The sequence below is a fragment of the Sphingobium sp. genome (genome assembly GCF_048594625.1).
Taxonomy (GTDB): Bacteria; Pseudomonadota; Alphaproteobacteria; order Sphingomonadales; family Sphingomonadaceae; genus Sphingobium.
Genome location: NZ_JBMDWL010000103.1, coordinates 1 through 49,288 on the forward strand (window position 1 = coordinate 1; position 49,288 = coordinate 49,288).

45 protein-coding genes, 1 tRNA gene, 3 pseudogenes and 1 riboswitch are annotated in these 49,288 nt (G+C 62.5%); of the genes and pseudogenes, 32 read left to right on the forward strand and 17 right to left on the reverse strand.

Features of this window, described 5'->3' with window-relative positions; translation table 11 throughout:
• Window positions 1-81 precede the first annotated feature (81 nt).
• Together ACOJSJ_RS13070 and ACOJSJ_RS13075 are read right to left on the reverse strand one after the other, a co-directional pair.
• A pseudogene (locus ACOJSJ_RS13070) lies at window positions 82-762 on the reverse strand (SDR family NAD(P)-dependent oxidoreductase).
• 80 nt (window positions 763-842) lie between these two features.
• Window positions 843-1,349, reverse strand: coding sequence for a dienelactone hydrolase family protein (locus ACOJSJ_RS13075; RefSeq protein ID WP_420145415.1), 507 nt, complete (start codon window positions 1,347-1,349; stop codon window positions 843-845).
• A gap of 117 nt (window positions 1,350-1,466) precedes the next feature.
• Here ACOJSJ_RS13075 and ACOJSJ_RS13080 point away from each other — a divergent pair, with 117 nt between their 5' ends.
• Window positions 1,467-1,799 carry a hypothetical protein gene (locus tag ACOJSJ_RS13080; RefSeq protein WP_420145416.1) on the forward strand — a complete coding sequence of 111 codons (333 nt, stop codon included), beginning with the start codon at window positions 1,467-1,469 and terminating at the stop codon, window positions 1,797-1,799.
• A 91-nt stretch (window positions 1,800-1,890) separates the two neighbouring features.
• The gene (locus tag ACOJSJ_RS13085) at window positions 1,891-2,148 is read left to right on the forward strand and encodes a hypothetical protein (protein WP_420145417.1); all 258 of its coding nucleotides are present in this window, start codon (window positions 1,891-1,893) and stop codon (window positions 2,146-2,148) included.
• A 98-nt stretch (window positions 2,149-2,246) separates the two neighbouring features.
• Here ACOJSJ_RS13085 and ACOJSJ_RS13090 read toward each other — a convergent pair whose 3' ends face one another.
• The 5 genes and pseudogenes from ACOJSJ_RS13090 to ACOJSJ_RS13110 all read right to left on the reverse strand — a co-directional run bounded on the left by ACOJSJ_RS13090 (window position 2,247) and on the right by ACOJSJ_RS13110 (window position 7,748).
• Window positions 2,247-4,430 carry a TonB-dependent receptor gene (locus ACOJSJ_RS13090; RefSeq protein ID WP_420145418.1) on the reverse strand — a complete coding sequence of 728 codons (2,184 nt, stop codon included), beginning with the start codon at window positions 4,428-4,430 and terminating at the stop codon, window positions 2,247-2,249.
• Window positions 4,430-5,587 (reverse strand): PepSY-associated TM helix domain-containing protein, encoded by a 1,158-nt coding sequence (locus ACOJSJ_RS13095; protein ID WP_420145419.1) that lies wholly within the window; start codon window positions 5,585-5,587, stop codon window positions 4,430-4,432. Before ACOJSJ_RS13095 ends, ACOJSJ_RS13090 begins: the two co-directional genes overlap by 1 nt.
• A gap of 238 nt (window positions 5,588-5,825) precedes the next feature.
• A complete protein-coding gene (locus ACOJSJ_RS13100; protein ID WP_420145420.1) occupies window positions 5,826-6,224 on the reverse strand; it encodes a hypothetical protein in 399 nt (132 codons plus the stop codon).
• Window positions 6,225-6,435: 211 nt separating this feature from the next.
• Window positions 6,436-6,783, reverse strand: a pseudogene (locus ACOJSJ_RS13105) (electron transfer flavoprotein subunit alpha/FixB family protein); the annotation flags it as partial.
• A gap of 38 nt (window positions 6,784-6,821) precedes the next feature.
• Window positions 6,822-7,748 (reverse strand): class I SAM-dependent methyltransferase, encoded by a 927-nt coding sequence (locus ACOJSJ_RS13110; protein WP_420145421.1) that lies wholly within the window; start codon window positions 7,746-7,748, stop codon window positions 6,822-6,824.
• A 466-nt stretch (window positions 7,749-8,214) separates the two neighbouring features.
• On the opposite strand from ACOJSJ_RS13110, the gene kdpF reads away from it, so the two are divergent.
• Genes kdpF through ACOJSJ_RS13140 form a run of 6 tightly spaced genes read left to right on the forward strand, consistent with a single transcriptional unit; the run spans window position 8,215 to window position 16,060 of the window.
• Window positions 8,215-8,304 (forward strand): K(+)-transporting ATPase subunit F, encoded by a 90-nt coding sequence (kdpF, locus tag ACOJSJ_RS13115; RefSeq protein ID WP_420145422.1) that lies wholly within the window; start codon window positions 8,215-8,217, stop codon window positions 8,302-8,304.
• Window positions 8,305-8,319: 15 nt separating this feature from the next.
• On the forward strand, window positions 8,320-10,023 hold the full coding sequence (gene kdpA, locus ACOJSJ_RS13120; protein ID WP_420145423.1) for a potassium-transporting ATPase subunit KdpA: 1,704 nt from the start codon (window positions 8,320-8,322) through the stop codon (window positions 10,021-10,023).
• 16 nt (window positions 10,024-10,039) lie between these two features.
• Window positions 10,040-12,076: a potassium-transporting ATPase subunit KdpB gene (gene kdpB, locus ACOJSJ_RS13125; protein ID WP_420145424.1), complete on the forward strand. Its 2,037-nt coding sequence runs from the start codon at window positions 10,040-10,042 to the stop codon at window positions 12,074-12,076.
• 11 nt (window positions 12,077-12,087) lie between these two features.
• Window positions 12,088-12,675 carry a potassium-transporting ATPase subunit KdpC gene (gene kdpC / locus ACOJSJ_RS13130; RefSeq protein ID WP_420145425.1) on the forward strand — a complete coding sequence of 196 codons (588 nt, stop codon included), beginning with the start codon at window positions 12,088-12,090 and terminating at the stop codon, window positions 12,673-12,675.
• Window positions 12,675-15,344, forward strand: a complete 2,670-nt coding sequence (locus ACOJSJ_RS13135) for a DUF4118 domain-containing protein (RefSeq protein WP_420145426.1) — start codon at window positions 12,675-12,677, stop codon at window positions 15,342-15,344. The genes kdpC and ACOJSJ_RS13135 overlap by 1 nt, the downstream gene beginning before the upstream one ends.
• Entirely contained in the window at window positions 15,341-16,060 is a 720-nt protein-coding gene (locus ACOJSJ_RS13140) for a response regulator (RefSeq protein ID WP_420145427.1), read from the forward strand. The genes ACOJSJ_RS13135 and ACOJSJ_RS13140 overlap by 4 nt, the downstream gene beginning before the upstream one ends.
• A 46-nt stretch (window positions 16,061-16,106) precedes the next feature.
• Here the strand turns inward: ACOJSJ_RS13140 and ACOJSJ_RS13145 are convergent, their stop codons facing one another.
• Window positions 16,107-16,331, reverse strand: coding sequence for a hypothetical protein (locus ACOJSJ_RS13145; protein WP_420145428.1), 225 nt, complete (start codon window positions 16,329-16,331; stop codon window positions 16,107-16,109).
• Window positions 16,332-16,569: 238 nt separating this feature from the next.
• Here ACOJSJ_RS13145 and ACOJSJ_RS13150 point away from each other — a divergent pair, with 238 nt between their 5' ends.
• Together ACOJSJ_RS13150 and ACOJSJ_RS13155 are read left to right on the forward strand one after the other, a co-directional pair.
• On the forward strand, window positions 16,570-17,007 hold the full coding sequence (locus ACOJSJ_RS13150; protein WP_420145429.1) for a hypothetical protein: 438 nt from the start codon (window positions 16,570-16,572) through the stop codon (window positions 17,005-17,007).
• A gap of 115 nt (window positions 17,008-17,122) precedes the next feature.
• Window positions 17,123-17,941, forward strand: coding sequence for a TorF family putative porin (locus ACOJSJ_RS13155; protein ID WP_420145430.1), 819 nt, complete (start codon window positions 17,123-17,125; stop codon window positions 17,939-17,941).
• Between the two features lie 266 nt (window positions 17,942-18,207).
• On the opposite strand, the gene ACOJSJ_RS13160 is transcribed toward ACOJSJ_RS13155, so the two are convergent.
• Both ACOJSJ_RS13160 and ACOJSJ_RS13165 read right to left on the reverse strand, forming a co-directional pair.
• Entirely contained in the window at window positions 18,208-20,319 is a 2,112-nt protein-coding gene (locus tag ACOJSJ_RS13160; RefSeq protein WP_420145431.1) for a prolyl oligopeptidase family serine peptidase, read from the reverse strand.
• On the reverse strand, window positions 20,316-20,612 hold the full coding sequence (locus tag ACOJSJ_RS13165; protein ID WP_420145457.1) for a hypothetical protein: 297 nt from the start codon (window positions 20,610-20,612) through the stop codon (window positions 20,316-20,318). Before ACOJSJ_RS13165 ends, ACOJSJ_RS13160 begins: the two co-directional genes overlap by 4 nt.
• Before the next feature lie 38 nt (window positions 20,613-20,650).
• Window positions 20,651-20,761, forward strand: a riboswitch (TPP riboswitch).
• 43 nt (window positions 20,762-20,804) lie between these two features.
• Between ACOJSJ_RS13165 and thiC the strand changes: the two genes are divergently transcribed.
• From thiC to ACOJSJ_RS13180, 3 genes are all read left to right on the forward strand, one after another.
• Window positions 20,805-22,739, forward strand: a complete 1,935-nt coding sequence (gene thiC, locus ACOJSJ_RS13170; RefSeq protein ID WP_420145432.1) for a phosphomethylpyrimidine synthase ThiC — start codon at window positions 20,805-20,807, stop codon at window positions 22,737-22,739.
• 634 nt (window positions 22,740-23,373) lie between these two features.
• Entirely contained in the window at window positions 23,374-23,601 is a 228-nt protein-coding gene (locus tag ACOJSJ_RS13175; RefSeq protein ID WP_420145458.1) for an AbrB/MazE/SpoVT family DNA-binding domain-containing protein, read from the forward strand.
• Window positions 23,601-23,990, forward strand: coding sequence for a type II toxin-antitoxin system death-on-curing family toxin (locus tag ACOJSJ_RS13180; RefSeq protein WP_420145433.1), 390 nt, complete (start codon window positions 23,601-23,603; stop codon window positions 23,988-23,990). Before ACOJSJ_RS13175 ends, ACOJSJ_RS13180 begins: the two co-directional genes overlap by 1 nt.
• A gap of 9 nt (window positions 23,991-23,999) precedes the next feature.
• Here the strand turns inward: ACOJSJ_RS13180 and ACOJSJ_RS13185 are convergent, their stop codons facing one another.
• Window positions 24,000-24,713 (reverse strand): DUF6891 domain-containing protein, encoded by a 714-nt coding sequence (locus tag ACOJSJ_RS13185; RefSeq protein WP_420145434.1) that lies wholly within the window; start codon window positions 24,711-24,713, stop codon window positions 24,000-24,002.
• Window positions 24,714-24,835: 122 nt separating this feature from the next.
• Between ACOJSJ_RS13185 and ACOJSJ_RS13190 the strand changes: the two genes are divergently transcribed.
• Window positions 24,836-24,985 carry a hypothetical protein gene (locus tag ACOJSJ_RS13190; RefSeq protein ID WP_420145435.1) on the forward strand — a complete coding sequence of 50 codons (150 nt, stop codon included), beginning with the start codon at window positions 24,836-24,838 and terminating at the stop codon, window positions 24,983-24,985.
• Here the strand turns inward: ACOJSJ_RS13190 and ACOJSJ_RS13195 are convergent.
• Window positions 24,952-25,386, reverse strand: coding sequence for a hypothetical protein (locus ACOJSJ_RS13195; RefSeq protein WP_420145436.1), 435 nt, complete (start codon window positions 25,384-25,386; stop codon window positions 24,952-24,954). The two genes, ACOJSJ_RS13190 and ACOJSJ_RS13195, sit on opposite strands and share 34 nt — an antisense overlap.
• Before the next feature lie 293 nt (window positions 25,387-25,679).
• Here ACOJSJ_RS13195 and ACOJSJ_RS13200 point away from each other — a divergent pair, with 293 nt between their 5' ends.
• Window positions 25,680-27,524, forward strand: a complete 1,845-nt coding sequence (locus ACOJSJ_RS13200; protein ID WP_420145437.1) for an ABCB family ABC transporter ATP-binding protein/permease — start codon at window positions 25,680-25,682, stop codon at window positions 27,522-27,524.
• Between the two features lie 6 nt (window positions 27,525-27,530).
• Here the strand turns inward: ACOJSJ_RS13200 and ACOJSJ_RS13205 are convergent, their stop codons facing one another.
• The gene (locus tag ACOJSJ_RS13205) at window positions 27,531-27,926 is read right to left on the reverse strand and encodes an acyl-CoA thioesterase (RefSeq protein ID WP_420145438.1); all 396 of its coding nucleotides are present in this window, start codon (window positions 27,924-27,926) and stop codon (window positions 27,531-27,533) included.
• Entirely contained in the window at window positions 27,926-30,013 is a 2,088-nt protein-coding gene (locus ACOJSJ_RS13210) for a S9 family peptidase (protein ID WP_420145439.1), read from the reverse strand. Before ACOJSJ_RS13210 ends, ACOJSJ_RS13205 begins: the two co-directional genes overlap by 1 nt.
• 110 nt (window positions 30,014-30,123) lie before the next feature.
• Between ACOJSJ_RS13210 and ACOJSJ_RS13215 the strand changes: the two genes are divergently transcribed.
• The 14 genes from ACOJSJ_RS13215 to ACOJSJ_RS13280 all read left to right on the forward strand — a co-directional run bounded on the left by ACOJSJ_RS13215 (window position 30,124) and on the right by ACOJSJ_RS13280 (window position 42,981).
• Window positions 30,124-31,905: an aminopeptidase P family protein gene (locus tag ACOJSJ_RS13215; protein ID WP_420145440.1), complete on the forward strand. Its 1,782-nt coding sequence runs from the start codon at window positions 30,124-30,126 to the stop codon at window positions 31,903-31,905.
• 254 nt (window positions 31,906-32,159) lie between these two features.
• Window positions 32,160-32,234: transfer RNA gene (locus ACOJSJ_RS13220), tRNA-Thr, on the forward strand.
• 412 nt (window positions 32,235-32,646) lie between these two features.
• Complete coding sequence (locus ACOJSJ_RS13225; protein WP_420145441.1) at window positions 32,647-33,402, forward strand: LuxR family transcriptional regulator; 756 nt, start codon at window positions 32,647-32,649, stop codon at window positions 33,400-33,402.
• Window positions 33,403-33,584: 182 nt separating this feature from the next.
• The gene (gene trbB / locus ACOJSJ_RS13230; protein ID WP_420145442.1) at window positions 33,585-34,547 is read left to right on the forward strand and encodes a P-type conjugative transfer ATPase TrbB; all 963 of its coding nucleotides are present in this window, start codon (window positions 33,585-33,587) and stop codon (window positions 34,545-34,547) included.
• Window positions 34,548-34,549: 2 nt separating this feature from the next.
• Window positions 34,550-34,879 (forward strand): TrbC/VirB2 family protein, encoded by a 330-nt coding sequence (locus ACOJSJ_RS13235; RefSeq protein WP_420145443.1) that lies wholly within the window; start codon window positions 34,550-34,552, stop codon window positions 34,877-34,879.
• Complete coding sequence (locus ACOJSJ_RS13240) at window positions 34,879-35,148, forward strand: VirB3 family type IV secretion system protein (protein WP_420145444.1); 270 nt, start codon at window positions 34,879-34,881, stop codon at window positions 35,146-35,148. Before ACOJSJ_RS13235 ends, ACOJSJ_RS13240 begins: the two co-directional genes overlap by 1 nt.
• Entirely contained in the window at window positions 35,145-37,580 is a 2,436-nt protein-coding gene (trbE, locus tag ACOJSJ_RS13245) for a conjugal transfer protein TrbE (protein ID WP_420145445.1), read from the forward strand. Before ACOJSJ_RS13240 ends, trbE begins: the two co-directional genes overlap by 4 nt.
• Window positions 37,577-38,281, forward strand: coding sequence for a P-type conjugative transfer protein TrbJ (trbJ, locus tag ACOJSJ_RS13250; RefSeq protein ID WP_420145446.1), 705 nt, complete (start codon window positions 37,577-37,579; stop codon window positions 38,279-38,281). Before trbE ends, trbJ begins: the two co-directional genes overlap by 4 nt.
• Window positions 38,282-38,283: 2 nt before the next feature.
• Window positions 38,284-38,565 (forward strand): putative entry exclusion protein TrbK-alt, encoded by a 282-nt coding sequence (gene trbK-alt, locus ACOJSJ_RS13255; protein WP_420145459.1) that lies wholly within the window; start codon window positions 38,284-38,286, stop codon window positions 38,563-38,565.
• On the forward strand, window positions 38,558-39,838 hold the full coding sequence (trbL, locus tag ACOJSJ_RS13260) for a P-type conjugative transfer protein TrbL (protein ID WP_420145447.1): 1,281 nt from the start codon (window positions 38,558-38,560) through the stop codon (window positions 39,836-39,838). The genes trbK-alt and trbL overlap by 8 nt, the downstream gene beginning before the upstream one ends.
• A gap of 2 nt (window positions 39,839-39,840) precedes the next feature.
• A complete protein-coding gene (gene trbF / locus ACOJSJ_RS13265) occupies window positions 39,841-40,524 on the forward strand; it encodes a conjugal transfer protein TrbF (RefSeq protein ID WP_420145448.1) in 684 nt (227 codons plus the stop codon).
• A complete protein-coding gene (trbG, locus tag ACOJSJ_RS13270; protein ID WP_420145449.1) occupies window positions 40,521-41,519 on the forward strand; it encodes a P-type conjugative transfer protein TrbG in 999 nt (332 codons plus the stop codon). The genes trbF and trbG overlap by 4 nt, the downstream gene beginning before the upstream one ends.
• Window positions 41,516-42,742 carry a TrbI/VirB10 family protein gene (locus ACOJSJ_RS13275; protein WP_420145450.1) on the forward strand — a complete coding sequence of 409 codons (1,227 nt, stop codon included), beginning with the start codon at window positions 41,516-41,518 and terminating at the stop codon, window positions 42,740-42,742. The genes trbG and ACOJSJ_RS13275 overlap by 4 nt, the downstream gene beginning before the upstream one ends.
• Window positions 42,742-42,981, forward strand: a complete 240-nt coding sequence (locus ACOJSJ_RS13280) for a DUF2274 domain-containing protein (RefSeq protein WP_420145451.1) — start codon at window positions 42,742-42,744, stop codon at window positions 42,979-42,981. Before ACOJSJ_RS13275 ends, ACOJSJ_RS13280 begins: the two co-directional genes overlap by 1 nt.
• On the opposite strand, the gene ACOJSJ_RS13285 is transcribed toward ACOJSJ_RS13280, so the two are convergent.
• Window positions 42,914-43,846: a LysR family transcriptional regulator gene (locus ACOJSJ_RS13285; RefSeq protein WP_420145452.1), complete on the reverse strand. Its 933-nt coding sequence runs from the start codon at window positions 43,844-43,846 to the stop codon at window positions 42,914-42,916. The genes ACOJSJ_RS13280 and ACOJSJ_RS13285 overlap by 68 nt on opposite strands.
• A gap of 451 nt (window positions 43,847-44,297) precedes the next feature.
• Here ACOJSJ_RS13285 and ACOJSJ_RS13290 point away from each other — a divergent pair, with 451 nt between their 5' ends.
• From ACOJSJ_RS13290 to ACOJSJ_RS13300, 3 genes are read left to right on the forward strand one after another with little or no spacing between them, the layout of a single operon-like run.
• The gene (locus tag ACOJSJ_RS13290; protein ID WP_420145453.1) at window positions 44,298-44,435 is read left to right on the forward strand and encodes a benenodin family lasso peptide; all 138 of its coding nucleotides are present in this window, start codon (window positions 44,298-44,300) and stop codon (window positions 44,433-44,435) included.
• Window positions 44,436-44,495: 60 nt separating this feature from the next.
• The gene (locus tag ACOJSJ_RS13295) at window positions 44,496-45,152 is read left to right on the forward strand and encodes a lasso peptide biosynthesis B2 protein (protein ID WP_420145454.1); all 657 of its coding nucleotides are present in this window, start codon (window positions 44,496-44,498) and stop codon (window positions 45,150-45,152) included.
• Window positions 45,152-46,897, forward strand: coding sequence for an asparagine synthase-related protein (locus ACOJSJ_RS13300; protein ID WP_420145455.1), 1,746 nt, complete (start codon window positions 45,152-45,154; stop codon window positions 46,895-46,897). Before ACOJSJ_RS13295 ends, ACOJSJ_RS13300 begins: the two co-directional genes overlap by 1 nt.
• Here the strand turns inward: ACOJSJ_RS13300 and ACOJSJ_RS13305 are convergent.
• Window positions 46,872-48,842, reverse strand: coding sequence for an Atxe2 family lasso peptide isopeptidase (locus tag ACOJSJ_RS13305; RefSeq protein ID WP_420145456.1), 1,971 nt, complete (start codon window positions 48,840-48,842; stop codon window positions 46,872-46,874). The genes ACOJSJ_RS13300 and ACOJSJ_RS13305 overlap by 26 nt on opposite strands.
• A gap of 140 nt (window positions 48,843-48,982) precedes the next feature.
• Window positions 48,983-49,288 (reverse strand): annotated as a pseudogene (locus ACOJSJ_RS13310) (TonB-dependent receptor); the annotation flags it as partial.

The following is a 49,288-nucleotide window of genomic DNA, read 5'->3' on the forward strand; positions in this document are numbered from 1 at the left end:
ATTGACCAATGATAGCCCGACAGCAGCGAACACGATCGCAACTGGAGAAAGAAATTACTTCAGCCTCAGGGCGTTTGGGCGTCAGCCAAGATAACCCAGCGTGTAGCCGCCATCGACCAAAAGCGTCTGGCCGGTCATCCATCGTGCTTCGGGTGATGACAGAAAGGCGATGACATGGGCAATATCATCCGGCGTGCCATAACGGCCAAAAGGCGTACGCGCGGCGACATAGCGGCGGCGTTCTTCCGTGCCTCTGACGAGAGCCATTTTTGTCTGGGTCGGTCCGGGCGCTACGGCGTTGATGGACACGTTCTTTTCCGCCAGTTCAAGCGCCAGCCCCATAGTCATCGCGGCAGCAGCTGCGCGAGAAGCGCCATAAATGACGGTACCTGGCGTGGGATCGATCGCCAGATTGGATACGACATTGACTACTGCGCCCCAATCACCCGCAAAATGGGGCAAAGCAAGCTGGATCAGGTTGAACGTCGCAATGGCGCTGACCTCGAATTGGCGGCGGACATCATCCAATGACGTCTGTCCCGGGGGGGGGTAATGTCATTCGCCCGCATTGTTGATCAATATGTCGATACGACCAAGGGACTGGATTGTTGTTTCGACCAAGTCGCGCGCAACATTTGGGTCCGCAACATCGCCGCCGAATATGATGGCGCGAACGCCCAGACCGCGTGCCGCCTGCGCCACGCATTCTGCCGACGCGCGATTATTATGATAATGGACGACGACGTTGCATCCGCGTTCCACCAGTTTCAGCAAGCTGGCTTAGCCTATGTTGCTGGAAGACCGGGTGACCAGCGCGGCACGCCCGGTAAGGGATGATGTCGTCATGCAGCATCTCTCCGCGCGAACGTTTCTGACAGGAATGTCGACATCTCGGCCCATGATCGCCGATGGGCGTGCGCGTCATATCGGGCATAGTCGGGCTTGCCATAGGAATCCGCGTCCGGATTGATGAAGCTGTGCCAGACGTTGTCGTAGAGCGAAATTCGCCGGTCCGCCACGCCACCGTCGCGCATCTCCTGTTTGAAGGCTGCACGATCCTCGACGGTGGCTTCCCGATCCTTCGATCCGGTGCAGATCAGGATGGCGGCCTTGATGTTCCGGGCATCGTCTGGTCTCGTCGTACGCAGCGGGATATGAAAGCCGACCAGCGCGACAATATCCGCGCCGTCGCGCGCCAGTTCCAGTGACGATACGCCGCCAAAGCAATAGCCGATGGCTGCGATCCGCTTCGGATCGACCACCGGCTGGGCTGCCAGTGCATGGAAGGCGCCACGCGAACGGACGCGAATGCCATCGACCCGCTGACGCAACGCTGCAAGCAGCGGCACAGCCTGATCAATATCGCGTAAAAGGCGCCATCGCCATAAAGGTCGCAGGCCAGAGCTGCATAGCCCTGCGCCGTCAGCTGCTCTGCCGCTGTGGCCATTGTGGGACCATCGGTTCCCTTGTGGCTGCTGGTGACCGGTGCGTCGGACCGGGCACTGGCGGCGGATCTGATGCCATCGGACCAGATCGACCTGCTGACACCGTGCCGTGTGCCAGTGCCGCAACAGATTGCGCAGGCGGTTCGGGCTGCATTGCCCTCGGAAAGAAACAAACGGATCGGCATCGTCGGGCTGGACGGACGGGAAGGGCGATGCAAACGCCTTTTCCGTACGGCTTGGTGTCTGAAACTCTTGGCGAATGCATGGTTTTGGAAGGGCAGCGTTGGCTTTGTTTGCCCTGCGGATGAATTGATGAGAGCATCTGTTCAGGACCGGCCGATTCCCATCCTGTGATTGCGTCAAGCGGCGGTGCCCCGTCGTTCAAGGTGGAGCGTGGGATGAGCAACATCCATCTCAACGAAAATAACGTCAACGATCTGGGGGCATGGTGGTGGGCCTGCTGTCCGAACTGTGGGTCATGCGCGACCGTATCGCCGTGCTGGAAGAATTGCTGGTAAAGAGCGGCACGTTGGGCGCGGACGCCATCGAAAGCTTCGAATGGCCCCAGTCGCAGGCGGAAGAAATGGAAGCGCTGCGCGATCGGATCGTCGCCGCCGTCATCGGTGCGCCGATCGCGGCCAAGGAACGCAGCGTCGACAAGATCCTGGCCCGTGCCGGATATGAACGGCCGGTTGCGGCCTGACGCGCTTGGCAGGAATGGGGCGCTTTTCATGACGCCCCATTCCACGAAGCTCCAGCTCCATTCGATCGCTTGCATCGTCTGAAGATTAAAGGCCGATATCAGAAATGGGTGGCGAGTGACATTTCGAAACTGCGCGGTGCGCCGATATAGATGTCGGTGACGTTGTACCCCGAATATTCGCCGTAAAATGCATCGGTCAGGTTGCGTCCGCGCAGCGTCAGCGTCGCGCCATCGGTGATCGCCCAGCCGATGGCCGCGTCGAAGGTCGTGCGTCCCTTCACGAAGATGCTGTTCGCCGTGTCGGTATAAAAACCCGACACATGCCGCGCAAAGGCGGATACGGTGACGGGGACGCCCGGCAGGCGATAAGCGACATTCGCGGCGGCTGTCGTGGACGGGACGTTGATCGGACGGTTGCCGGATCGGTCGATGCCGCCAGCTTCGATCAATGCGTCATATCGGGCGTCGCTGTAGCTGAAGCTGCCGCCCAGCGAAAAATCGTCGGTCACAGTCCAACCAAGGCTCAGTTCCACGCCCTGTGACGATTGTGTGCCGCCCTGCACCGTCTGAAGCGGATTGGCCGGGTCGCGGGTCAATATGTCGTTCTGGACGATGCGATAGGCCGCGCCCGTCACCGTCAGCCGACGGGCCAGCGCCGCCAGTTTGAACCCGCCTTCATAGCTGTGTCCTTTGGTCAGCCTGAAGCGGGTGTTGGCGATCGACTGAAGCAGGATGGACGATACCGGAGAGACGGCCGTCGTATATTGCCCGTAGAATGTCAGGCCCGGCGTGACCGCATAGCTGCTGCCCACGCGCCAGGAAAAGGGCCTGTATACCGGATTGGCGCTGGTGACGATGTTGGGCGTCGTTAGATAATCGGTGACGCGGCGGTCCAGGTCCATATGGTCGAATCGCGCGCCCGCGACCACCAGCCATTGCGGTGTCAGGTTGATCGCATCCTCGGCAAAGACCGAAATGGTGTCGAGCCGGGAATCGAAATTGACATTCTGCGATCGATAGAGCGCGCCATCGGTCGGGAATGTCCCGACGACCGGATCGAACGGATTGACGCCGGGGACAAGGCTGTTGCTGCTGGTTTCCCGCAGGCTGGCGAAATCGGTATGATTATATTCCACGCCCAGCGTGAAGCGATTGCGCAGGCCGCCGATGACGCTGTCATTTGACAGGGCGGTGCGTGCGTTCCAATATTCATGGCCGTGATAGAATGCGGTCAGCCCGCGCTGGACGCTGCCATTGGGGAAGGCGGCGGTCGGCGCGATGAAATTGCGGGTGCCGTTGTTCAGGAAGGCGCGATCGGCATCATACCACATCAGGTCCGCGCTGATTACCCATCCGCCGCCCGGTTTCCAGTCGATGCGCGACCGGATGGTGGTTTCGTCCGCGCCGGAATAGCCGCCATGGGGCGTATAGTTGCGCTTGCGCATCGCTTTGTCGACAACCAGCCCGCTATCGGATCGCACCGCGTCGCTTGGGTCGCGGGCATAGGCCGCCGGGATCAGCAACGCCCCCTGATAGCTGCTGTCATAGCGGTCATTATAATGGTCGACCGCAATCAGGATCGACAGACTGTCGGACGGCCTGAACAGCAGGCTGGCGGTCAGGCCGGTAGACCGGCTATCATTGTCATCCACGTCATAAAGGCTGTCGGACCGCATGATGCTGGCATCCGCGCGCACCGCGACCTTGTCCGACAGCTGGTAATTGACGCCACCCGCCGCCGTCATCGTGTTGAAGCTGCCATAGCTGAGCAGCGCGTCCATATAATTGCCGTCGAACTGCGGCTTGCGCGTCACCTTGTTGACGACGCCGCCCAGCGCGCCTTCGCCGAACAGGACGGAGGCTGGCCCCTTGATCACGTCGATCCGGTCGAAATGCCACACATTGGTGTCGCGCTGAACCACCGTCGAAGATGAAATGCGGACCCCGTCCTGAAGGATGGACACGACATTGCCTGCGAAACCGCGCATCGTGATGACCGCCGGATTACCCGGCACATTGCCCGCGATGGCTCCTGGCACATCGGCAAAGGCTTCGCGCGCGGTGCGCAGGCCGCGAAACTGCATGTCCGCCTGGCTGATCGTTTCCACGCTGGCGGGCGTTTCCATGATGGACAGGCCAAGGCGACTGCCGGTTTCGCTCTTCTGGTCGAGCTTCAGCTGATCGCGCTGGCCGGTGACGATGATCGCGTCATTCCGGGCTTCCTCCGCAAAAGCGGGCGTCGTGGCAAGGGTGGCAGCCAGAGCGAGAATGGAAATGCGCATTATGGGTAAACTCCCTGAGGCTTGTGATTCTGGGCGGCCCTTGCCCGATGGACGCGACGTTCGCGCCAGCGCAGCAGGCCGGTGATGAACAGGGCGGCCGGGACGAGGCCGACAAGGAAGGCGAGGATGCGGGTGGCAAGGCCGCCGACCGATGCGTCGTGCAGCGGGTGGAGCCAGTTGTTGATCATGGTCGATGCGGTGGCCCGACGCGCATCGACCATGCCAATCACCGCGCCGGAATATGGGTCGATATGGATATAGCTATGTGGAAAACGTCGGCTGGGATCGCCGGGCACCTGTACCCGCAGCCTGATGACGCCGCTGCCCGAACCGGGCATCTCGATCCATGCGAGCCGCGCATCGGGCATGGCGTGATGCCCGTTGGCAAGGGCGGTGGCGATGGAAATGGGCGTGCCGCCCCGCGCTGACGACACCGGCGCTGGCGCGCTATCGACGGGCGCGATGGTGCGCTCCAGTACCCAGTTGCTTTCCCTGGGCAGCGCCAGCATGAATCCGGTGGCGGCGAACAGGATCAGCAGGATCAGGCTCCACAGCCCGGTCAGCTTGTGAATGTCGTGCAGGCGGCGGATGGGGGACGCCCCCGGTTTGAACGCCAAAGCCTTGCGCCATCGGCCCCGCGGCCACCACGCCGCCAGCCCGGTGCCCAGCAGCAGCAGGATGACAAGGGCCGACCATCCCACGACCTTATGCCCGACCTCATCGGACAGCAGGTCCATATGCAGTTCGTAAATCCAGCTCATGGCATAATCGCCCCAGCCGTCATGGCGAAGGACGCGCATGCCGTCGGGCGACAGCCACACCATCATCCGCTTCGCCATATGGCCGGTGGGCGGGCCGGACGGATAATAGCGCGCGGCGATCGGCCCCGGATCATCCTTTGCCTCGAACCGCCACTGTCCGGCATCGTCCGGCCAGCGATGGCGGACGGTCGTCAGGGCTCGGTCCCATAGCGGGCTGGACCATCCGGGCGCTGTCCCTGTCGTCTCGACTGCGATCTGCGGGTGCAGCGCGGCATCGATCTCCTGATAGAAGACCAGCGCCGATCCCGTGAGGCCGAGCAGGACGAACAGCAGGCCGATCGAAAGGCCCAGCCACACATGGATATGACGCGCGACGGCGCGTGACCGCGATGTCATGACACGGACGGGTCCGCGCGGTTATGGATCGGGGCGATGGTCCCGCCCGGCATGGCGGCGTTATGAATCCGGCAAAGCCGGGTGGCGCAGGCGCAGGCGCCCTCGAGCTGAAGATACATGGGAATCTCATTCGCCTCGAACCGCGCTCCTCAAGGGGGAAAGCGGCGTCGCACATGCACGCGGCATGCGCAGTTTACGGCGAACGAAGGGGAAGGGCTGTTCGCCGCGCGGCCTTTTTTCAGGCGCGCGCGGGTGGCCCTTGCGACGGGGGCGGTGGCGCCGCCAGTCGGTGCACCGTCAGGTCGGCAATAGCGCGGCTTGAAACCAGCGGCGTCATCGACGCAGGGGCCGCCGCCACGGGAAGAGCGACTTCGGCAAGCAGGCCGCTTCCCAGCCCGGCGGCGAACATACATTCACCATCTTTGGACTTTTGATGGTCGGCCGGTTCGCTGCCTTTTTCCATGGGCAGGATGGCCCGGACGGCCCCTTGCCCGGTACAGAGCGAAATGACGATGCCATGGATGCCCTGCGTCGGCATGAAGCCGGTGGGAATGGCAATCCGGATCGCCAGTGCGCACAGGACCAGCAGGGCGAAAAGCCCCCGGCCCGATTGCGACTGTCTGATCCAGTTCTGCATATCCGTTCGGATAATCCCGCCCGCTCCCAAGTCCATAGGGCAGTATGTCCCATGCACGAACCATCGTTACCGTATGGCCCGCTGCCGATCAATTATACGAAGGTGCCTGAACGGGAAGGTGGCACCCGCGCCATCATCCGCCCTTTGTGTATCTCATGTAAAAAGGGCGCCGGGATCGCTCCCGACGCCCTTATTGCTCTTGCAGGCTGACTTACAGCTTTTCCGTCAGTTCCGGCACGATCTTGAACAGATCGCCGACCAGGCCGATGTCGGCGACCTGAAATATCGGCGCATCCTCGTCCTTGTTGATGGCGATGATGGTCTTGCTGTCCTTCATCCCCGCCAGATGCTGGATCGCGCCGCTGATGCCGACCGCGATGTAGACTTCGGGCGCCACGATCTTGCCGGTCTGGCCGACCTGATAATCGTTGGGGACATAACCCGCATCGACTGCGGCGCGCGACGCGCCCACCGCCGCGCCCAGCCTGTCGGCCAGCGGAAAGATGGTGGCTTCGAACGTCTCGCCGTCCTTGAGCGCGCGGCCGCCCGGCACGATGACCATGCCGGGATGCCATATATGGGAAATGGGAAAGCCTTTTAGCCGGCGCAGCGTGCATGCAGCAGGATGTGGGCGGCGCGATCCATGAAGGCGGGATCGCAGCAGCATCTTTCTTCCAGCTTGCACAATGCCTGTTCGAACGCGTCGGCATAGGGCAGCTTGGCCGGGTTCCAGCGCGGATTGGCGGAAAAGCGGCTGTGGAACAGGTCCAGCCCGGTCAGCTCCATCGCCTGCACATGGCCTTCGAACAGCGCCCTGAACTCTGCCGCGCAGAACAGATGCGATGTGAAGCTGATATGGCGCCCATCGTCCAGATCGGCGTCGAACTGGTCGATTTCATGATCCTGCAGGAAACTGCGCGCCTTTTCGACCGCATCGACATAGATGGTTGGCAGGCTGCCGACGGTGCGCACGGTCGTGAACAGATGGCCGCACGTCACCCGCGCTAGTTCCTTGGCGGCGGCCGCATGGGTCGTCGCTGGCAGGTGGTTGAGCACGCCATACAGGCACAGGGTCAGGTCGACGCTGGCATCCGCTTCGGGCAGGGCCAGTTGCAGATCGCCGACCTCGAAATGGAAATCGCCCTGAAAGGCGGTGTTTTCCCGCGCGATGCGGATCATTTCGGGCGATATGTCGAAACCGCGCGCCTGCCTGACATGCAGGCCCAGATGATGCGCGCGGCGCACGGTGCGCAGCAACCATGTGCCGGGGCCGCATCCCGCGTCCAATAGGCTGATGTCGCGCCGTCCGCTCGCCCGGATCTGATGCAGCGCTGCGTCGATCTGCTGCCAGATCTGGCGGTCGGCATAGCTGTAGCGGGACGTGAAGTCATACAGCGCCCGCCCATCGCCGTCGGCATAGGTGAAATAATCTTCACCGACCGCGTCATAGGCGATGGCGGCCTGTATGGCGGCCTCCGCAACGGGGGTCGGGGGTTCAGGCAATATGTGCAGCCGCGTGGCCATAATCGCTCCCAGTCAGCGCCGGTTTACGGCGCCGGAAAAAAAGCCCCGCGCATGATAAGCGGGGCCGCGCCGCACCCTTGCGGCGTGCTGGAGGATATGGCGCAGCCGCGCATTTTTTCTCCAGATCGGGGACAGGCAATCGGCGTAGATTTTTTCAAATGCCGGGCGGCCCGCGGGACGCGATCAGGACGACGAAGCGCCTGATTCAGGCGATCTTCGCCTCGAAAATATGCCGATCATATGCAAATACTATGCGGTCCCTACTTTCCCTCTCTCGAATTCAAATGCGGGCCTGCCCTAATTGATGCGCGGCAGACGATTCGGCGCCGCATCTTTCGCGGCCCCGGCGGTTTGCGGGAGATAGTATATGCAGGACATCCTCTGGATTGGCCTCACCCTTGGCCTGCTGGCCGCGACGTTGGGCTACGCGGCCCTGTGCGACAACGCGTAGGGAAGGGGCAGGACCATGACGACCGATCTCTGGCTGGCCGCGATAACGGCGGTCGGCCTCCTTCTTTATCTGGTGGCCGTGCTCGCACGCCCCGAACGCTTCTGAACGGGGGGCGCAATCATGACATTCCAGGGATGGATCCTGATCCTGGCCTTCGTCGGCATCCTGCTGGCGCTGGCAAAGCCGATGGGCCTGTGGCTCTTTGCCCTATATGAAGGGCGCCGCACGCCGCTGCACGCCATATTCGGCCCCGTCGAACGTGGCTTCTCCGCGCTGTCGGGCATCGACCCGCATGAGGAACAGGGCTGGCGCCGTTATGCGGTGCACATGCTCATCTTCAACGCGGCGCTGCTGCTGTTCACCTATGCGCTGTTGCGCCTGCAAGGCGTGCTGCCGCTCAATGGCCTTGGCTATGCGGGCATCGGCGCGGATGGTGCGTTCAACACCGCCGTCAGCTTCGCCACCAACACTAACTGGCAATGGTATTCGGGCGAGGCGGCGATGAGCAATCTCAGCCAGATGCTGGCGCTGACGATCCATAATTTCCTGTCGGCCGCAACCGGCATTGCGCTGGCCTTCGCCCTGTTCCGCGGCTTTGCCCGGCGGGAAACGGCTGGCATCGGCAATTTCTGGGCCGACATGACTCGCGTCACCCTCTATCTGCTGCTGCCGATCAGCATCGTCTATGCCATCTATCTGATCGCCAGCGGCGTGCCCCAGACATTGGTGGCGTCGGTCGATGTGCAGACGCTGGAAGGCGCAAAGCAGACGCTGGCGCTGGGTCCGGTGGCCAGTCAGGAAGCGATCAAGATGCTGGGCACCAACGGTGGCGGCTTCTTCCACGCAAACAGCACCCACCCCTTCGACAATCCACCCGCACTGACGAATTTCGTCCAGATGCTGTCGATCTTCCTGATCGGCGTGGGCCTGACCTACACATTCGGCAAGGCGGTCGGCAATGTGCGTCAGGGCTGGGCGATCCTGGCCGCGATGATGACCATCTTTCTGGCGGGCGTCACCATCGTCTACTGGCAGGAAGCGGCCGGCAACCCCATCCTCCACAATCTGGGCATCGCCGGCGGCAATATGGAGGGGAAGGAAGTCCGCTTCGGCATCGCCGCCTCCGCCCTTTTCTCGGTCGTCACCACGGCGGCGTCCTGCGGTGCGGTCAATGCGATGCATGACAGTTTCACCGCGCTGGGCGGCATGATTCCGCTGCTCAACATCCAGCTGGGCGAAGTCGTCGTCGGCGGCGTCGGCGCGGGCATTTACGGCTTCCTGCTGTTCGCCATCCTCGCCGTTTTCGTCGCCGGTCTGATGGTCGGTCGCACCCCGGAATATGTCGGCAAGAAGATCGAAAGCCGGGAGGTGAAGCTCGCCGTTCTGGCCATCGCCGTCCTGCCGCTCATCATTCTGGGCGGTACGGCCATTGCGTCGGTGCTGGACGTCGGCCTGGCCGGACCGCTCAACAAGGGGCCGCATGGCTTTAGCGAAATCCTCTATGGTTTCACCAGCGCGGTCGGCAACAATGGGTCTGCCTTTGCTGGCCTGACATCGGGCACGCCCTTCTATAACGGCATGTTGGGCGTTGCGATGTGGATCGGGCGTTTCTGTGTCATCGTGCCCATGCTGGCGATTGCCGGTGGTCTGGCCGCGAAGAAATATACCCCGGAAACCGCGGGCAGCTTCCCGACAACCGGACCGCTCTGGACCGGACTGCTGATCGGCATCGTCCTGATCGTGGGCGGCCTGACTTTCCTGCCCAGCCTCGCCCTTGGCCCCATCGCCGATCATATCGCGATGATCAACGGCCAGACTTTCTAAGAATTGGAGCATATAAATGGCACGCACAGCGTCCAAATCGCTCTTCACCGCCGACCTGATCGTGCCTGCGATCGGTGACGCATTTCGCAAACTCAACCCCAAGGAACTGATCCGCAATCCGGTGATGTTCACCACCGCCGTCGTGGCGGTGCTTCTCACCATCCTGCTCGCGGTCGGGCAGGATGGACTGACCATGGGCTTCAAGCTGCAACTGGTCATCTGGCTGTGGCTGACGGTCCTGTTCGGCACCTTTGCCGAAGCTCTGGCCGAAGGACGCGGCAAGGCGCAGGCCGCATCGCTGCGCGCGACCAAGGCGGAACTGACCGCCCGGCGGCGCAAGGGCGATGGCGACACTTATGAAGACGTCGCCGCCAGCGTCCTGAAGCTGGGCGATGTGGTCCTCGTCCGGACGGGCGACCTGATCCCCGCCGATGGAGAGGTCATATCGGGCGTCGCATCGGTCAACGAAGCTGCGATCACCGGCGAATCCGCGCCTGTCATCCGTGAAGCGGGCGGCGACCGGTCGGCGGTAACGGCGGGCACCCGCGTCATTTCGGACGAAATCCGGGTGCGCGTGACCGTCAATCCGGGGCAGGGCTTCCTCGACCGGATGATCGCGCTGGTGGAAGGGGCGGAACGGCACAAGACGCCCAATGAAATCGCGCTGACGCTGCTGCTCGTGGGCCTGACGATCATCTTCCTGATCGCCGTCGGCACCATTCCGGGCTTTGCCAGCTATGCGGGCGGATCGATCCCCGTGGCGATCCTGGCCGCGCTGCTCATCACCCTCATCCCCACCACCATCGCGGCGCTGCTGTCGGCGATCGGCATCGCCGGGATGGACCGCCTTGTCCGCTTCAACGTGCTCGCCAAATCGGGCCGCGCGGTGGAGGCTGCGGGCGACATCGACGTGCTGCTGCTCGACAAGACCGGCACGATCACGGTGGGCGATCGTCAGGCGACGGAATTTCGCACCGTCGGCGCCGTCACGCAGGATCAGCTGGCGCATGCCGCCTTGCTCGCCAGCCTGGCCGATGAAACGCCCGAAGGCCGCTCGATCGTCCTGCTGGCCCGCGAAAAATTCGGCCAGACGGCCACCGCCCTGCCCGACGGAGCGGAAGTCATCCCCTTCACCGCACAGACCCGCCTGTCCGGCATCAGTTTCAACGGCTCCACCATTCAAAAGGGCGCCGTGGATTCGATCCTGCGCGCCTGTCCGGACGCCGCGCGGAAGAAGACGGCGGAAGACCTGCGCCGCATCAGCGACGAAATCGCCCGCGCGGGTGGCACGCCGCTCGCCGTGGCGAAGGATGGCGAACTGCTCGGCTGCATCTTCCTCAAGGACATCGTGAAGGCGGGCATTCGCGAACGCTTCGGCGAACTGCGGCAAATGGGCATCCGCACGGTGATGATCACCGGCGACAATCCGCTGACCGCCGCCAGCATCGCGGCCGAAGCGGGCGTGGACGATTTCCTTGCGCAGGCCACACCGGAAGACAAGCTGGCCCTGATCTGCAAGGAACAGGAGGGCGGTCGTCTGGTCGCCATGTGCGGCGATGGCACCAATGACGCCCCGGCGCTGGCGCAGGCCGATGTCGGCGTCGCCATGAACACCGGCACGCAGGCCGCGCGCGAAGCGGGCAACATGGTCGATCTGGATAGCGATCCGACCAAGCTGATCGAGGTCGTGGGCCTTGGCAAACAGCTGCTGATGACCCGTGGCGCGCTCACCACCTTCTCGGTCGCCAATGACGTTGCGAAATATTTCGCGATCATCCCTGCCATGTTCGTGGTGCTCTATCCGGGGCTGGGCGTGCTCAACGTCATGGGCCTTGCCACCCCGCAAAGCGCGATCCTGTCGGCGATCATCTTCAACGCGCTCATCATCCCGCTGCTGGTGCCGCTGGCATTGAGGGGCGTGACCTATCGCCCGATCGGCGCCGGGCCGCTGCTGGCGCGCAATCTCGCCATCTACGGTCTGGGCGGTCTGCTGGCGCCTTTCGTCGGCATCAAACTCATCGACCTGGCCGTCAACGGCCTTGGCCTCGCCTGAGGAGCATCATCATGAAAACGGATATTTTCACGTCGCTGCGGCCCGCTCTGGTCATGACCCTGCTGTTCGCGCTGCTGTTGGGGCTGGCCTATCCGCTCGCCCTGACCGGCATCGGCCAGCTGGTCTTCCCCTCGCAGGCCAATGGCAGCCTGATCGAAGAGGACGGCAGGATCGTGGGGTCCAGCCTGATCGGTCAGGGCTTTGCGTCCGACCGCTATTTCAGCGCGCGCCCTTCGGCGGCGGGCAAGGGCTATGACGGCCTTGCCTCCGCTGGTTCCAACCTTGGCCCGGCCAGTCAGGCGCTGGTCGACCGGGTGAGGGCCGACAGCGCGAAACTGGCGGCTGACAATCCCGGCAAGCCCGTGCCCGCCGATCTGGTGACCACGTCCGGCTCCGGCCTTGATCCCGACATCTCGCCCGAAGCGGCCTATTTTCAGGTCGATCGCATCGCGCGGGTCCGGGGCCTTGCCCCCGCCAGCGTCCGCGCGCTTGTCGACCGGCATGTCGAACGGCCGCTGCTCGGCATTCTGGGCGAACCGCGGGTCAATGTGCTGGAAATCAATCGACGGCTCGACCGGATCGGCGCTACCCAGTCCTGATGACCGATTCCACCCGTCGCGATCCCGAAGCCTTTCTGCGTCAGGCGGCGCAGGAAGGTCGCGGCCGTCTCAAGATATTTCTTGGGGCGGCGCCGGGCGTGGGCAAGACCTATGAAATGCTGACCGACGGGATGCAGCGGCGCCGGGCGGGCATCGACGTCGTCGTGGGCGTGGTGGAAACCCATGGCCGCAAAGAAACCGAAGCGCTTCTGGCCGGGCACGACATCATCCCGCGCCGCGACGTCACCCATATGGGCCATCGGCTGGGTGAAATGGACATCGACGCCATATTGGAACGCCGCCCCGCGCTCGTCCTGGTCGATGAACTGGCGCACACCAACGCGACGGGCAGCCGCCATCCCAAACGCTATCAGGATGTCGAAGAACTGCTGGACGCCGGGATCGACGTCTATTCGACGCTCAATATCCAGCATGTCGAAAGCCTCAACGACGTCGTCGCCTCCTTCACGCGCGTCCGGGTGCGCGAAACCGTCCCCGACACCGTCCTTGAAATGGCGGAGATCGAGGTGGTGGACATCCCGCCCGACGAACTGATCGAACGGCTGAAGGACGGCAAGGTCTATATTCCGCAGGAAGCGACCCGCGCGCTCAGCCATTTCTTTTCCAAATCCAATCTGACCGCGCTGCGTGAAATGGCGCTGCGCCGCGCCGCGCAGGCGGTGGATGCGCAGATGCTGGACTATGTCCGCGCCCATGCGCTGGCGGGCAGCTTCGCGGCGGGCGAACGCATCCTCGTCGCCATCAGCGAAGTGCCCGGCGCGCAGGGGCTGGTGCGCGCCGCCAAACGGCTCGCCGACGCGCTCAAGGCGCCATGGTCGGCCATCCATATCGAAACGCAGCGCAGCCTGTCCTTCACCGCGCAGGAACGGGAACAGCTGGCCGACACCATGGCGCTGGCGTCGCGACTGGGGGCGACGACGGCGACCATCCCGGCGCCGTCCGTGGTGGAAGGATTGCGCCACGCCATCGGCGACGCGCGCGCGACGCAGGTCGTGATCGGCAAATCCGCCCGGCCATGGTGGTTCGAAATGCGGCACGGCTCCGTCGTCGACCGGCTGGTGCGCGAAGTCGGCGATGTCGCCGTCCATGTCCTGCCGGGCGACGACGCCGGGCGCACCGACAGGGGCGCGCACCGGCGGGTCGGGCGAAATCGGGGCAGGCCCGCCGACTATCTCTGGTCGGCGCTGATGATTGCGGGGATGACGGCGCTGGGGCGGCTGCTGGTCGAAATCATCGATCTGGGCAATATCGCGCTGCTCTATCTGATCCCCGTCATGTTCGCCGCCGCCAGTTTCGGCCTGCGCGCGGGCCTGTTCGCGGGTCTCGCCTCCAGCCTTGCCTATAATTTCTTTTTCCTGCCGCCCACCGGCACGCTGACGGTCAGCAATCCGGAAAATGTCATCAGCATCCTCGTGCTGCTGGGCGTGGCGATCGTGACCAGCCAGTTTGCCGCGCGTGTGCGGGCGCAGGCGGATCTGGCCCAGTCCAGTGCCCGGCAAAATGCCGCGCTGGCGGGTTTTTCGCGTCAGCTGACGGCGTCGTCCAGTCAGGAAGAATTGATGCAGGCCATCTGTGCGGAGGTGTCGCGCCTTTTGTCCGTGCGCACCGTGCTGCTGTTGCCCTCGCGCGACGGGCCGCAACTGCGCGCTGCCGTCCCGCCCGAAGACCGGCTGGAACAGATCGAACGGGCCGCCGCGCAATGGGCGATCGACAATGACCAGCCCGCCGGGCGCGGATCGTCCACGCTTACCGCGTCGGACTGGCTGTTCCATCCGCTGCGCACGACGCGTGGCGTGCTGGGCGTGCTCGGCCTCGCGCGGGAGGATGCGGGCGCGCCGCTGCGCTCCGATCAGGTGCCGCTGCTCATGAGCCTGCTGGATCAGGCCTCCATCGCCTTCGATCGCATGGCGCTGGAGGAGGAAATGCTCGAAGCGCGGCAGATCGGGGAGCGCGACCGGCTGCGGTCGGCGCTGCTGTCCTCGGTCAGCCATGATCTGCGGACCCCGCTCACCACCATCCTGTCGGGCATGCAGGAACTGCGGCGGCAACAGCCCTCCGACCTGCTCGATTCCGTCGCGGCGGAGGCGCAGCGGCTCAATCGCTTCGTCGCCAATCTGCTCGACATGGCGCGGGTGGAAGCGGGCGCCCTGCCGCTCAAGGTCGAACCGACCGACCTGTTCGATGCGGTCGCGGGCGCGGTGCACGATACGCGGCAATCGCTCGCCGGGCACGACGTCCGCGTCGACATATTGCCCGACATTCCGCTCGTCCGTCTCGACCCGGCGCTGCTGCACCATTGCCTCATCAACCTGCTCGACAATGCGGGCCGCTATGCCGATCCCGGCACGCCCGTCGTCGTGCGGGGGCGGCGGCTGCACGATGCGATCGCCCTGTCGATCCTCGATGAAGGCCCCGGCATCCCGGCGGGCGCGGAAACGCGGGTGTTCGACACTTTCACCCGGCTGGAAGGGTCCGATCGGGTAAAACATGGCACCGGCCTTGGCCTCGCCATCGTAAAGGGCTTTGCACAGGCCATGGGCCTCTCCGTATCGGCATCGAACAATCCGGAACCGTTCGGCGCCTGCTTCACCCTCACCATTCCGCAGGCGCTGATCATCACCGACCTTCCCCATGAGGACATGTTATGAAATTCCGGCACAAGGTTCTGATCGTCGATGATGAACCCGCCATCCGCAAACTCATCTCCACCGCGCTGGCGCGGGCGGACTATGCCACGGTGGAGGCGGAAAATGCGCGGGAGGCGCTGGACAGGCTGAAGGCGGAGCGTCCCGACATCAGCCTGCTCGACCTTGGCCTGCCCGATCGAGACGGGCTGGAACTGGTTCCCCTGTTCAAACAGCATTCGGACACGACGCTGATCATCGTGTCGGCCCGCGACGCGACGGATCAGAAGGTCGCGGCGCTGGATCTGGGGGCGGACGATTATCTGACGAAACCCTTCGACACCGACGAACTGCTGGCGCGGGTGCGGGTGGCGCTGCGCAATCGCATGACCAAGGATGGCGGCGTGTCCACCGTGCGGGCGGGGGATGTCGAAATCGACCTGATCAACCGCATCGTACTGAAAGGCGGCAGGGAAGTGCATCTGACGCCAAAGGAATATGCCGTGCTGGCGCAGCTGGCGAAATTCCCCGGCCGGGTGATCACCCATGACCAGATCATGTCCCATGTCTGGCCCGCCGAACAGGATCATCATGTCGAATATCTGCGCGTTCTGGTGCGCACCTTGCGGCAGAAGCTGGAAAATGATCCTCAGCGTCCGCGCATCATCGGCAACGAACTGGGCATCGGCTATCGGCTGCGCTTCAATGTGGAAGGCGAAACCGAAGAATTTGCGCCCTGAAGCACTTCCGAAGCAGACGCTGCGCATCACGCGGCCAATGCAGACCCTATCGCCGCCCGAACAGCCGCGCTCCCGACAGCAATATCACGCTTCCCGCACACAGCCCCGCGACGCACCCGATGGTTGCCAGCCATTCGATCAGGCTCGGATCGTCGGGAAAGGACCGGGATTTGATCGCATCCTGCGCCCGCCCGATCAGGCATGCGATCGCCAGCAGCGCCGCGCCGCTCAGGCGGACCGCAATGTCGATGATGGCCGGCCGCAATGTCATCCAGCGCAGATAGGCCAGGACCGCGTTGAATATCGAGAGGAAGAAGCCGCCCTTTGCATAGTCATTTTCCTATGCGCGGCCCGGCACCGGCATATGATTCCCATATGACGTAATCGAAAATGCGATGGACCGCCGCATTTCCTACGCAAATTCAACGGAAAGCGGCCTTTCCTCCTCTCGAGTTCCTACGATCTGCTGCGTATCTGAAATGCCTCTTTTTCGATGAGAGGTGATGATCATGGCTCAATGGCATGAAAGGCGCGTGGCCCGGATCGGGCTGAGGGCCGCGGGACTGGCGCTGCTGGTTTCCGCCTGGATGGATGGCATCTGGTTGCAGCATGTGGTGGCCGCCAGCCTGCCCGGTGAAGCATCGCCCGCACAGATACTGATCGCGGCCCTGATGTTCGCCAGCGCCAGCGTCGGCTTCATGCTGGCGGTTGTGGGCGCGGGTCTGTGGGCGCCGGTCGCGGTATCCGATCGCTGGATGGCCGCCAGCCCCATACCCGTCGCCCGCGATCTGGAATCGACCCTGTTCGCGATGAAGCCCACGCTGGATGACGGCTCTCCCCATGGCATCCCGGCCGCGCCCCGCGACGGCGCCATGTCGTCGCATCGCCACATCCGCTGGTCGCCTGCGGCACGGGCGCATCCAGCGGCCAGCCGACCAGGAATATAATGAAAATACAATGCGATCGGCTTTGACCTCCTCTCGATATCAAATGCCGACCTGCACTAATTGCCCGTCCTCGCCAGTCCGCACGAAGCGGCCGGGCGTTTCTCAAGAGGGCATCATGAAATTAATCTTTGTCGCGCCGCTGTTCATGCTCGGCTTCGTCCCGACCGCCGCCTTTGCGCAGGATGAAGCGGCTGGCCCGGTCACCGTGTCGGGGTCCGCGACCCTCGCATCCGACTATCGGTTTCGCGGCGTGTCGCAATCGGACCGGGGCATGGCCGTTCAGGGCGGCGTCACGCTGACGCATGACAGCGGCCTTTATGCCGGGGCATGGGCGTCCAATCTTTCGGGCTGGGGCACTTTTGGCGGCGCCAACATGGAACTGGACCTGATCGGCGGTTACAGGGCGGCGTTGTCGGACAATGCCACGCTGGACGTCGGCCTCGTCTGGTACATGTACCCCAGCGGCGCGGACGATACCGATTTCGCCGAACCCTATGTGAAGCTCAGCGGAACGACCGGCCCGCTCACGCTGACGGCGGGCGCGGCCTATGCGCCAAAACAATATGCGCTGGCCAATGTTTCCAACCATCCCGACAGCCGCGGCCAGAAACAGGATAATCTCTATCTCTGGGGCGATGGCGCGGCCGCGATTTCCGGCACGCCATTCACGGCAAAGGCCCATATCGGCCATTCGAACGGCAATCCCGGCCTCGGCCCGAACGGCACCAGCGTCGCGCCCACCGGCGACTATTGGGACTGGTCGCTGGGCATGGACGCGACCTGGCGAAACCTGACCTTCAACCTTTCCTATGTCGATACCGACATTTCCCGTGCCGATGCCGCGCCGCTTCAGCCCAATTTCAGCAAGGGGCAGGACGGCACCGGTTCCATCGCGGGCGGAACGGTGGTCCTGTCCCTGACGGCGGCGTTCTGACCCAAGCATTTCGAAGTCATCTGGCACAGATGACGACTCGCAAAATGCGGCAAACAAAAGCCATTTTGAAGTCATCTGGCACAGGTGACGACTCGCAAAATGCGATAAACAACAGCCATTTTGAAGTCATCCGGCACAGATGACGGCACGCCAAAGGCCCCAAAACGGCACCGGCCCGCTCCCGATTTGGGGGGAGCGGGCCGTTTCAACCGGGCTTCTACGCCATCATGCCCCCGGTCCTCACCTGCGTGGCCGGGGAAGTCCGGTCATTCCCCTTCCAGCCGCTGGCTGAAATAGACCATCTGCATCGCCTGCAGCCGCGCGCCCTGTGCGATGTCCGCGTCGCCGGAATGGCCGCCTGCGGTGTCTTCGTAAAAATGATAGGGCAGGCCATAATCCTTCAGCCTTGCGGCGAATTTGCGCGCATGCTGCGGCCCGACGCGGTCATCCTTGGTCGTGGTCCAGATATAGGGAACGGGATATTTCACGCTCTTGCGGATATTGGCATAGGGCGAGATTTTCTGGAGAAACGCCTTCTCCTCCGGCACCGACACGCTGCCATATTCATCGACCCATGACGCGCCCGCCGCAATCTGTTCATACCGGATCATGTCGAGCAGCGGCACCTGAATCACCACGCCGTTCCACAGGTCGGGATGCTGATTGAACTCCACGCCCATCAGCAACCCGCCATTCGACCCGCCATAAATGCCAAAGCGCCGGGGCGACGACAATTTGCGCGCGAATATGTCCTGCGCCACCGCCGCGAAATCGTCATAGATGATCTGGCGTTTGGTCTTCAGCCCCGCTTCGTGCCAGGCCGGGCCGAATTCCCCGCCGCCACGGATGTTGGCCAGCACGAAACTATTGCCCCGCTCCAGCCACAGCTTGCCGGTGATCGCGGCATAGCTGGGCGTCATCGGCACTTCGAACCCGCCATAGGCGGTCATGATCGTGGGCGTCGATCCATCCGGCTTCATGCCCTTTTTGTGGACGATGAAATAGGGGATTTTCGTCCCGTCGGTGGATGTCGCCTCGAACTGTTCGACGACAAGGCCGGTGGCGTCGAACCGCGCGGGCATCGCCTTTACCTGACGCGGCGCGGGGTTGGCGGCATCGATCGACCACAGCGTCGTGGGGGCCAGAAACCCTGCCACCGCCAGATAGGCTGCATCGCTTTTGTCGGTCGCGCTTGCGATCGATATGGTCGCATTGTCGGGCAGCGCGACCGGCGTGCTGGTCCATCTGTCCTGTCCCGGCGTCAGCACCATCACCCGGCCCCGGACATTGTCGTTGATCGACAGGATGACGCGCCCCTTGGTCGCCGCCACGCCGTCGATCGACTGGCGCGCATTGGGCGCGAACAGGATGTGCGGCTTCAGGGTCTCGCCCGCCTGAAGCGCCTTCAATGGCACCGCCACCAGCGACCCGGTCGGCACATGTACGCCGCCGCTGTCCCATGCCTGACTGGTCTGGATCAGCACCTGACCCTGCACCATGCCCTGCAACTGGCTCTTGGCGGGCAGCGGCAGCCGCTTCACCCCATCCCCCGTCACCAGATAGGTTTCGTTGCCGAAAAAGGTCACGCCGCGATACAGGAATGCCGCGCGATTGCCCGATCCGTCGGACAGCAGCATGGGGAATGTCCCGACCTGATCGCTCCTGTCCCCGCGATAGACTTCCTGCGCCGCCGACAGGGGCTGCCCGCGTTTCAGCGTCTTGACGACAAAGGGGTATCCCGACACCGTCATGCTGCCCTCTCCCCAATCGCGCGCGATCAGCAGCGTGTCCTTGTCCAGCCAGGCTTCATTCTGTTTCGACTTGGGAATGTCGAACCCGCCCTGCACGAACTGCCCGGTCGTCAGGTCGAATTCGCGCAGCGTAACCGCATCCTCGCCCCCGTCGGACAGATTCAGCAACGCGATGCGTTCTTCGGGGTCCAGGATGGTCGCGCCCTTCCACACCCATTTCTTGCCGTCCGCCTTCGACAGCGCGTCCAGGTCCAGCACCGTGGTCCAGTGGGGCGCATCGGTCGCATAATCGGCCTGGCTGGTATAGCGCCATATGCCCTGCGGATGGTCGGCATCGCGCCAGAAATTATAGATGCGACCATGGATCAGCATCGGCATGGCGATCCGGTCCTTGGCCGACGCGATGGCCAGCGCTTGCTTGTAATAGCCGTCATAGCGCGGATCGTTCTGAAAGGCGGAAACGGTCGCCTTGTTCTCCGCCTCCACCCACTGCATGGCGCGCGGCCCGGTCCAGTCCTCCAGCCACACGAACGGATCGTCGGCCGGCGTCGTGGCGGCGGAAGGGGCGGGGGGCGCACCGGCCCCGGTCAGCATCGCGGCAGTCACCAGCAACATCATCCTTTTCATGGGTTGTTTCCCCTGTCTGTCATCATCCGTCCCCGCCAGTATCGTCGCCGCAATATGGCGCCCGCGATCAGCAGGGGCAACGCGGCGATCATCACGATGCCCCCGATCAGGCTGGGCGACCATCCCCCGATGCTGTGCACGCCGAACGCAGCGGGCGCCATCACCAGCAGGAACCCCAGCGTCAGCAGCCACAGCCCCCATCGGCGCGGGCGCACCGCCACCATGCGCATTTCATGGCGCCAGGCCTTGCGGCCGGCTCTGGTGGAAAGGTCGGGGGGCGTATGATCGAACATATGGCTCTGGACCTTGTGCCGCTTCGCCCCTATCCTGTCCAGCATCCCCGGGGGGCCGCTCACAAGCGGTTGAGAGGCGGCTGATGTGGCTGCGACCCGTTGAACCTGATCCGGCTAAAACCGGCGTAGGGAGGGTAAGCGCGCCGTGATACCGCCCGCAATCTCTCTTTCCGCCAGCAAAGGAGAGTAGAGATGGCAGATCGTCCCGCCCGTACCGAAATGTCCGAAACCGCGGGTTTCACCGACCGACAGGCCGCCATGACCGTGACCACCGGCCCGATTCGCGGATCGAGGAAAATTCATGTCGGCCCGCGCCGGGTCGCGATGCGCGAAATCCATCTGGAACCGGGCAGCGGCGAACCGCCGGTGCGCGTCTATGACACGTCCGGTCCCTATACCGATACCGACGCGACGATCGACATCATGGCGGGCCTCCAGCAGCTGCGCCGCGACTGGATTCGCGACCGCGGCGATGTGGAGGAATATGACGCCCGCGAAATCCGGCCGGAGGATAATGGCCTCAAAGGCCCCGACCGTTCAGGCGGCGTTGAACCCTTTCCCAACGTCGTAAAGCGCCCCTTGCGCGCGAAGCCGGGCGCCAATGTCAGCCAGATGCACTATGCCCGTCGCGGCATCGTCACGCCGGAAATGGAATATGTCGCGGAACGCGAAAATCTGGGCCGCGCGCGTCTGAAGGAATATGTCCGCGACGGTGAAAGCTGGGGGGCCTCCATTCCCGACTATGTGACGCCCGAATTCGTCCGCGACGAAGTGGCCCGTGGCCGCGCCATCATCCCGTCCAACATCAACCACCCCGAATCCGAACCGATGGCGATCGGCCGCAATTTCCTGGTCAAGATCAACGCCAATATCGGCAACAGCGCGGTCGCATCGGACGTCGCGGCCGAAGTGGACAAGCTGGTCTGGTCGATCCGCTGGGGCGCCGACACGGTGATGGACCTGTCGACCGGCCGCAACATCCACGACACCCGCGAATGGATTCTCCGCAACTCCCCCGTCCCGATCGGCACCGTCCCCATCTATCAGGCGCTGGAAAAGGTCGGCGGCATCGCCGAAGATCTCAACTGGGACATTTTCCGCGACACCCTCATCGAACAGGCCGAACAGGGCGTCGATTATTTCACCATCCATGCGGGCGTGCGCCTCGCCTATATCCCCATGGCGGCAAAGCGCGTCACCGGCATCGTGTCGCGCGGCGGCTCCATCATGGCGAAATGGTGCCTCGCCCATCATCGCGAGAGCTTCCTCTACGAACATTTCGACGAAATCACGGAGATCATGAAGGCCTATGACATCGCCTATTCGCTGGGCGACGGCCTGCGTCCCGGCTCTATCGCCGACGCCAATGACGAAGCGCAGTTCAGCGAACTCTACACGCTGGGCGAACTGACCCACCGCGCATGGAAGCAGGATGTTCAGGTCATGATCGAAGGGCCGGGCCATGTGCCCATGCACAAGATCAGGGAAAATATGGAAAAGCAGCTGCAGGTCTGCGGCGAAGCGCCCTTCTACACGCTGGGGCCGCTCACCACCGACATCGCGCCGGGTTACGACCATATCACCAGCGGCATCGGCGCGGCGCAGATCGGCTGGTACGGCACGGCGATGCTCTGCTATGTCACGCCCAAGGAACATCTGGGCCTGCCCGACCGCGACGATGTGAAGGTCGGCGTCGTCACCTACAAACTCGCGGCCCACGCTGCCGATCTGGCCAAGGGGCATCCCGCCGCCCAGGTCCGCGACGACGCGCTATCGCGCGCGCGCTTCGAATTTCGCTGGCGCGACCAGTTCAACCTGTCGCTCGATCCCGACACGGCGGAACAATATCATGACCAGACCCTGCCGGCCGAAGGCGCGAAAAGCGCGCATTTCTGCTCCATGTGCGGCCCCAAATTCTGCTCGATGAAGATCACGCAGGAAGTGCGAGACTTTGCTGCAAAGAAGAACCAGCCCGCCGACGGCTTCCTGGAAGCAGGCCTGACCGGCGCGGAAGTGGCCGAAGCCAGCAGGGCCGCCGCGCTTAAGGGCATGGAAGACATGAGCCGCCTCTTCCGCGAAACCGGCAGCGAACTCTATATGGGCGCTGGCGGGCGGGAACATGATTGATGATGTCCGGGGCAGGCGTTCAGCCCGCCCCGGTCGTTTCTATGCGTGCTGGATCAACGTCCAGACCGTCGCTGCACCATTATAGGGAGGCATGCGATTGCCTTTCGCGATGGGCGCTGTCGTTGCCCCGTTCGCTGGTTTCCAGATGCCGGATTCCGGGCAGGTTTCGCCGGTGCGCGCAGTCGTTCCAATAGGCTTGGTCATGTGTCTTCCTTCATTTCGAGATCAATGCTCGGTCGCGCGCATTGACCTCTGGAGTGAGGGCATTATGATCCAGCCTCGCGTAACCACGCACGAGGTAGGCGACTGCCTCACGGTCTCGGAAGTCGTTGGTCCGACTTCCGAGACCGTTTTAGTATCGTAATTGTTTTTTTCTGCAATACCGTGCTTCCCAACATAGACTGATTGAAAATGTAGTTCATCACGTTGGTGAATTACGTAGGCATATTTCAAATTCAGAAGGTCTATGTTATTTGGTTTGCCGTCACGTTCGATGAACAACGTGTTGCGGCTAGACCGCGATCTCTGAAACGGCGTGGCTGGTCTTGGCGGGCCAGTCACGCCTACATGTCGCGTTGTCACGCTCGTCAGAAACAATATTCCATCATATGCGCCTGCATGTTATAACTGGCGTATGAACGCTCCGCTCAAAATCACGAAGATCGGCAACAGCGCCGGGGTGATTCTGCCCAAGGATCTGTTGAATCATCTTCAGGCCGAAATGGGTGACAATCTATCGGTTGTCCTCACTCCGCGCGGTATTGAGCTGTCCGCTGCCGAACCGGATTTCGATGCGCAGATGGCCGCGGCGCGGGAAGTCATGGCGCGGCGCAAACGGGCTTTGCGCGAACTGGCGAAATAATGGCCGACTGGGTCTGGGTTGCCCCGGCTGTTGCAGAGGCTGCCCATGCTGAACAGATCGCCGAACATGGCGGTGGTGGCGACGCTTTGCGTGATCGTGGGCTGTTTGAAAGCGCCATGGCCCGGCCGCAGCATATGGCGAACTATGGTCAACCCGACGCTGCGGAACTGGCGGCCGCCTATGCCTATGGCCTCGCTCGCAATCATCCCTTCGTTGACGGCAACAAACGGATAGCAGCTGTCGTCAGCGAAACCTTTCTCATGCTCAACGGCTATGCCCTGATGGCGACCGATGCCGAACTGGTTGTCGCCTTTCTGGAACTGGCGGCAGGCGATATATCGCAGGAAGAACTTGCCGACTGGTTCCGCTCGAACCTCGCTTCGCTCTGAACGTCAGGGTCAGGACGCAGCGATCGCCAAAACCCCGCGCCGCTTCTTCCAGTCGATGGCGATGGCGATGCGCTGGTCCCATCGGCCGTCCCATGCGGCGGTCAGGCCATGGGCTTCCAGCTGTTCGACGACGCGGTGGCCGATGGCGATGGCGGCGTCTTCGCTCTGATCGCACGCGCCATAGTTCAGGTACAGGCCATGGCCTTCCACGGCCGCTTCGGTATCCTGCATGTGGAAAAAGGCGTAACCTTCCACCGCGATGCCTTCATCCTGCGCGGTTTCGATCTCGTCCCAGATTTCGGTCGCGCCGCATGTCCCGCAACAGGTGAAATTCTGCCGCGCGACGATGCCTTCGGCCTCCATCGCGGCAAAGGCGGCGTCCAGCCGGTCGCAATCGGTCGCTTCGCGCCAGTCGCGTTCGGCGGCGCGATGGTCGGCCAGCGCGGCGCGCAGGGCGGCGGACGCTTCCACCCGCAACAGCGGCCGGGGCAGTTCCTCTTCGAACACGTCGTTCGCGTTGGTCAGGATGGCGTCGTCGTCGAAGAAGCCGCCCGCCACGTCGCGCCGCACCAGATCGCGCAGCGCAGCGACGGGATCATAGCTGGCCGATGTGCTTTGGGCGGATGTGCTTTGGGCTGGCGTTCCGGCAGGGGCGGGCAGGCAATTTTCGTCTTTACGCGCAGTTCTGGGTCCGAAAATCCGATTCCACAACGATCCGAACATGCGCCTGCCTTGCCTCCTGCGATGCGCCGCGACAGGCTCATCATGCCGCGCCGCGCGCCAAAGTCAAAGGGGCTTTGCACCAGTCGTGCTCAGGACGCGGCGGGGGGCTGCATGGAACATGCATGAAACAGCGCATTTCCCATGCAATGGCGGCCCGTTTCGCCCCCGATGCCGATCGGCGCATCCTGTCCGGTCGGGCGGGGCGACGGGCGCTGGGCCAGGGTCAGGGCGCCTGTCTTCAGGGCGCGGGTTCGATCACCACGTCCCAATGATCTTCGGTCACCACCATCCGCCTGGCCTCTTCCGCGTCGAACGCCACCTTGTCGGGGAACATCCGCGTCCTGGCCGCCGCCATCGCCTTCTTGTACGCTTCGCCCGCACCCACGCCGTCCGCGCCATGTTTGTAGACGATGGTGGTGCGCACATCCCACCGCGTGCTGCCGCCCATATGGGTAAAGGGCATCTCGACCGTCACCTCGCTGATATGGCCCTGCCGCATCATCTCGCGCAGCAACGCTTCATGCTGCTTGTGATAGACGCGCAGAAATTCGCCCATTCCGCCCCATTTGATGCGATAGTAATTTTCGACCTTCAGCGGCCCATCCGCATTCTGCGCCAGCGCGGGGCCGGTGGACAGGGCAAGCAACAGGGCGGCGGGCAGGGCAAAACGCATGATGGACCTTTCGGACAGGACTGTTGCCCCGAAAGACGATCCGCCCGCCATTTTCCGCGCCTTGCCATGTTCCGCTTGCTGGCGGTCGCCTGTCCTACAAACGACCCCATCCGCTATGTTGCAATCCTGCCCGGCGACTTTCCAATAGGATCACCGACACGACATATAATGTCCGATTCAACGGGAAATGTGCGAAGTTAAGCAGGAACGTTCAGCAAAATCGCCCCCTTTGCCCGCTCCGGAAACGGCCCGGCCATTGGATAAGCGCATTTCATCCCCTAAATAGGCGTCAAATGCCCCCATCCACACCTGAAACCACGCCGATCCCGCCCGTCTGGGCGACGCTGCGCCGCTTCCTGCCCTATTTATGGCCTGCGGACTCGGCCGCGCTGCGCCGCCGGGTCGCCATCGCCATGGGTCTCGTCCTGCTGGCAAAGATCGTCAGCCTCGCCATGCCCTTCGCCTATAAGGGGGCGATAGACCGGATGGCGCCGGGCATGGAACCGGCGGTCGGCCTCGCCATGGCATTGGTCGCGGCCTATGCCGGCGCGCGGTTCGGCGGCGTGCTGTTCGACAATCTGCGCAACGCCATTTTCGAAAAAGTGGGGCAGGAAGCCGGTCGGCGCCTTGCCGACGACGTCTTCGTCCATCTCCATCGCCTCTCGCTGCGCTTCCACCTCGACCGCCGCACCGGTGCGGTGACCAAGATCGTGGAGCGCGGGACCAAGAGCATCGACACGATGCTCTATTTCCTGCTGTTCAACATTGCGCCAACGGTGCTGGAACTGCTGGCGGTCTGCGCCATCTTCTTCGTGAAATTCGGTCCGGGCATCGTCGTCGCGACGCTCGCCATGGTGGCGCTCTATATCTGGTTCACGCGGCTGGTGACCGAATGGCGCAACCAGCTCCGCCGCGACATGGTGGATATGGACACCAGCGCCGTCGCCCATGCGGTCGACAGCCTGCTGAATTTCGAAACGGTCAAATATTTCGGCGCGGAACAGCGGGAGGCCGACCGTTATGGCGCCGCCATGCGCCGTTACATGAAGGCTGCGGTAAAGAGCGAGAACAGCCTCGCCTGGCTCAATATCGGCCAGTCGCTGATCACCAATTTGATGATGGCGGGCGCCATGGCCTATACCGTCTGGGGCTGGAGCCGGGGGCAGTTCACCACCGGCGACGTGGTGCTGGTGAACACGCTCCTGTCCCAGCTGTTCCGTCCGCTCGACCTGCTCGGCATGGTCTATCGCACCATCCGCCAGGGGCTGATCGATATGGAGGCGATGTATGATCTGATCGATACGCAGCAGGAAATCGCCGACGCGCCCGGCGCCCCCGCGCTGCGGACGCAGGGCGGCGAAGTGCGTTTCGATCATGTCCGCTTCGGCTATGACCCTGCCCGCGAAATCCTGCACGATGTCAGCTTCACCGTGCCTGCGGGCAGGACATTGGCGATCGTGGGGCCATCGGGCGCGGGCAAATCCACCATCGCGCGCATCCTGTTCCGCTTCTACGACATTCAGGATGGTCAGGTGTCGATCGACGGGCAGGCGATTGCCGCCGTCACCCAATCGTCGCTACGCGCCGCCATCGGCATCGTGCCGCAGGACATGGTGCTGTTCAACGACACGGTCGGCTATAATATCGGCTATGGCCGCGAAGGCGCCAGTCAGGCGGATATAGAGGCCGCGGCCAAAGCTGCGTCGATCCACGATTTCATCATGGGCCTGCCGCAGGGCTATGACACCCGTGTGGGCGAACGGGGCCTCAAATTGTCGGGCGGCGAAAAACAGCGGGTCGCGATCGCCCGCACCTTGCTCAAAGACCCGCCGGTGCTGGTGCTGGACGAAGCGACCAGCGCGCTCGACAGCCGCACCGAAACCGAAATTCAGACGGTGCTGCGCGACATCAGCCGTAAGCGCACGACACTGGTCGTCGCCCACCGCCTGTCGACCGTGGTGGACGCGGACGAAATCATCGTGCTGGATCAGGGCCGCATCGTGGAACGCGGCCGCCACGCCGATCTTGTCCGCGCCGACGGTCTCTATGCCCTCATGTGGGCGCGGCAGGCGGCGGAACAGGATGACCGCCCGGCCGAACGGGGGATCGGCGACATGTTCGAAGTGGCGGGACGCTGACCGCCATCAATCCACGAAATTCGCCGCCACCTCGGCCGGTACCCGCAATATCCGGCCGGTCGCCTTGTCGATGATCGCCCAAGTGGATTTCGCCGATACCTTCACCTTACCGTCCGGCCCGGCAAATTCGATCATCCGGTCGAACCGTGCCCCGCGCGGCGGCTGCGGAATCCATGTCCGCGCCGTCACCACATCGCCTTCGACTACATTGCCGCGATAATCGACCTCATGCCGGGTCACGACCCAGATATAGGCATCGACATGGGCGGGGTCCGCATCCTGCCGCCAATGCTCTACCGACAGCTGCTCCATCCACTGGACCCACACTGCGTTGTTCACATGGCCCAGCTCGTCGATATGCTCCGGCTGGGCCACGATCTGCTTGGTGAAGCTGGCCGCCATCAGTTGACGACCTGCAATTGCCACAGGATGAAGGCGAATTCCTCCGCCGTTTCGTGCAGGCTTTCAAAGCGTCCCGACTTGCCGCCATGGCCCGCGCCCATATTGGTCTTGAGCAGCAGGACGTTGCCGTCGGTCTTGGTCGCGCGCAGCTTCGCCACCCATTTCGCCGGTTCCCAATAGGTGACGCGCGGGTCGTTGAGGCCTGCCGTCACCATCAGCGGCGGGTAATCCTGCGCGCGGACATGGGTATAGGGGTCATAACTCCGGATCGTATGGAACGCGGCTTCATCCTCGATAGGATTGCCCCAATCGGGCCATACGCCCGGCGTCAGCGGCAATGTTTCGTCCCGCATGGTGTTGAGCACGTCGACGAACGGCACATGCGCCACCACTGCGCCCCACAGGTCGGGATCGGAATTGATGACCGCGCCCATCAGCTCGCCGCCCGCCGACCCGCCCGAAATGCTGATCCGGCCCTTGGCTGTATAGCCTAGGTCGATCAGCCCCTTCGCCACATCGACGAAGTCGGTGAAGGTGTTGGTGCGCTTGTCCAGCTTCCCGTCCAGATACCATTGCTGGCCCAGATCGTCGCCGCCGCGAATATGGGCGATGGCAAAGGCAAAACCCCGGTCCAGCAGCGACAGGCGGCTGGTCGAAAATCCGGGGTCCATCGCCAGCCCATAGGCGCCATAGCCATACAGGTGCAGCGGTGCGCTGCCGTCGCGGGGGAAGTCCCTGGGATAGACGATCGACACCGGGATCTGCGTCCCGTCCCGCGCCGCGATCATCAACCGCTCGCTGGCATAATGGCTGGCGTCATAGCCCGACGGGATGTCCTGAACCTTCAGAACCTCCAGTTCGCCCGTATCCAGATGATAATCATAGATGGTGTCGGGCGTGACCATCGATTCATAACCGATGCGCAGCTTCGTCACGTCATATTCGGGATTGTCGTCCAGCGACGCCGAATAGCTGGCTTCGGGGAAGGGAATGCGCTTTGGCTGATGGGTCGCATAATCGCGCAGCTCGATCTGATCCAGGCCATCCAGCCGCCCTTCGGTGACGTAGAAGCCCTTGAACAGGGTGAAGTCGGTCAGGTAGAAATGGGCGTCCGCCGCAATCGCCTCCGCCCACTGATCCGGCGCGTCCAGCGTGGCCGTCACCAGCCGGAAATTGGGATGGGTATCGTTGGTCCGGATGTAGAGTGTGCCGTCATGTTCATCGACATCATATTCGCGACCCGGCTGGCGCTTTGCCACCAGCAGCGCCGCCGCGGTCGGCTCGTCGGCGGGCACCAGCCAGGCTTCGCTGGTCACATGGTCGCCGGTCGCGATGACGATCCATTTTTCCGATGAGGTGAGGCCAATGGAAACGCGGAACCCCTCATCATCCTCATGGAACAGCTCGACGTCGCTATCGACGCTCTGGCCCAGCCAGTGCAGCCGCGCATTGTCCGTCCGCCAGTTTTCGTTGGCGATGCCATAGAGCAGCCCCTTACTGTCCGACGTCCATACCAGCGACGACAGCGTATCGGGAATGATTTCGGGCAGGATTTCGCCCGAAAACAGATCCTTGATCCGCGCCTCGAACCGTTCCGACCCGTTGGTGTCGATGGCATAGGCAAGATAGCGGCCGTCCGGGCTGACCGACATGGCGCCCAGCCGGAAATACTCATGCCCCTCCGCCAGCGCCGGTTCGTCCAGGATCAGCTGATCGTCGCCGCCTGCGACCGGCCTGCGATACCATTTGCGATATTGCGCTCCGGTTTCGAAGGCACGCCAGTAGATATAGTCGCCATCCCTTTGCGGCACCGACTGGTCGTCTTCCTTGATCCGCCCCTTCATTTCCGCAAACAGTGTGTCGAGCAGAGGCCGGTGCGGCGCCATCGCCGCTTCGAACCAGCCATTTTCCGCTTCCAGATAGGCAAGGACATCCTTGTCCTTCACATCGGGATAGCCCGGATCGCGCAGCCATGCATAGGGATCGTCCACCGTGATGCCATGATGGGTGAAGCTGTGCGCGCGGCGCTCGGCAACGGGGGCCTTGGTCATGGCAGGCTGGGTGGCGGGCAGGCTTTGATCGGTCATTAACTATCCATGGTCCAGACGGGAGCGGCGCTGGAATAAGCACGCGCACCCCTCTATGTTGTCGGCATTGTCGCCGGTGCAAGAGGCCGGAATGATCCAAGGAAGTTTCGATGTCCAGTTATGAAGATCGCCTGAAGGCCCTGCGCGCGCAATTGGTGCGGCAAAAGCTCGACGGTTTCGTGGTGCCCCTGACCGATGAGCATATGAGCGAATATGTCGGCGCCTATGCCCAGCGGCTTGCCTGGCTGACGGGATTTCAGGGGTCTGCGGGCAGCGCGGTGGTGTTGCCGCAGGAAGCGGCGATCTTCGTTGACGGCCGCTACACGCTTCAGGTCCGCGAACAGGTGGACGGCGCGCACTGGCAATATGAAAGCGTGCCGCAGACGTCGATCGCCGCATGGCTGAAGGATCATGCGGGGCAGGGCGCGCGCATCGGCTATGACCCGTGGCTCCATACCCGCGCCTGGGTCAATCAGGCAACGGCCGCTCTGGCGGAACGGGGTGCGGAACTGGTCGCGGTCGACACCAACCCGGTGGACGCGGTGTGGCCGGATCGCCCCGCGCCCAGCGATGCGCGGCTGGTGGTGCATGACGATCGCTTCGCCGGGCGGTCTGCCGCCGAAAAGCGTGCTGCCATGGCCGATTGGCTGACCGACCGCCGGGCCGATGCCGCCGTCCTGTCCGCGCTCGATTCGATCGCATGGACCTTCAACATTCGCGGCAAGGATGTGGAACGGACGCCCGTCGCGCTCGCCTATGCCATCGTCCATGCGGACGCGACCGCCGACCTTTATGTCGCCCCGGAAAAGATGGATGACGCCGTCGCCCAGCATCTGGGCAATGCCGTGCGCGTGCATGACCGCGCCGCCTTTGCCGATGCGCTGGCGGATCTGGGTGGCAGGACGGTGGTGGCCGATCCCGAACGGGCGGTCGCGGCGATCTTCAACGCGCTGGAAGATGGCGGCGCGACCGTCCTGTCGCTGCGCGATCCCGCTGTCCTGCCAAAGGCGATCAAGAACGATACCGAAATTGCTGGGCACAAGGCTGCGCAGGCGCGCGACGGCGCGGCGCTCAGCCGCTTTCTCCACTGGGTCGCGGTCGAAGCGCCAAAGGGCGGCCAGACCGAATTGTCCGCCTCCGACCGGCTGGAATCGTTCCGCAAGGAAACCGGCCTGCTGGAGGATCTGTCCTTCGACACGATCAGCGGCGCCGGGGCGAACGGCGCCGTCGTCCATTATCGGGTGGAGGAAAAGACCAATCGCCCGATTGAGCTGAACAGCCTCTATCTGGTCGATTCTGGCGGCCAGTATCGCGATGGCACCACCGACGTCACCCGCACGCTCGCCATCGGCACGCCGACCGACGAAATGCGCCGTCGCTTCACGCTGGTACTCAAGGGGCATATAGCGCTGGCCCGTGCGGTTTTCCCGAAGGGGACGCGCGGTGGTCAGCTCGACGTGCTGGCCCGTCAGTATCTCTGGGCCGAAGGGCTGGATTATGCCCATGGGACCGGCCATGGCGTAGGCAGTTTCCTGTCGGTGCATGAAGGGCCTCAGCGCATCGCGACCTTTGGCGGTGGTGACGAACCGCTGGTGGCGGGCATGATCCTGTCCAACGAACCGGGCTATTACAAGACCGGCGAATATGGCATCCGCATCGAAAATCTGGTGCTGGTGGAAGAACGCACCGTGCCCGGCGCGGAAAAGCCGATGCTGGGTTTCCAGACGCTGACATTCGCGCCGATCGACCGCACTCTCATCGCCACGCAATTGCTGACCGATGAAGAGCGCGGCTGGCTCGATGCCTATCATGCCGCGGTGCTCGACCTTATCGGGCCGCAACTGGAAGGCGAAACGCTGTCCTGGCTCCGGGCCGCCTGCGCGCCGCTCTGACGATCAGTCCTGCGATTCGGGAGGGGGCGGGGCGCTTCCCTCCCGCGCACCTTCCCGACTCTGCGCCTTTCGCCTGCGCAAATTGTCGCGCAACGCCCGCGCCAGCCGTGCTTTTTTCTCGTCCTGCGTCTCTGCCATGCGATGCGCATAAGCAAAATGCATGATCGACCGCAACCCGCCTTGACATGGGGGCAAGGGACGGCCATAGGCCCGGCCTCCGAAGCGCGAACAGCGCAGCGGAACAGAAATAGAGTGCTGCCGTAGCTCAGTGGTAGAGCGCATCCTTGGTAAGGCTGAGGTCGGGAGTTCAATCCTCCCCGGCAGCACCATTTTCTCCATCATTTTCTGGTAGTTATCGAACTTCCCCGTCGGGGACCCCTGCTGACACGGTTGTCACGTGAGGCGTTGTCAGCAGATTGTCAGCAGACCGCGCGGTGGAGTTCCTGAAGTAGCATCGATCGTTCACATTTCCCGCGAAGGGCGATATTTCCGCGGCAGATGGGTTACTTGCTTGCCATAGAGTTTCGAACATGATTGTTCGGATCGCCTTCGTAATGATGCGCTTAATGCACCCTCAAATGCGCGTCACGCAATTGTCATAGTGATTAACGGGCCTAAGCTGGGTTCTCCATGTCGTGTCAGCTCGCATTGTGAGAGTGAGAGCCAAGCGCCTAGCAGGGAAAGGACGCATCGCGAGACACTGCAGGTTGGGAATGCCCTTGCGGTCGGAAATGACTTACCATGGAGCAACAGGGGCTTCTGGACAGCTTCGCCATTTCGATGGCGGAAGTGAAGTGCATCGACGTGTTGGAGGAAACGATGGCCCGGATCGCGCGAGATCTGGGGTTCGACTACTTCGCTCTTGCTGAGCATATCGATTTACGAGACCCGCAAGCGATCCCTCTGCAAATTCATAACTATCCACAGGGTTGGGCTTCATACTACATCGATAGAGACCTCGGTCCCAAAGATCCGATACGTAGAGCCAGTCACCGCACCCATCTAGGGTTCAAGTGGACGACAATTCCTGACTTTCTTGTGCTGACCGCAGCGGACCACGCAGTACTCGCCGCAGGTGCTTCGCATGGCTTAGGCGAAGGTTTCACCGTGCCATCGCACATTCCAGGAGAGGTTAGCGGCTCTTGTACGTTCGTTACATCGCGCGACCGTGCATTTCCGAAGCAAAAAATATGGTCGGCAAACATGATAGGCGCCCTGGCCTTCGAAGGCGCCCAACGAATGATGGGGCGAGCCGTCTGCGGTCACGATGCGATCATCACCGAGCGACAGCGCGAATGTGTCCTATGGGCGGCACGTGGTAACACCGATGAAGAAATTGGAGAGATACTGGGCATCTCCCACGAGACTGTCATCCAACATCTCAAATTCGCACGTGAGCGCTACGGCGTTCGGAAGAGAACGACGCTTGTGATCCGGGCATTGTTCGATGGCCTCATATCCTTCTCGGAAATCTTCCAGCGGCACAAATATTGGTAACGGGCTGGTGGGGCGGTCAACCGCCTCACCCCATGCCGTCGACCAAGGAAACCGCCGTTTCCCTGTCTTTCTACGCCACAGCACGCTCAGCGAAATCGCGTGTTGCGGACATAAGCGATATGGCTTTCTTGATGGGTCCCTAGCCGAGCTGATCGTGGCTCGGCCCCCTGCTGGGACGGCTCATGAACGCTTATGCCTTCCGAAATCGCGAAAGCGCGCGCAGCACGCGCATGCTGCGATCAGCGTTTGGATCGGACGTCCTCGCCTGGCTCGATGATCCCGTCGTCATCGAAGTGATGCTCAACCCCGACGGCAGAATCTGGGTCGATCGACTGGGCGAGGGCCTCGTCGACAGTGGCGCAAATCTCTCGGCGGCAGACGGTGAAAGGATAGTCCGGCTGGTGGCGCATCACGTCGGCGTGGAGGTTCATGCCGGCTCACCGCGGGTCTCGGCAGAACTGCCCGATCGCGGCGAGCGCTTCGAAGGCCTTCTGCCTCCTGTGGTTCCGGCACCGGCCTTCGCGATCCGTAAACCGGCTGTCGCGGTCTTTACACTGACGGACTACGTGGATGCCGGTATCATGTCAGTTCGGCAGGCCGTCATGCTCGCAACTGCTGTCCATGACCGCCAGAACATCCTGGTGGCGGGCGGCACTGGCACCGGCAAAACCACGCTTACCAATGCTCTATTGGCGGAGGTCGCCAAGACCAAAGATCGCGTGGTGCTGATCGAGGACACGCGCGAACTACAGTGCAGTGCCCCAAACCTCGTTGCCATGCGGACGAAGGACGGCGTGGCGTCGCTCGCGGATCTCGTCCGCTCGGCGCTCAGACTGCGCCCCGACAGGATACCCATCGGCGAAGTGCGCGGCGCTGAAGCGCTTGATCTCGTGAAAGCTTGGGGCACCGGCCACCCCGGCGGCATCGGCACCATTCACGCTGGCTCCGGACGCGGTGCGCTCAGGCGACTGGAGCAGCTCATGCAAGAGGCCGTCGTGACGGTGCCTCGCGCCATGATCGCTGAGACGATCAACCTCGTCGCCGTGCTGGCCCGTGAAGGCCACGGCCGTCGCCTCGTTGAACTCGTCCGCGTCGAAGGGCTCGACGCCGACGGCGATTTTTCCATCGTCAGCCAAGGAGAATGATCATGATCGACCGTCTCGAATCAAACCACCCCTCCCGAAATATCGTAACCGCGATCGCCATCGCCGCACTGACGATCGTTCCCGCCAATGCTGCTGGCTCCTCGATGCCTTGGGAGGCGCCGCTCCAATCGATCCTCGAATCGATCGAAGGCCCGGTCGCGAAGATCGTCGCGGTCATGATCATCATCGTCACCGGGCTGACGCTCGCGTTCGGCGACACTTCGGGCGGTGCGCGCCGGCTGATTCAGATTGTGTTCGGTCTCAGCATCGCCTTCGCCGCATCGAGCTTCTTCCTGTCGTTCTTCTCGTTCGGCGGCGGAGCGCTGATCTGATGGACCGCCATGCCATGCCGCCGGGGTTCGAAGTGCCGGTACACCGGTCGTTGACCGAGCCGATCCTGCTCGGTGGCGCTCCGCGCGCGCTGGCGATCGTCAACGGCACTATCGCCGGAGCCGTTGGCCTTGGCCTGCGCCTCTGGATCGCGGGCCTCGTGCTCTGGCTGATCGGACACATATTGGGGGTTTGGGCCGCCCGTCACGACGGGCAGTTCGTCGATGTCGCCCGCCGTCATGTCCGCTATCCCGCGTGGTTGCGCACATGATGTCGCTGCGAGAATATCGGTCATCGGCCAGCACGCTGAGCGACTTCCTGCCATGGGCAGCCCTCGTCGCACCCGGCGTGGTCCTCAACAAGGATGGCTCGTTCCAGCGGACCGCACTGTTCCGTGGCCCCGACCTCGACTCCGCGACGCCTACGGAGCTAGTCGCCATCACGGCCAGATTGAACAACGCTCTGCGACGCCTGGGTTCGGGCTGGGCGATCTTCACCGAGGCCCAGCGCGTTCCCGCCAACGACTATCCGGTGTGCGACTTCCCCGACCCGACTTCATGGCTTGTGGACATGGAGCGCCGGGAACAATTTCATGAAGAAGGCGCCCATTTCGACAGCAGCTATTTCCTGACGCTGCTGTGGATGCCGCCGGCTGAAGACAGCGCGCGCGCTGAACGGTGGCTCTACGAAGGCGTCAACTCCAAGACGTCCGATGGGCGCGACCTGTTGAACGCCTTTGTCGACCGCTCCCATCGCATCCTGCAACTTATGGAAGGTTTCCTGCCGGAAATCGCCTGGCTGGATGACGGCGAGACCCTGACCTATCTGCACAGCACGATATCGACGAAGCGGCAGAGGGTCGGCGTTCCCGAGACGCCGATGTATCTCGACGCGCTCCTGGCGGACGAGCCCGTCACCGGGGGCCTCGAACCGCGCCTAGGCAATACGCATCTGCGAACGCTCACCGTCTGCGGTTTCCCGACTTCGACCTATCCAGGCCTGCTGGACGAACTCAATCGCCTAGCATTCCCCTATCGCTGGTCGACGCGCGCCATCATGCTCGACAAGTCGGACGCGACGCGACTGGTCGGCAAGATCCGGCGACAGTGGTTCTCGAAGCGCAAGTCGGTCGCGGCGATCCTCAAGGAGGTGATGACGAACGAGGCTTCGGCACTGCTCGACACGGATGCTTCGAACAAGGCCGACGATGCCGACATGGCCTTGCAGGAGCTTGGCGCCGACATGATCGGCCAGGCCTATGTGACGGCGACGATCACGGTGTGGGACGACGATCCCGCTGTGGCAACCGAGAAGCTGCGACTGGCAGAAAAAGTCGTGCAGAGCCGGGATTTCGTCTGCAAGGCCGAAGGGCTGAACGCACTCGAAGCCTGGCTCGGGTCGCTGCCAGGTCATGTTTACGCGAATGTCCGGCAGCCGCCGATCAACACGCTCAATCTCGCGCACATGATGCCGCTTTCCTCCGTCTGGTCGGGTCCGCCAGACGACGCCCACCTTGCCGCCCCGCCGCTCTTCCATGCGCGAACGGAAGGGTCGACGCCGTTCCGCTTCTCGCTCCATGTCGGCGATGTCGGACATACGCTGGTCGTTGGCCCGACCGGTGCCGGCAAGTCGGTGCTGCTCGCCATGATGGCAATGCAGTTTCGGCGATATGCGCAGGCCCAGATATTTGCCTTCGACTATGGCGCAAGTCTGCGGATCGCCGCCCTTTCGATGGATGGCGACTGGCAGAATCTGGGAATCGGCCTGCACGTTGACGGTGGGGCGGTGACGTTGCAGCCGCTCGCCCATATCGACGATCCGTCCGAGGTGAGTTGGGCCGCCGAGTGGATCGGCACGATCTTCGAAGCGGAGGGCGTCGTTCTCGATCCCTCTGCGAAAGAGCATATATGGACGGCGCTCAAATCTCTTTCGAGCGCCAAACCCGATGAGAGAACGCTCACCGGCTTTTCGGTCCTGCTGCAATCCCAGGAGTTGAAACAGGCGCTTCGGCCCTATTGCGAGGGCGGTGCCTGGGGTCGGCTCCTCGACGGCGAAGAAGAACGCCTTGGTCATGCCAGCGTTCAGGTCTTCGAGACCGAAGGGTTGGTCGGGTCCGGCGCCGCAGCGCCAGTGCTGTCCTATCTGTTTCACCGCATCGAACAGCGACTGGACGGCACACCCACTCTGGTCATCATCGACGAAGGATGGCTGGTTCTCGACAGCCCAGCTTTTGCTGCCCAGCTGCGCGAATGGCTCAAGACGCTGCGGAAGAAGAATGCCAGCGTCGTCTTCGCTACCCAAAGCCTCGCCGATATCGAGACCAGCACGATTGCGGCCGCAATCATCGAAAGCTGCCCGACTCGTATCTTTCTCGCCAACGAGCGCGCTTCCGAGCCTCAGATCATGGCGATCTACGAACGCTTTGGTCTCAATGCCCGGCAGATCGAGATCGTCGGTCACGCCACGCCAAAGCGCGACTATTACGTCCAGACCCGCCGCGGCAACCGCCTCATGGACCTAGGTCTCCAGGAGGTCGCGCTGGCCTTCACCGCAACCTCGTCGAAGGCCGATCAACTGAGAGCCGATCAAATCCTTGCGCGTGACGGAGCGACCTCGTTCGCGCTCGCCTGGCTTAGGGAGCGCGGTCTCGATTGGGCGGCCGACCTGATTTCCGCAACTGGCAAAGAGGAAGACGCATCATGAAGCTCGCCACAATCTACCGTGCCAACCTCACGGCGGCGGCCGTCGCTCTGGCGCTCGCAATGTCGCCGGCGCAGGCGCTGGTAGTCTACGATCCGACTAACTACGCCTCGAACGTGCTCCAGGCGTCGCGCGCGCTTGCGCAGATCAACAATCAGATCCGTTCGCTCCAGAACGAGGCCGCCTCGCTGATCAATGACACCAAGAACCTGGCGAGCCTGCCTTTCAGCAGCCTGGCTGCGCTGCAACAGCAAGTCCGGCAGACCCAGAGCCTGCTCGGGCAAGCCCAGCGCCTCGCCTATGATGTCACCCAGATCGAACAGGCGTTCTCCACGCGCTATGGCAACATATCGCTGTCCAGCTCCGACGCCGATCTCGTGACCGGCGCGCGCGAGCGCTGGGCGACGAGCGTGGATGCCTTCGAAGACGCACTCAAGGTCCAGGCCGGTGCGGTCGGGAACATCGACGGTTCCCGCACGGCCATGAACGATCTCCTCTCCGCGAGCCAATCGGCATCGGGCGCGTTACAAGCGGCCCAGGCCGGCAATCAACTCGTCGCGCTGCAATCCCAGCAGCTATCGGACATCACGGCGATGCTGGCTGCGCAAGGGCGGGCGCAAGCGATCGAGGCAGCGCGATCCGCGACTGCGGAAGAGGAAGGTCGCGTCCGTTTCCAACGCTTTATGGCCCGCTCGGACCGGTAATGATGCATACTAGGCGTCTGGCGCTCGCAGCCCTTCTTGCAGGTGGGATGCTCGCCGTGGGTATCATGGCAGTGATGCAGGAGAAGCCGGTCGACCCGGTGCGAACCATGCCCACACCGCCGCCCTCAGACTCTGCGCGCAGCGACGGTCTGGCGAGATGTCGCACGGTTACGGAAGCAGACCCGGACTGCGCCGCACTGTGGGAGGCGGAACGCCGTCGTTTCTTCGGCCAGGGCAAGCTGCCCACGTCCGAAAGAACTTCAAGGGCAGGCAGCGATGAATGATGTCGGCATCATCGATCAGTTCCTGGCGACCTTCACCGCTTACATCGATTCAGGCTTTGGTCTCGTCGGTGGTGAGATCGGATTCCTCTCGACCACGCTGATCGCCATCGACGTCACGATCGCCGGTCTCTTCTGGGCCTGGGGCGCCGACGAGGATGTGTTCCAGCGCCTCATCAAGAAGACTCTCTATATCGGGTTCTTCGCGTTTCTGATCGGCAATTTCTCCTCTCTTGCCCAAATCCTTTTCCAGTCGTTCGCCGGCCTTGGGCTCCAGGCAAGCGGATCGACGATCAGCCTTGCGGAATTCATGCGGCCCGGTAGCGTCGCGGCGGTGGGCCTCGATGCAGGGGAGCCGTTGCTCAACTCGGCTTCCGAGATGATGGGCGTCACGTCGTTCTTCGCGAACTTCGTCCAGATTGCCGTCCTGATGTTGGCGTGGGCGATCGTGATTCTCGCCTTCTTCATATTGTCGGTCCAGCTTTTCATCACCCTCATCGAATTCAAGCTGGTGACGCTGGCTGGGTTCGTGCTGCTGCCCTTCGCATTTTTCGGTCGCACCGCCTTCATGGCCGAACGTGTCCTGGGACACATCGTATCGAGCGGGATCAAGGTACTGGTTCTGGCAGTCATCACGGGTATCGGCACCGGTCTGTTCGACCAGTTCATCGATGCTCTGGGCGGGGAAACACCAACCGCCGAGCAGGCGATGTCGATCGCGCTGGCATCCCTCGCGTTGCTGGGCCTTGGCATCTTCGGGCCGGGCGTTGCAAATGGCATCGTGACGGGTGGTCCGCAATTGGGCGCTGGTGCGGCCGCCGGTACCGCCATCGCAGCTGGCGCTGCCATGGCGGGAGGCGTCGCTGGCGCTCGACTGGCGGCCGGCGCGGTGGCCAGTGCCGCTGGTAGCACGGCAGCGGGTCTCGCACGCTCCGCAGGTGCGGCCAGCGCGAGTTACAGTTCGGGTGCCCAAGGCAAGAGCGGGGCAAGCGGAGTGGCGGCCGGGATCGGCGCGATGGGCAAAGCAGCGGGAAGCGCTGCCGTTTCGCCGCTCCGCAGAGCGGCGGACGCCCTGAAGCAGAATTTCGAGGCAGGGCAGGCAGGCAGCTCGTCGGGCGGATCGGGTTCAGGACATGCGGCCGGACCGCCCAAATGGGCCACGTCGATGCGGCGCAAGCAAAGCGTCGCGCACGGCATCTCGACCACCGCCCACACGCTGCGTGGCGGTGACGGTGGCGGTGGTGGGGCATCCATAGATCTAAGCGGAAGGGAGTGACGATGTTCAAACGACCGTCGATCAGATATGGCCAGTCGCCGGAGCCGGTGACGCCCTATCAGCGCGCGGCCCAGATATGGGACGACAGGATCGGGTCCGCCCGCGTGCAGGCGCGCAACTGGCGCCTGGCCTTTTTCGGAACTCTCGTGCTGTCGGGCGGGCTTGGCGCAGGCCTTGTCTGGCAGTCGGTTCGCGGCACGGTCGTGCCATGGGTCGTTCAGGTCGACAAGTTCGGCGAGGCGCAGGCTGTCGCACCCGCCGATGCAAGCTATCGGCCGACCGACGCGCAGATCGCGTTTCACCTGGCAAGATTCATCGAGCAGGTCCGGTCGATACCTGCCGATCCGATCGTGCTGCGGCAGGCATGGCTGCGTGCCTATGATTTCACGACCGATCGTGGCGCGCTGGCTCTCAACGACTATGCCCGCTCGAACGACCCTTTCGCCTCCGTGGGTAAGGCGCAGATCGCCGTGGATATTTCCAGCGTCATCCGGTCGTCGGACAGCAGTTTTCGCATCGCCTGGACCGAACGCCGATATCAAGACGGCGCGCTGGCTGAAACGAGCCGCTGGTCGGCCATCGTCACTGTCGTCGTTCAAATGCCGACCGCCCCGGAGGCGCTGCGCAAGAACCCCCTGGGCCTCTTCGTGAACGCGATCAACTGGTCAAAGGAGCTTCCCCAATGATGCACCGTCCTCTGCGCGCGCCGGTCCTGGGTGCATTGCTGCTGTCGGCCGCATCTTCCGCCTGCGCCGCCGATCGCGCGCCGCCGGCATTCACGGCCTCCATCCCGCCTGCCGTCCGACAACCGAACGCGGCCCACCCGGTCGAGGTCGTCTCTGTCCCGACCCCATTGCCGCTTCCGGGGCAGCTCAAGCCGCTGCTTCCGTTCGTGCCACCGCCCAGAACCAGTCCCGAAGGAAATGTGGTTGCCGCCAACGCCGCCGCGCGTATTCAACCCGTGCGCAATGGCTTCATCAACGCCATGCAGCTTTATCCCTGGTCCGAGGGTGCGCTGTATCAGGTCTATGCAGCTCCAGGGCATGTCACCGACATCACGCTGCAACCAGGCGAGACGCTAGCGGGCGCTGGGCCTATCGCGGCTGGGGACACCGCGCGATGGATCATCGGCGATACGGTGAGTGGTGCCGGCGATGTCCAGCGAGTCCATATACTAGCGAAGCCCATCAAGCCTGATCTGGTCACGAATCTCGTGATCAACACCAATCGTCGCACCTACCATATCGAGCTGCGTGCCACCGCCGCAACCTACATGGCGTCGGTTTCCTGGTCCTATCCGCAGGATGAACTCATCGCCCTGCGGCGGCAGAATGCCGAAATCGCAGCCAAAGCCCCGATCGCTGCCGATGTAAATTTGGCCGCCCTCAATTTCGGCTATTCGATTGAGGGCGACAGCCCGACATGGCGGCCGGTCCGCGCGTTCGACGACGGGCGTCAGGCCTTTATCGAATTTCCGCGCAACATCGCCCAGGACGAAATGCCTCCAGTGTTCATTCTGGGCGAGAACGGCAGCACTGAACTCGTCAACTATCGGGTGCAGGATCGGTTCATGGTTCTCGATCGTCTTTTCTCGGCGGCCGAGTTGCGCCTGGGGGATCGCAAGACGGAGAAACGCGTGCGTGTCGTGCGATCGGCGGAGCGAAAGGGCCCCCGCCGATGACTGCGGCCGAAACGACGGCTGCCTTGGCAGGAGAGACCAAGTCGCCCAAAGAGGCGTTTCGCCTCGGTGGTGATCCACCTAGCGTCGCACGCCTCTCGCGAAAATCGCTGGCGATTCTCGGTGTCGTTGCAGGACTGAGCATCGGTGGGGCACTTATCTATGCGTTGCAGTCGCCCGATCGACAGGTTGCGCCCGAAATCTATGCCACGGAAGGCCGGTCGAAAGCGGACGCCATAGCTTCGGGTCCCAAAGATTACAGTCAGGTTCCCGTTCTGGGAGCACCTTTGCCAGGAGATCTGGGGAAGCCGATCCTTTCGGCACAGCAACGGGACGGCATGCCCGCCATAGCGCAAGGTGCTGGCTCCAGGCCTGTTCAGCCTGATCCGGCTTCTTCCGCTCGCGAACGGGCCAGGCAGGAAGCGGCGAATGCCCGGTCGAGCCAACTTTTTCTCAGCAGCACGAGCGATCAGAAGACCGCGACCAGCCCACAAGCCGCTTCGATCGATGGCATGATGCAGTCCTTCCTCGCGCAATCCGGCCCGGTCGGTGACGCTCAGTCGTCGGGAGCCGGCGCAGGGCGACAATCGGAGAAGGTCGCCTTTCTCGAGAAGGCTGGCGTGGCACGGTCGGTATCCGACGCCTCGGTCGAGTCCCCGCCTTCAGCTAATGTTATCCAGGCCGGCAGCGTCATACCAGCTGCTCTGGTCACGGGCGTTCGGTCCGATCTCCCCGGCCAGATCAGCGCTCAAGTCACGCAGAACGTCTATGATAGTCCCACCGGCCGTCTACTTCTCATTCCGCAGGGAAGTCGACTGATCGGCGAATATGATTCACAGGTCGATGCCGGCCAGACCCGACTGCTCATGGCCTGGACGCGCCTGATCATGCCCGGCGGCACATCAATCCGGCTCGATCGGCAACCCGGCACGGACGCCTCCGGTTTTTCGGGGCTTCAGGACAAGGTCGACAATCATTGGGGCGGTGTCGCGCGCGCTGCGATGATCTCCACCTTGCTGGGATTCGGGACGGAACTGGCTGCGGGCAGCGATGCCGACATCGTGCGCGCGCTGCGGAGAGGGACGCAGGATACTGTCAATCAAGCCGGCCAGCAGATTGTGCAACGGCAATTGGGCATACCGCCCACGCTGACAATCAGGCCAGGCCATCCCTTGAGGGTGATGGTCACGCGCGATCTGATTCTGGAACCAACTGGAGAACGGTAATGGCAAAGCTGCGCCTTGGGCCGCTCATAGACGACAAGCCTACCAAGCTCACTGTGGAGTTGTCAGGGAGCGTGTTTCGTGACCTGCAAAGTTATGCGACTGCTCTTGCTGCCGAGACCGGCGAAGCGACGATCACGCCGGAGCGCCTGATTGCACCTATGCTGGAACGCTTCATGGCTGCCGATCGGGCGTTTGCGAAACATCGACGACACGGGGCCGGAGGGCCTCGAACCCGATAAGGGACAAGAAATTTCGCAAGGCCGGATTTTCGTTCCCCCGTTGCCAGCATACACCATAGTCGAGGCGCGCGTATCCATGAACCTCATGAATGGGCACGACGGCGTGTGACGAAGGGATTTGCCCAATCATCGGCTCGCTGATGATGGTGCAGGCAGAAGGACCGATCAGCAACGGCAGGGCATCATATCCAAGGGGGTGTCTGGCAAATGCTGGTCTATCCCCTGTCAGAGGCAGGCGACTAGCGATCTGGCCTATGAGATCATCTCCAAGATCGCCCGACGGCATAAGTATGTCGCTGGTTCTCAGGTCAGCCCAGTGCAGGAACTCCATGCCGGCCAAGGTTGAGCCGCGGTGGACGACCGCGAAGAGCCGGTCGCTGCCTATGGAAACATATTTCGCCCCCTGCGGAGCAAGATGCCCGGCAATGAAGATCGCATCGGCTTGTCGCCGAGCCAATTGTGCGGTTAGGTTTTTGCGGTCGCCGATCACGGCCGTGACGCCGACCCTTGGGTGGAGCCTGTTAAAGCCAAGGAAGATTGCCTGTGTTCGAGTTGGCGGAACGGCACCTGAGATACCGATTGCCAGATGCCCACCAGCGCCGCTGCCATATGCTGACGCCTTGTCGTGCATCTGGTCGAGATCTGCTACCACCTGTCGGGCACCGACAAGAAAATGCTGGCCGGCCTTGGTGAGCCGGGCGCCGCGCGTCGTACGATCGAAAAGGTCGACGCCAAGGCTATCTTCCAGATGCCGGATGCGCTGGCTGAGCGTCGACTGCTTCATGCGAAGGACAAGCGCTGCCTGACTGAAACTCCCGTGTTCGGCGGTGGTGATGATGTAACGAAGGTGGCGAGTCTCGATCATATGGGCTCCCATTCCTGGCGGCATTTACATGTCGAAACCAATGTTCCGCGTGCAAAGCGCGCTGGGAATTCCCAGAAATGGGGGCAAAACCAATGCGATGATGGTTGCGTTTCAAATTGCGACCGTTGCGTCGATCGTTCCGTTCTCATAACGTCAATTCAATGCCGCCGGCAGAGCGGGAGTGACCGGGTTGCTGTCGCGCATGTCCAGGCTAACGCTAAAGGCGGCGGCGCATGATCCCAACGCATGTCTCACCGCTCGGTCATTCCTATGGATGCTCCTCTCGAACCAGCCTTTCCTGAACGGCCGGGTCAGCGGCACGGCCATATTCGCGACTACCGAGCCCCTCGTCGCGATTATAATTCGATTATAAAATTCTTATATTCGGATGTCCGGCACATGCTTCTCGATGCCGCGAATTCAGTCGCGGTCTATCGAAGAGGAACGTGTGATGGAAAAGAACGTCGAACGTCTCAACGACGAACTGATCGACCTTGGCGCCGCCAGCGTCGAGACCAAGGGTCCCGGCATCGGTGGTCAGGACACCGGCGGGTTGCGTAACCCCGTAGGCGGCATCTCCGAAGACTGAACGACTGGGCGCGTGCTCATCCGATGGGCACGCGCCTGGCAACATTTCGCAGGCACCATTATGATCGGCCTCACCCCTGGCGTCACTTACTGTGAGATAGCGGATGCCTTCATCTTTCTGGATGTTCGCCGAGATCGCTATCAGCAGCTTCCGCCGGGTCTCGCCGGTCAATTCCTGCGCCTGCGCCGTGGGCAAATATCGGCAGAAAGTCTTCAGGCACTCATCGCGACTGGCCTTTTCGAACGGCGGGACAGTCTTGAAGATCTGTCGCCAGCGAGTGGGAGCAAGCCGGGAACAAGTGCTCTCGACCAAGACACAAGCAAGACGGCCGCATGGCGATCAATAGCGTTGGTATGGAGTCACGCCGCAGCGGGCCTCAGCCTGAAGATATTGCCGCTCTATCGTGTGCTCGAACGATGCGCAGATCGCCGCTTGCGGCACAGGGGTACTTCCGCGCGAGCGCCTGAACTGTCGACCGTGCAGTTGGCACGCGATTTCCAACTCTCGAACCTGATTGTACCGCGGCATGATCGCTGCCTGCTGAAGGCGGTCGCCCTGGTGGAATTTCTGTCTTTCTACCGACGGTATCCTGCCATCATATTCGGCGTCTGCCTGCGGCCATTCAGCGCTCATTGCTGGGTGGAGGACGGAGGAGTCCTTTTGAGCGACCCGGTGGATGCGATCAGCCACTATACGCCGATCCTGAGAGTCGGCTGATGTATCGTTTCATAGCTCTTTGCGGAGATCTCGATGCCGAGGACGGACTTCCCGACATCGGATTGGCACAGCGGCACGACGGCAGACATCTTCGAATCTACGCAGAGCCAGCGATGCCCTGTACAACGACGCCGGATGGGAGGGGCATCGTCCTCGGACACATATTCGATCGCCCATGCGGCTTCGCCGTCACGTCGTTCGATCAGGCAGTTTCTGCGAGGATCGTGGAGACGCGAGGACAGGCTCTCATCGATGGATTTTGGGGAGGATATCTCGCCCTGATCGATAGGGACGGAGCATCGGGATGGGTCGCGTTGCGCGACCCCTCAGGCGCCTTCCCTTGCTATCATCTTAAACGGGGGAAACTGATGGTGTTCGCCTCTGACCCCCATATTCTGGTGTTGGCAAGACTGCTGCCCCCCAAGCCCGACTGGCAGAACCTTTTCGCTCATCTGCGCAGCGCAGACCTCCGCTCAGAAAGGACATGCATCGCTGGTCTCGACGAGCTTCTTCCCGGCCGTCGTATGGGCCTCGCGCATTCTGCCAGTTCGGACGCGTGCTGGTCGCCCTGGCAAGATTTCACCTGTTCAGCCTGGACCGATAGCAGGGACAAAAATTCCGAGATACTGGAGCGGATCGTCAGAAATTGCGTCACGAGCTGGGCAAGCTGCTTTGACAGCATCAAACTCGGCGTCTCAGGCGGGCTCGACTCATCAATTGTTGCGACCTGTCTCGCACCTCTCGGTAAATCTCTGTCGCTCTACACTATGGTTGCCAGCGGAGGGGACGGTGATGAGCGTGAATTTGCCCATATTCTCGGGGATGCGCTCAACCTGCCGGTAGCTGAAGAGCATTACGATCTGAGCGGCATCGACATCCGTACCACAACCAGCTCGACGTTGCCCCGGCCAGTCGGCGGAGGTTTCTTCCTCCAAGAAATCGCAAGAGCATGTCGGGACACACCCCAGAAACGCCCTGTCGATGCTCATTTCACTGGCACGGGGGGTGACAATGTCTTCTGCTACCTGCAGTCGTCGCGGCCGTTCGTGGATCGCCTGCTGCGGGATGGCTTAGGTGGTGCCCTGAATAGCTTGCGGGACTTATCCGTCATGACAGGCGCGAGCATGCCCGCGATCGCGTTGAATGGACTTGCCAAATGGCCACCTTGGCGCCGGTCCTATCGGTGGCAGGAAGATCGCAGCTTCCTTAATGATGTCATAGCAGAGAGCGCGCCGTTTCAAGCGGACCACCCGTGGCTTGACCGTCCGCGCGACGGATTACCCGGGAAGGCGCTCCACATCGTCCTTCTGCTGCGTATCCAGAACTATCTTGAGCAGCATTTCCTCGAAGGCGTTCCCAGGAAGGTCGCGCCTCTGATCTCTCAGCCCATCATGGAATATTGCCTGTCTCTGCCAAGCTGGCTCTGGTGCAAAGGGGGTAAAAACCGATCGCTTGCACGCCAGGCGTTTGCCCGCCATCTGCCGGCCAAAATTACCAGCAGAACCGCAAAGGGCGGCCCAGACAGTTTCTCGCTTTCCCTCTTTGATCATTATCGAGCAACGATACGCGCGTGCCTTCTCGACGGAGCGATGGCTGCGGAGGGCCTACTTGACCGCGCCATGATCGAGTCTGCACTGGATCCTCGCAATTCCATCGGCGCTACAGCCAAGTTGCGCATTCTTGCGTTGGCCGATGCCGAGGCCTGGGCGCAGGGTTGGATCAGTCGGCAGCCCGACGCCCTCTAAGAACATCGCGAATAGCTTCCCAGCGCCCTCGCTGGGCGATATCAATGCCGAGATCCCCACGGTCACCCAGAAGCCAAAAGCTGAACCAGTCGATGTTTCGCCGATAGATGGCCAGCCGGTGCGCGGGCTGCCATTTGATGTGGCGCTCGTCGGGAAATACGAAGAGGTCGACCGTCGGGCCGGCGAGGTTGAGCGCATGTACTGTTTCGAGGCTCAGTAAATACTCGCTGTCCGCCAGTTGCATCAGGATTGGCAGGTTCAACTTCGAAGCGTTCCTGCTGAGGGAATATCGAGCCCATGGATCGCCGACATCGCCCCACGCAGGGTATCCGCCAGCCTTGCGGCCGTCTGCAAGCGCCGGACCGCCCATGACAGTGAAAGTCGCTTCGTCCTCGCAACAGGAAGCCAGAGCCAGCGCGCTGAAATGTGCGCGACCGTTCAGGAGGGCGAACTGAGCGGTAGACGCACCGTCGCTCAGCCCTGTCAGGCCGATACGATGTGTGTCAATGGTGCCTGTCGCGACCGCTTGCTCGATCAGTCCGTCGAGCGCCGACTGCACATTCCGGCGATCGCCCCAGTCTTTCTGTTCAGCGCGGGTCAGATCGGAGATGTGTCGTGCGCCCTCCACCACATAGTCCCGGGGACGCTGAAAGCTCAACACCGCCATGCCGGCCGCTGCCAACGGCTGTATCGGAAATTCGTCTCCGGTTCCGCCACGCAGGAAACCGCGTGACGAATATTGGACGACGACCATCGGATGTCGTTGGCCGCGGTCATGGTGGGGCGGCAGAACGAGATCGGCGAATGCCTCAATGCCGTAGACCGTTCGCACGAAAAGGCGTTGCACCTTTCCGAGGCGGACCTTGTCGAAATGGGGGTTCGGGTCAAAGAGGGGAGCGACCTGCCTGCGCTCCAGATCGATCGCTACAATCCTGCCGGGAGCAGTCGAGGATTCTAACAGGCACAGAATCGCGCCTCGCAGCGGGCTGCATCCTGTCAGAACACCGTCCGTGGAATATCGCCGAGAAGGAGCACGTCTGCCAATAGACCAGGCGTAGACCGCCATGCGGTTGCCCCCAGGCCCCTCACGCCGGAGATACCAGAGCGTGGTTCCGTCAGGTGCCCACCATAAGTCAAGCGCGTTGAGACAAGCATCTTCAGGGCAGATAGTTGCAGTACCATGCTCCGCGCTGACCATAATATTGGAGGGCAACATTGCAGAACTAATCGGACCAGCGATCCGGGCCATCAGTCCAAGGCGAGAAGTGCGAGGCTGGCCATCGACTGAGGCAGGACCTGCGAGCGTTCCCGTTGCGAGGGGGTCAAGGCCGTCGGCCAGTAGCGTCACGGTCCCCTTGGCTGCCTCGACCGAGGCCCAAACTCTTTCTATCGGTTCGGCCGGCTGGGGGCGCGGGGCCAGCATGGGCGAAAATCGCCTGTCATAGTGATAGCCCCCAAGTCCCTCCTGACCGATCTCGCTTCGCGCTTGTCCTAGCCCTGGCCGCGTAGCGAAGAATATGTTCACCCCGTCCGACGACCATCGAAATGTCTCGACATCATCAGATGATCTGGTGAGCTGTTCTGCCGCGCGCGCATCAGCTTGAGCAAGCCAGACTTGGGTGGAGCCGCCGACACGTTTGAGAAAGGCAATTTGGCGACCGTCAGGCGACCATGCAGGCACAATAACTGCCGGCGTACCGACCGGCACTGCCGCCATCCCCCTCAGCGACATCGTACCGGTGATGATCTCTCCGCCGATGTCGATCGGCGCAACGACATGGCTACGCAAATCGAGAACGAACATGCCGAGGCAATAGCTGTTCGATTGCGGCATCGCCCGACGCATTTGGAACGCTACGCGGTTACCGTCTGGAGAGATAGCAAGGGGGCTAGGCAACCATGTGCCATTCTCGCCCTGTCCGATATCGACTAGTTCTGCCAGCATCGCCGCGCTGACGGTTCCTCCGTCGGCAACAGGCCGACGGAGGTAGCTCTCATTGCACGACGGCGCGGTGGTTCGGGCCAATACACTACCGGCAAAGAGGCTGGTCCATGCTGCAAGAACGGCGAGGCAGCGCCAATACCCTACCACTTCTTGCGCACCGAGAAACTGAGCACGCGCCCGATCGGCGAGTAGTTGGTAGAGTCATAGGGGGCGTAATAGTCGTAGTCAGTTCGGATTGTTGCTGGCCTGGCATCGAAAACATTGCTCGCCGACAGGATGAACTCAAGGTTTCCAAGTAGGGTCGATGCTGCGCCGGTCGCATAGCGCGCCGTCAGGTCAAGCGTGGTCATTCCGCGCACATGCTGGGGGTCGACGCGACGGCCGTCCTCGACACTGCCGATACGGTTGACCCAGGCGGATAGCGAGAGATCCGCCCCCTCCCAGTT

Bases quoted from the DNA above. Each gene is read 5' to 3' on its own strand.
- ACOJSJ_RS13180 (WP_420145433.1), top strand. From the start codon at position 23,601: ATGGCCGACTGGGTCTGGGTTGCCCCGGCTGTTGCAGAGGCTGCCCAT.
- ACOJSJ_RS13210 (WP_420145439.1), bottom strand. From the start codon at position 30,013: ATGACCGATCAAAGCCTGCCCGCCACCCAGCCTGCCATGACCAAGGCC.
- ACOJSJ_RS13285 (WP_420145452.1), bottom strand. From the start codon at position 43,846: ATGATCGAGACTCGCCACCTTCGTTACATCATCACCACCGCCGAACAC.
- kdpC (WP_420145425.1), top strand. From the start codon at position 12,088: ATGAAAACGGATATTTTCACGTCGCTGCGGCCCGCTCTGGTCATGACC.
- ACOJSJ_RS13195 (WP_420145436.1), bottom strand. From the start codon at position 25,386: ATGCGTTTTGCCCTGCCCGCCGCCCTGTTGCTTGCCCTGTCCACCGGC.
- ACOJSJ_RS13190 (WP_420145435.1), top strand. From the start codon at position 24,836: ATGAAACAGCGCATTTCCCATGCAATGGCGGCCCGTTTCGCCCCCGAT.
- ACOJSJ_RS13155 (WP_420145430.1), top strand. From the start codon at position 17,123: ATGAAATTAATCTTTGTCGCGCCGCTGTTCATGCTCGGCTTCGTCCCG.
- trbJ (WP_420145446.1), top strand. From the start codon at position 37,577: ATGAAGCTCGCCACAATCTACCGTGCCAACCTCACGGCGGCGGCCGTC.
- ACOJSJ_RS13240 (WP_420145444.1), top strand. From the start codon at position 34,879: ATGGACCGCCATGCCATGCCGCCGGGGTTCGAAGTGCCGGTACACCGG.
- trbE (WP_420145445.1), top strand. From the start codon at position 35,145: ATGATGTCGCTGCGAGAATATCGGTCATCGGCCAGCACGCTGAGCGAC.
- ACOJSJ_RS13205 (WP_420145438.1), bottom strand. From the start codon at position 27,926: ATGGCGGCCAGCTTCACCAAGCAGATCGTGGCCCAGCCGGAGCATATC.
- trbL (WP_420145447.1), top strand. From the start codon at position 38,558: ATGAATGATGTCGGCATCATCGATCAGTTCCTGGCGACCTTCACCGCT.
- ACOJSJ_RS13305 (WP_420145456.1), bottom strand. From the start codon at position 48,842: ATGCTGGCAGAACTAGTCGATATCGGACAGGGCGAGAATGGCACATGG.
- ACOJSJ_RS13225 (WP_420145441.1), top strand. From the start codon at position 32,647: ATGGAGCAACAGGGGCTTCTGGACAGCTTCGCCATTTCGATGGCGGAA.
- kdpA (WP_420145423.1), top strand. From the start codon at position 8,320: ATGACATTCCAGGGATGGATCCTGATCCTGGCCTTCGTCGGCATCCTG.
- kdpF (WP_420145422.1), top strand. From the start codon at position 8,215: ATGACGACCGATCTCTGGCTGGCCGCGATAACGGCGGTCGGCCTCCTT.
- ACOJSJ_RS13200 (WP_420145437.1), top strand. From the start codon at position 25,680: ATGCCCCCATCCACACCTGAAACCACGCCGATCCCGCCCGTCTGGGCG.
- ACOJSJ_RS13145 (WP_420145428.1), bottom strand. From the start codon at position 16,331: ATGACATTGCGGCCGGCCATCATCGACATTGCGGTCCGCCTGAGCGGC.
- ACOJSJ_RS13160 (WP_420145431.1), bottom strand. From the start codon at position 20,319: ATGAAAAGGATGATGTTGCTGGTGACTGCCGCGATGCTGACCGGGGCC.
- ACOJSJ_RS13295 (WP_420145454.1), top strand. From the start codon at position 44,496: ATGATCGGCCTCACCCCTGGCGTCACTTACTGTGAGATAGCGGATGCC.
- ACOJSJ_RS13090 (WP_420145418.1), bottom strand. From the start codon at position 4,430: ATGCGCATTTCCATTCTCGCTCTGGCTGCCACCCTTGCCACGACGCCC.
- ACOJSJ_RS13275 (WP_420145450.1), top strand. From the start codon at position 41,516: ATGACTGCGGCCGAAACGACGGCTGCCTTGGCAGGAGAGACCAAGTCG.
- kdpB (WP_420145424.1), top strand. From the start codon at position 10,040: ATGGCACGCACAGCGTCCAAATCGCTCTTCACCGCCGACCTGATCGTG.
- ACOJSJ_RS13235 (WP_420145443.1), top strand. From the start codon at position 34,550: ATGATCGACCGTCTCGAATCAAACCACCCCTCCCGAAATATCGTAACC.
- ACOJSJ_RS13150 (WP_420145429.1), top strand. From the start codon at position 16,570: ATGGCTCAATGGCATGAAAGGCGCGTGGCCCGGATCGGGCTGAGGGCC.
- trbB (WP_420145442.1), top strand. From the start codon at position 33,585: ATGAACGCTTATGCCTTCCGAAATCGCGAAAGCGCGCGCAGCACGCGC.
- ACOJSJ_RS13085 (WP_420145417.1), top strand. From the start codon at position 1,891: ATGGTGGTGGGCCTGCTGTCCGAACTGTGGGTCATGCGCGACCGTATC.
- ACOJSJ_RS13215 (WP_420145440.1), top strand. From the start codon at position 30,124: ATGTCCAGTTATGAAGATCGCCTGAAGGCCCTGCGCGCGCAATTGGTG.
- ACOJSJ_RS13100 (WP_420145420.1), bottom strand. From the start codon at position 6,224: ATGCAGAACTGGATCAGACAGTCGCAATCGGGCCGGGGGCTTTTCGCC.
- ACOJSJ_RS13135 (WP_420145426.1), top strand. From the start codon at position 12,675: ATGACCGATTCCACCCGTCGCGATCCCGAAGCCTTTCTGCGTCAGGCG.
- trbG (WP_420145449.1), top strand. From the start codon at position 40,521: ATGATGCACCGTCCTCTGCGCGCGCCGGTCCTGGGTGCATTGCTGCTG.
- ACOJSJ_RS13110 (WP_420145421.1), bottom strand. From the start codon at position 7,748: ATGGCCACGCGGCTGCACATATTGCCTGAACCCCCGACCCCCGTTGCG.
- ACOJSJ_RS13095 (WP_420145419.1), bottom strand. From the start codon at position 5,587: ATGACATCGCGGTCACGCGCCGTCGCGCGTCATATCCATGTGTGGCTG.
- ACOJSJ_RS13175 (WP_420145458.1), top strand. From the start codon at position 23,374: ATGAACGCTCCGCTCAAAATCACGAAGATCGGCAACAGCGCCGGGGTG.
- ACOJSJ_RS13185 (WP_420145434.1), bottom strand. From the start codon at position 24,713: ATGTTCGGATCGTTGTGGAATCGGATTTTCGGACCCAGAACTGCGCGT.
- trbK-alt (WP_420145459.1), top strand. From the start codon at position 38,284: ATGCATACTAGGCGTCTGGCGCTCGCAGCCCTTCTTGCAGGTGGGATG.
- ACOJSJ_RS13140 (WP_420145427.1), top strand. From the start codon at position 15,341: ATGAAATTCCGGCACAAGGTTCTGATCGTCGATGATGAACCCGCCATC.
- ACOJSJ_RS13280 (WP_420145451.1), top strand. From the start codon at position 42,742: ATGGCAAAGCTGCGCCTTGGGCCGCTCATAGACGACAAGCCTACCAAG.
- ACOJSJ_RS13165 (WP_420145457.1), bottom strand. From the start codon at position 20,612: ATGTTCGATCATACGCCCCCCGACCTTTCCACCAGAGCCGGCCGCAAG.
- ACOJSJ_RS13290 (WP_420145453.1), top strand. From the start codon at position 44,298: ATGGAAAAGAACGTCGAACGTCTCAACGACGAACTGATCGACCTTGGC.
- thiC (WP_420145432.1), top strand. From the start codon at position 20,805: ATGGCAGATCGTCCCGCCCGTACCGAAATGTCCGAAACCGCGGGTTTC.
- trbF (WP_420145448.1), top strand. From the start codon at position 39,841: ATGTTCAAACGACCGTCGATCAGATATGGCCAGTCGCCGGAGCCGGTG.
- ACOJSJ_RS13300 (WP_420145455.1), top strand. From the start codon at position 45,152: ATGTATCGTTTCATAGCTCTTTGCGGAGATCTCGATGCCGAGGACGGA.